The sequence below is a fragment of the Microbacterium sp. SORGH_AS_0888 genome, assembly GCF_030818905.1.
Classification (GTDB): Bacteria; Actinomycetota; Actinomycetes; order Actinomycetales; family Microbacteriaceae; genus Microbacterium.
Genome location: NZ_JAUTAZ010000001.1, coordinates 570,844 through 625,269, shown reverse-complemented (window position 1 = coordinate 625,269; position 54,426 = coordinate 570,844). Strand labels below are relative to the sequence as shown.

Genomic DNA, 54,426 nt, shown 5'->3' with positions numbered 1-54,426 from the left:
CGGGGGAGCGCATCTCGTACGCCAACCTGGCGATCCGTGGCAAGCTCGTCTGGCCGATCGTCGAGGAGCAGCTCGAGCCGGCCCTCGCGTTGAAGCCCACCCATCTGTCGTTCAACGGCGGGGGCAACGACATGCTGCGTCCGCGCACGACCATCTCGCACGTGGCGGCCGCGTTCGATCGGGTGCTGGCGCGCTGCGACGAGGAAGGCGTGCGGCTCGTCCTCCTCTCGGGCGCGAACCCGTCGGCGGGACTGCCGTTGAGCGGGCTGGTGCAGCGGCGCGGCGACGAGCTGTCGGACGCCGTCCTGGCTCGGCTCGCCGCGCGTCCGGACGTCGTGCAGGCGCTGAACTGGCCGGATCGGGAGCTGGCGGGATCGCGTTACTGGTCCGGTGACCGGCTGCACATGAACGCCCGCGGACACCATCGGGTCGCCGCCCGCGTGCTGACGGCCCTCGGGATGCAGCCGCCCGCCGAGTGGTGGTCGCTTCCGCAGGAGCAGGAGGCCTCCGTGCGCCTGAGCGGCCTCGCGTACTATCGCACGCACGTCGGCCCGTGGGTGAAGCGAAGGCTCACCGGACGCTCGTCCGGCGACGGCCGGACGGCGAAGTACGCGGACTGGATCGATGTCGAACCGAGGGAGAGCATGAGATGACCGACGAGTTCAGCCTCCACCACCGTGAGCTGATCGAGCGCGTGCCCGAGGCGCCCGTGCTCGCGCGCGACGTGGAGTACGACCACGACGGCACCGCGCTGCGCGGCTACGAGGCGGTTCCCGCGGGGGAGCAGAGGCGTCCGGCGGTCCTCGTGGTCCACGATTGGACCGGGCTCCGCGAGTACCCGAAGGCACGGGCGCAGATGCTCGCGAGGCTCGGCTATCACGCCTTCGCGCTCGATGTCTACGGTGCCGGTCGCGTGTTCGCCTCCGACGACATGGCGGGCGCGTCGGCGGAGGCGAAGCGCTACTACAGCGATCCCGCGCTGCTCGTGGGGCGCGTGCGCGCCGCCTACGACCTGGTCGCCGCCGACCCACGGGTCGACCCGGAGCGGATCGCGATCGTCGGGTACTGCTTCGGCGGCACGGCTGCCCTGGAGTTCTCCCGCACCGGAGCGCCGCTCGTGCTGACCGGCTCGTTCCACGGCAACCTCGTGGCGCATGAGCCCGCGGAGGTCGACGGCATCCGCGGATCGATGTTGATCGCCACGGGCGCGGAGGATCCGCTGGTGCCGGACGAGGCCATCGTCGCGTTCGAGAACGAGCTGCGATCGCGCGCCGACCTCGACTGGCAGGTGCTCGTCTACTCGGGTGCGCCCCACGCGTTCACGCTGCCGGGTACTCCCGCGTACCGCGCGGACGCGGATCGGCGAAGCTGGGCGGCGCTCATGGCGGAGCTGGCTCACGCCACCGCCTGAGGCGCGGCTCAGTCGCGCGAGACGGCGTAGCGGAGCTCCGCGAACGCGCCGACCCGCTCGGCCGACACGAGTGTCAGTCGCGAGGCCGGCAGGACGCGGGGGAGCAGCGGCCTCCCGGCGCCGAGGGTGGCGGGAGCGATGGAGACACGGATCTCGTCCAGCAGCCCCGCGTCCGCGAACTGGCCCGCGAGGTCGCCGCCGCCCATGACCCAGACGTCGCGTTCGCCCGCGCTCGCGGCGATGTCCGGCCAGGCGTCGGCGACCTCGCCACGTGCGAACCGGATGGTGGATGCGGCCGTCGGCAGCTCCCGCGACATGAAGACCCACGTGGGACGGTCGCCGTACGCCGATCGCCAGCCGTCGGGGCGGCGACCGAGGTCTTGCATCCGATACACCCAGTCGTAGGTCGACGAGCCGAGGACGAGCGCGCCGACTCTCTCGAGGAATGCCGGGAACGCGGCCTCCGCCTCGGCGGCGCCGGGCACGTCGAAGAGCCACTCGAGCGAGTGGTCGGTGGTCGCGATGAATCCGTCGAGGGTCGTGGCGGTGTGGTAGATGACGCGGGGCATGTCCGCGACACTAACCGGGGCCTCCGACATCCCCTCAGCTGCTGAGATGCTCGTGCTGCATGAGCCAACGGCCGTGTACGCGCGTCATGACGTTCGTGCCGCGGCCGGAACCGCTCGCGGGTCGGCCGTCGATCGTGCCGGCCCAGTCGAAGCGGTACCGGACCGTCGCGGCGTCCTCAGCCACGTGCACCCATTCGACGTCCGAGATCCGGTAGATCTCGTCGGGGATCGTGCGGAACGTCTCCGAGATGGCGGCCGCGATCGCGTCGACGCCTCGGTGGCTCCCATCGGTGAACCAGTACGTCGCGTCGTCGGCGATGAGCTCGCACAACGCCTCGATGCCGTGGGCGTTGGTGCGGCGCTCGTACTCGCGGAGGAAGTCTGCGGCGTCATCGGAAGTGCTCATGGGGCACACGCTAGAACGAACGGCGGACATCGCCGTTCCTCGATCGCCGTCAGGCGAGCCGCGCGCGGTCGCGCTCCTGCCGGAGGGCGGGCACGTAGAGCACGGAACCCAGCACGCTGAACGCGCCGGCGGTCACGAGGGCCGCCCCCGGCGATGCGGCAGCGGCGAGCGGGGTCAGGACGAGCAGGCCGATGCTGTAGGTGCCGCCCGCCACCATCGAGTTGAGGGAGAGCACGAGAGCGCGGTCGTCCGATGTCGCCTCGCGGTGCAGGAGCGCGCTGTGCATCGGGCCCGCCGCCCCGTGGGTCAGGTAGGCGAGGCCGTAGGCGACGAGCAGGCCGACGGGGCCCGCGATCATGCCCATGGCCACGACGAAGCCGCCGTTGAGCAGCCGCGCGAGGATGGCGGTGCGCGCCACGCCGATACGGCGGCTTGCGCGTCCCGCCGCGAGGGACCCCGCGGCGAAGAGCGCCCAGGCGGCGGCCGATGCGGGCGCGAAGAGCGCCGCTGCGGCGTCCTCTCCGCCGAGCTCGGCGGAGAGCTTCACGGGTGTGAGCGTCTCGAACCCGATCATCGCGACGCTCCAGAAGACCTCCACCAGAACGAGCGCGCGAAGGACGCGGGAACGCCGCAGCACCCGCGTGCTCCGACGCAGCAGGCGCGGAACGGCATGCGCGCCCGCCATGAGCGCGGTGCGCCCGCGCGCGGGCGCTCGCGGGCGGGGCGCTTCGCGCACGAGGGACCAGAGGAGCCCCGTGTGCACGAGCGTGAGGATCGCGGCCAAGACATACGGCAGCGTGAGTGCGGACGCGGCGCCGAGTGGATGCCACACGACGAGCGCGCCGCAGACGGCGGCACCCACAGCGATAGCGGTGCCGAGGGCGGTCGCCGCGCGGCTGAGCCCGCGTTCGACGGGATGCCTCGGATCGTCGGCGGTCGCGGCATCCACGTACCAAGCCTCGAGCGGACCCGAGTCGAGCGCGCGGAACACGCCCTGGATCACGAGTGCGAGCGCGAACATCCAGAACGAGGAAGCGATGACCATCAGCGAGGTCGATGCCACCGCGAGCACGCCGGAGGCGATGAGCAGAGGCCTGCGTCCGAGCGTGTCGGCGAGTCCGCCCGTGGGGATCTCGAGCGCGAGGACGATGAAGCCCTGGAGCGAGAGGAGGACGCCGACCTCGGGCAGCGTGAGGCCGCGTTCGAGGGGGAGGAGCACGGTCAGCCCGGACACCAGCCCGACCGGGAGCCAGCGGGTGAGCGTCAGGACGATGAGACGGTGTTCCGCCTGGATGCCCGTCACAGGCATCACGAGCCCGCGGCGTCGTCCGGTGCCGTGAGCTCCAGCGGGCTCGTGAAGATGTACACGTGCACACGTCGCGCGCGCGGGTCGCCTTCACCGATCGACCGGTACCGTGCCAGCAGCGCATCGAGCTCGGCCTGCATGGCGCGCGCCTGCTCGGCGGTCACGGTGACGAACACGTCGTTGAGTCCGAGCGTGTCGACCCACTCCGCGGGCCAGGTCTCCGCGGTGTCCAGCCATGCCTCCGCGCGAGCCGCGAACTGGCGCACGTAGTCGCGCTGGAGCCACCCCAGCGCGGTTCGCGCATCTTCGTCATCGGCGAAGTCGGAGTCGTTCCACGAGTGCGAGTCCGTGGCGGCACGCCAGCGGCGCTCGCGGCCGCGCCCCTCGCCGCTGTCGGCGACGAGGCCGACGGACTCGAGTGCGCGAAGGTGATAGCTCGTCGCTCCGGAGTTCGTGGCGAGGATGCCGGCGAGCTCGGTCGCGGTGAGCGGGCCGTCGACGCGCAGACGGCTGAGGATGCGTGAGCGCAGCGGGTGTGCGAGGACCTTCACCGCCTTCTCGTCCAGACGTGTGACGGAGGGGGTGTCGTCGGGGGAGTCGGCCATGGCGCCAGTCTTGCATGCAAAAGATCTATGCACAATAGTTGTGCATGAATTATGTGCACGTCCACGACGCGACGTTCGCATCGGCACGAGCCCAGGCGGACACGGAGACGTCGGCTGATGCCGCGAAGGCCGCCTCCGATCGCGAGATGTCGATCCGATGCTGAAAGGGGGGCTTCGGTGACGCTCGAATCCGTGAGGGCGGACGTCGGTCGGATCCCGGGTGCGTCCGAGGCGACGCGAGAGGCCGGAGCGAAGGAGCCGAGGGGGATGGCTGTGGCGAGATATGCGAGTGGTCAGACCGTAACTGACATAATGTGCATTATCGGCATATGGTCGGAAGTGGACGCCGATCAGGATGCGCCCGCCGCCCAACGACGAAAGACCGGGTCGAGCAGACGCCGGACGGCGGGAAGGTTGTGGCCGTACCGCGCGTACAGCGCGTCGCGCGAGTCGAACCAGCCGAGCTCTGCCCGCACGTACGTCGAAAGACTCGCATCGTCGCAGATGCACGCGACGGGCGGCTCCCAGTCCGCGGCGCCGCGAGCGATCGCGTCGAAGAGCGTCTCCGTGCCGTCGTTGCGGAACGGGTGCTCTGCGACGGCGGCGGCATCGCCCGAGAACAGGCGGCCCACGTCGAGCCAGTCGCCTGCCACGAAGAACTCCGGCCAGGCGAGAAGGATGCGATCCGGCACGAGGAGGCGCCCTGCGCCGAAGCGTGCGTGCCAGAAGCGGCCGTCGACGACCAGCCCGCGCACCCGCGTCCGGATGTCGCGGCGACGTGCCACCGCTTCCAGGACGGCGAGACGCTGGCTGCACGAGCCGCGCCCGCGCCGCAGGGTGACGGAGACGCGCTGCCCCTCGTTCAGCCCGTACACGGGGCGGACCGTCTGCTGCACGAGCGCGTGCGCTTCCTGCAGCAGTGCGCGCTCGGAGACGCCGCCGTGGATGCGCGCGTCGAGCTCTGCGATCTCCGCGGAGCGCCAGTCCAGGACGGCTGTGGGTGCGACAGAGCCGATGGTGCGCGCGCTGAGCTCGGACCGGGCTGGGTCGGTGCGTGCGGATCGTATGGCGGAGCCGACGAAGAGCTTCATATGCCCAGTCTGCCTGCGGCCGGGGCGCGGCCCTCGAAGGTGGCGGTGCAGGAGCGTTATATCGGTTCCGAGGCGCCCTGTGGTGCTCGCCGCGTCATACGGCGGAACACAGGGAAACGACTCGTCACGCGTTCGTCGGGGCGAGAACCGGCTCACTAGCATCTGAGCCGCACCACTGTGCGTGACGGTCCGTCACGCCGTTCCCTTCTGCGTTCACCGAAAAGGTACTGCCCCATGCGACGTCGTCTCACGATCCTCACCGCCGCGATCTCCGTGCTCACGGCGTCGGCGCTGGCCCTGACCGGCTGCACCCTCAAAGAGGGCTCGTCGACGGCCGAGCCGGCCGCCGCGGCCACCGCCGCGGTCGCGGCCGACGTCCCGAGCCTCGAAGGCAAGACCGTGGGGGTCGCGGCCAAGGACATCGTCCACGACTTCTCGCGCATCGTGTACCAGTCGGTCCAGGACCGCGTGACCGCCCTCGGCGGCAAGGTGGTCGCGACGCAGGCCGAGGCGAAGGACGACAAGCACGTCGCCGACATCGAGAACCTCATCGCTCAGAAGCCCGACGCGATCATCGTCATCCTCGGCGATGCGACGACGCTCGCCCCCGTCCTGCAGAAGGTCCACGACGCGGGCATCCCGCTGTTCACGATCGACAACGTGTCCGAGTACTCGGTCAACAACGTCACGAGCGACAACTGGCAGATCGGCTCGACGCTCGCCCGGACGATCGCCGAGGACATCGGCGGCAAGGGCCGGATCCTCGTCTTCAACGGCTTCCCGGGCGTCGCTCCCTGCCGCATCCGCTATGACGAGCTGAAGCTCGTGCTCAACGACTACCCCCAGATCCAGTTGATCCAGCCCGAGCTCCAGGACAAGTACGAGGGCACCGTCGAGGACGCGAAGCAGCAGATCACGGATGCGCTCACCCGGTATCCGAAGGGCGACATCTCGGCGATCTGGTCGTGCTGGGACCAGCCCGAGATCGGCGCCGCCCAGGCGGTGGATGCGGCCGGCCGCTCGGAGATCAAGATCTACGGCGTGGACGCGGACAAGGGTGCGCTCGACCTGATCTCCGACCCGACCTCGTCCTACACGGCGACGATCGCACAGCAGAACGCGGCGATCGGCGCCGGGTCGGCCGACAACGTGGCGCGTTACCTGGGCGGTCAGAGCGACAAGGTCACTCCCACGACCTACTTCGCTCCGGTCCTCATCACCAAGCAGAACGTGTCCGAGAAGATCGCGGAGCTGGGTCTCGGTGGCTGACTCGTCGGCAGGCCAGCCGACGCCACGCCGGCGGGCGCTCTCGATGCGAGGCATCGAGAAGGCGTTCGCCGGCGTGCCGGTGCTCCGCGGGGTGGACCTCGAGCTTGCGCACGGCGAGGTCGTGGCGCTCGTGGGCGAGAACGGTGCCGGCAAGTCGACGCTCATCAAGATCCTGAGCGGGCTGTACAGCGCGGATGCCGGGACGATCGAGCTCGACGGGCGCGCGGTCGCCGTGCACTCCCCCGGCGACGCGGAGGCGCTCGGCGTCCAGGTGGTGCACCAGGACCGTCATCTGGCGGGGCGACTGACCGTGGCGGAGCAGCTCTTCCTGGGCCGCGAGCGCGGGCTGCTGCTGTCGTCAGGGCGGCGTCGCCGTGCTGCCGAGAGCCTCCTGCGCGAGCTCGTCGGTCTCGACCTGCGCGGCGACACCCTCGTCGACGAGCTCACGGTCGCGGAGCAGCAGCTGCTCCAGATCGCGCGGGCGCTCCTTCGCGAGCCGCGCGTCCTCGTGCTCGACGAGCCGACCGCTCCTCTCGCCGCGGAGGAGGTCGAGCTGTTGTTCGCCGCGATCCGTCGGCTGCAGGAGAAGGATGTCGCGGTCATCTACATCTCGCACTACCTCCAGGAGGTGCGGCAGATCGCGTCGCGTGCCGTCGTGCTGCGCAACGGTGCGGTGTCCGGCGAGGTCGATCTGCGTGCCGGCACGCTCGACGACGTCGTGCACCTCATGGTGGGCCGAGAGGTCGAGGAGTTCGGGAGTCGCCGGACCCGCACGATCGCGCCCGATGTGGCTCCCGCGCTTCGGGTGAACGGCCTCGTCCTCCCGGGCGCCCTCGATGGCGTGACGCTCGAGGTGCGCCCCGGCGAGGTCGTCGGCGTCACGGGCCTCGTCGGCTCCGGCGTCGAGGTGCTCGCCGACGCGATCACCGCTGTCGTGCCCCGCGCCGGCATCGTCGAGACGGCGGGCAGACGTGTCCGGAGCCCGCGCGCCTTCGTGGCCGCCGGCGGCGCCTACGTGCCGAGCGACCGTCGCAGGGATGGCGTGCTCGTCCGCCACACGGTGCGCGAGAACCTCTCGCTGGCGGCGCTGGCCCGGATCAGCCTCGGTGGTGTCATCCCGCTGCGTGCGCGCGACCGCGCACTGGCGGAGGAGCAGATCGCGACCCTCGACATCCGTCCGCCCCGTCCGGAGGCGGTCGTCGGCACGCTGTCCGGCGGCAATCAGCAGAAGGTCGTGCTCGGCAAGTGGCTCGCGGCGCGGGCCCAGGTGTTCGTGCTGGACCAGCCGACGGCCGGCGTCGACATCGGCAGTCGTGCCGCCATCTACGCCCGGATCAACGAGCTCGTCGCGAACGGCGCAGCCGTCCTGCTCGTGACGCTCGATCTCGAGGAGCTCGTGGGACTCGCGGACCGTGCGATCGTGCTCCACCGGGGACGAGTGCGCGCGGAGCTCAGCGGCGCGGACCTCACGAGCGATCGCGTGCTCGAGCTCGCCGCGGACGCGCGGATCGATGAGGAGCCGCGTCCCGCACTCGACCCGATCGGAGTCGCGTCATGACGCTCACCGCTCCCCCGCAGGCCGACGCGCAGCGCATCACCGACGCCGTGGCCGCTCGAAAGCCGCGTCGACGCGGCATCGGCGCCCTGGCCTTCGTCGGCTATCTCGTCGTCGTCGCGGAGATCGTCGTGTTCAGCCTGGCGTCACCGATCTTCGCCACCCCCGACAATCTGTTCACGGTGCTGGTCCAGGCCGCGGTCCCGGCCATCGCCGGCTTCGGTCTGGCGGTCGTCATCATCACCGGCGGGGATGACGTCATCCGCGGCGGCATCGATCTGTCCAGCGGACCGCTCGTGGGCCTCGCCGGCGTCGTGGCGGCACTGGCGCTCGCGGCGGGGACGGGGGCGCCCGTCGCCATCCTCCTGGCGCTCCTGGTCACGCTCGGCTTCGGCGCCGTGAACGGGCTGACCGTGGTGCTGGGGGTGCGGCCGTTGCTCGCGACCCTCGCCAGCGGCGGCATCGTCGCCAGCGTCGTGTTCCTGACGACGAACAACGTCAAGATCCCCGTCGACGACCCGCTGTTCGTCGCACTCCGCGACGGCGCCGTGCTCGGCATCCCCGCGCCGGTCGTGGTTCTGGCGCTGGTCGCTGTCCTCGCAGGCCTGGCGGTGTCACGTTCCCCGTGGGGCGTGCGGAGCTACGCGGTGGGTCAGAACCCGACGGCCGCGAGGGTCGCGGGTGTCCCGGTCTGGCGCTACATCGCCGGCAGCTACGTCGTCTCGGGGCTGTTCGCCGGTGTCGCGGGGGTGCTCCTGGCCGCCCGGCTCGCGGCGGCGGTCCCCGGGATCGGATCCCAGATCCTCCTCGACATCATCATCACCGCGTACCTGTCGGTCGTGTTCTCCCGGCGCTTCGTGGTGACGATCGGCGGAACCCTCCTCGCCGCGGTGTTCGTCGCGGCGCTCGGCAACGGTTTCACGCTGCTCGGCGTCGGCAGCCAGTGGGTCGGTGCCATCAAGGGCATCCTCATCCTCTTGGTGCTCGCGCTCGCCGCCGTGCGGGAGAAGGGAGTCCGACGGTGACTCAGGCGGTCCAGACGGCGCGGGCCACGGTGCGTCTCGCGGGCGCGGACGGCACGGTGGTGCGTTTCCTTGCACCCGCCACGGTCGTGCTCATCGTGATCGTCTTCGCGACGCTCGCACCCGGGTACCTCGCGCCCGGCAATCTCCTCAGCGTGGCCAGCGCGTCGGCGATCCTGTTCATGGCGGCGACCGCGATGACGATCGTCGTGCGCGCGGGCGGGATCGATCTGTCGGTCGGCGTGGCGATCGATCTCGCGGCGCTCGCGTCCGCGTCGCTCATCTCGCAGGGCTACGTCGCGTGGTTCGCGCTGCTGGGGGGACTCGCCTTCGGTCTGCTGGTCGGGGTCGCGAACGCCTTCCTCATCGTGGCGCTGCGCATTCGCGCCTTCCTCGCGACGCTCAGCGTCTGGTTCATCGGCACGAGCGTCCAGCAACTGCTCACAGACGGCGGTGCGCCGATCGCGCTGCTGCGTCAGCGGACGCCGGACGCCTTCGCTGCGCTCGGGAACGCGAGCGTCGCCGGGATCACGGTGCCGGTGCTCGCGGCCGTGCTGATCGGGGTCGGCGCGTGGCTCCTGCTCGATCGCACACGGTGGGGCCGAGTGCTCACTGCGGGAGGCGAGCAGCCGACCGCCACCCGGATCGCCGGCCGCAGGACCTCGGCGAGCCTGGCGTCGGCGTACCTGCTCGCCGCCCTCATCGCGGCATTCGCCGGCGTCGTGCTCGCCTCGCGGAGCTATGGATACTCCCCCGCCGGTGGGCAGCTCTACGTGCTGGACGCGATCGGGGCGGTGTTCATCGGCGCGACCCTGAGCCGCACGGGTCGCCCCACGGTGCTCGGGACGGCCATCGGCGTCCTCATCTTCGGACTGCTCAACAACGGGATGGTGCTGGTCGGGCTCTCGTTCTACTGGCAGGGGCTGCTCCGAGGCGCGGTTCTGCTGTTGCTGCTTCTCGCCGCAGCCACGCTGCGGCGAGAGTCTCTCGTGCCATCGCTCCGCTTCGCCCTGCGGCGCGGCGTACGGGCCTGATCGTCGGTCAGCCCGCGTCGAGATCGACGCCGGACGGCGCCGCCGCCACAGCCGGGTCTACCACCCCGTGCGTCGGCGGGCAATCCCGCGGCGCGGAGCGGCGCGGCTTCCTACCGTGGATCGCATCACCTCAGAGAAGAAGGAGTCCGTTGTGGCCACCAAGACCCCGACCGCCAAGCCCGCCGCCACTCGCAACCGTCGCCGTCCTGCCCGCGGCGGCGAGGGTGCCCAGCTGACGAAGGATCAGAACGCCGAGCGCGGTTTCACCGCGTCGGCCGAGCTGAGCGAGAACCTGCAGCGGGTTCTCGTCGACCTCATCGAGCTGTCGCTCCAGGGCAAGCAGGCGCACTGGAACGTCGTGGGCACGAACTTCCGAGACACGCATCTGCAGCTCGACGAGATCATCGAGGCCGCGCGAGAGTTCTCCGACACGGTGGCCGAGCGGATGCGTTCGCTCCACGCCCTGCCCGACGGCAGGAGCGATGTGGTCGCCGAGACCACGACCCTGCCCGAGTTCCCCCAGGGGCGAGATCGCGACGACGGAGGTGATCGACCTCATCACGGAGCGCATCGACGACGTCGCGGGCACGTGCCGCGAGGTTCACGACGCCGTCGACGACGAGGACCCGACGAGCGCCGACATCCTGCATGCGATCCTCGAGCGGCTTGAGCAGCTCTCGTGGATGGTGAGCGCCGAGAACCGGGTGCCGCGCAAGAGCTGAGGGCTGTGCCCCGTCTCGCGTCGAGCAGGTGCGGGACGGGGCTCTTCGCGCGTTTCCTGGTGCCCTCTCCCCCGCGCGACGCTAGTCTGGAGATGCCTTCCCAGGTATTTCACAGAAAGGACAGCTCATGTCCGACACCACCTCCGGCGAGAAGCTCGCCGTCAACACCATCAGGACCGCATTCGGCATCGGTGGCGTCATCGCCCTGATCGTCGGAGTCCTCATCCTCGTCTGGCCCGGCAAGACCGCGGTGGTCGTCGCGGCGATCATCGCCGTGTACGCGATCGCCGCGGGTCTCGTCTACGCCGCGCTCGGGATCTTCTCCACCTCGATGGGCGGATGGTCTCGGGTCGGCCACATCATCCTGGGCGTCTTGTTCGTCATCGCCGGAGTCGTCGCCTTCGCGAACCTCGGCGCGACGGCGGTGTGGCTCGCCGTCTTCCTGGGCATCCTCGTCGGCATCATGTGGGTCGTCGAGGGGGTCGTCGCCCTGACGACCCTCAGCGGCACGTCGGCCAAGGGAGGGACGATCTTCTTCGCGGCGCTGAGCATCATCGCCGGTCTGTTCATCCTCTTCTCGCCGCTGTGGGGAGCACTGGTTCTGTGGTGGATCCTCGGGATCTCGCTCGTCGTGCTCGGCGTCTTCCAGATCGTTCGCGCGTTCACCTTCAAGGCGCTCTGACGATCGGCGTATGAAGGGAGGGGCCGCACCAACGGTGCGGCCCCTCCCTTCATACGCTCACGCGGAGAACGAGCTGATGTCGCCGACGAGTCGCGTGTTGTCCGCGGGCACCGGGTCGATCGCGGCCTGCGCGACCTCGGCGGCGAACTCCGAGACGTTGTAGAGCTTGCCGGCCGCGCCGCGCCGCTCCGAGATCGCGCCCGGGTTCGCCCGCTCGAGCAGCGTTGCGGTGATCGTGCCTTCGATCATGTCACCGGAGACGACCACGAAATCGATGCCCTGCGCGGTGAGCGACGGGATCCGCTCGCGCAGCGCATCCTCACCCGCGCGCTTCGACAGCGCGACCGGCTCGTACTCGGGCATCGTGGGCGCGGTGCGGATGAAATGAGCCTGGTGGCTCGTGACGAACACCACGCGGCTGCCATCGTGCAGAAGCGGCTGCGCGGTCTCGAGCACGCGGATCTGCGCATCGCGGTTCAGCTGCAGCGCGTAGTCCTCGGCCATGCCGCTCTCCATGCCGCCCGAGGCGTTGAGCACGAGGATGTCGAGCGCGCCGAACTCGCGGGCGACCTCCTCGAACATCGCCGAGACGGACGCGGGGTCCGTGAGGTCGGCGCCGACGACGAGCACGCGAACGCCGAGTGCGCGCAGCTCGGTGGCGAGCTTCTCGGCGCGGGGCGCCTTGTTGCGGTAGTTGATGACGACGTCCGCGCCCGCCTGGGCGAGGTATCGGGCGGTGTCGGCGCCGATGCCCCGTGACGAGCCGGTCACGAGAGCGGTCTTGCCGGCGAGACTGCCGGGGGCGAGCGGGGCGGGACTATCGGACACGGGCACTCCTGATCCTGCAAGGGGCCGCGTCGTTCACAGCCCACACGACACTACCAATCCACGTCACCCGCGCGTGTTAGGTTCACGCCGTGGCTCACCCCTATCTCGAACGCACGCCCCGTCCGCGGGTGCTCGCTCACCGCGGACTCGTCGGCGCGAGCGAGCGCGAGTCGGGCGTGGTCGAGAACTCCTTCGCGGCGCTCGCCGCGGCGCACGCGGCCGGCGTCCACTACATCGAGTCCGACTGTCATCTGACGCGGGACGGCGTCGTGGTGCTGTTCCACGACGAGGACCTGCGGCGCGTGACCGGGGATCCGCGTCGGCTGCGGGACGTCGACCTGCGCGAGCTCGAGCGGATCATGTCCGGTCGGGGCGGGCTGGTGACGCTGGCCCAGGCGCTGGAGGCGTTCCCCGAGACGCGGTTCAACGTCGACGTCAAGGCAGCCGACGCGGCACTCCCCGCGGGGCGACTGGTCGCCCCTGTCGCCGAGCGCGTCCTGCTGACGAGCTTCTCCGATGCCCGGCGTCGCGCCGCCCTGGCCGCGGCGGCGGTCGGACGCCCCGAGATGCGGCCCGCGACCTCCGCCGGGAGCCGCACGATCGTCCGCCTCCTGGCAGCCGTCGCCGTCGGCTCGGCGGCGGCCGTCCGACGTGCGCTGCGGGGCGTGGACGCCGTCCAGGTGCCGGAGAGGCAGGGCGCGGTCAGGATTCTCACTCCCCGCTTCGTGCGGCTCGTCCACGCCGCGGACGTCGAGGTCCACGTCTGGACGGTGAACGATCCGGACGACATGCGGCGGCTCGTCGACGCGGGGGTCGACGGCATCGTGACCGATCGCGCCGACCTGGCACTCGATGTTCTCGGCGCCGCCGGCTGAGCATCGTCTGTGAGTTCTCCACGGCTTCTGGGCGCTCGGATGATCCCCACAGGTCGTGACGTTATACCGGAGTACAGACGCGACGAGAGGACCACAAAATGGCAGACCGCAGTCTCCGCGGAATCCGACTCGGCGCCCAGAGCCTTCAGAGCGAAGAGGGCGTCGTTCTTCATGAGCGCACGCAGCGCACATACGTGTGCAGCACGTGTGCCAAGGAGACGACCCTGACTTTCGCAGCTGACGCCGAGGCGCCCGAGACCTGGGAGTGCCGCTCGTGCGGCGGCGAGGCGGTGCTTCGCATCGGCGACACCACCGTGACCGTCGACCACAGCGACGACAAGGCTGCACGCACCCACTGGGACATGCTGCTGGAGCGGCGTACGATCCCCGAGCTCGAAGAGCTTCTCGAGGAGCGACTCGCCTTCATCCGAGCCCGGCGCGGCGCGGGCGACGACGTCACCGCCAAGAAGTCGGCGTAGGGCTCACTCCCCCTCGGCGGCGCCGGGACCTTCGGGTTCCGGCGCCGCCTTCTTGCGTCGCAGACGGACGAGGGTGCCGATGAGAGCCAACGCGATCAGGCTCCCCCACCCCAGGACCGCTTGCAGCCACGGGCCGATCACGATCGCGGGCGTGAGTCCGGTTCGCAGGGGAACCGTCGTGACCATCGCCCCCGCCGTGTCCGCGGCGAGGCCGTCGACCTCGGAGCCGTCCGGCGCGATCACCTGACTCGTCCCCACGGTCGAGATGTTCACGACCGCCCGGCCCGTCTCGATCGCGCGCATCCGTGCGATCGCGAGCTGCTGCAGATTCTCGTCCGTGCCCCGGAAGTCCGCGTTGTTCGTCTGGAACATGAACACCTCGCTGCCGCCGTCGATCGCATCCCAGATGACGTCGTCGTAGATGACGTCGAAGCAGATCGCCAGGCCGACCCGCGTGCCCGCGACATCCATGACCGGCGGCGTCGTGCCGGGCGTGTAGTCCCGCTGCAGCAGGCCGATGAGATCCGGGGCCAGCGGCTCGTAGAGCCACCGGTCGGGAACGTACTCGCCGAACGGAACCGGGTGGCGCTTGTCGTACGTCTGGGTCACGGGCTGTCCCGGCTGCCAGAGGAACGAGGTGTTGAACAGCTGGCCGCCGCGGGCGAGCCCGGGCACGTTCGCCAGCAGCGGCGCCCCGACGGACTCGGAGACGCGGTCGAGCGCGGCGCTCACCGTCGGGCTGGACGGGTCGGCGTCCACGGAGCCTTCGGGCCACAGCAGCAGGTCGAGCCGTTCGCCCGCGAGCGCCTCGCTCGCGGCGAGCTGGGCGTCGAGGACATCGCCGGCCGCGCGCGTGTCGAAGTATCCCGCCGGTCCGTTCCCCTGCACGGCACCGACCCGGATGCTGCCCGCGTCGGTCGTGGGGAACAGCGGGGCGACGAGCAGCAGCGCGGCGAGCACGACCGCGGGGACGACGGCGAGCGGGCGTCGGAACGCTCGAGTGCGGATGAGCTCGATCACGACCGCGCACAGCAGCACGATGAGGAAGCTCAGCCCGGAGACGCCCACCCACGATGCGGCGGGGGCCAGGGGCCCCGACACCTGGGTGAGTCCGACGCGGCCCCACGGGAACCCGCCGTAGGGCCACGAGCCGAGGAACTGCTCCCGCATGGTCCACAGGGCGGCGACGAGGACGGGCAGCGCCGCGAGCCGCCACCGGAGAGCCGGAAGCAGCCGGGGAGCCCAGCGGTAGGCGAGGGTGATCGTGATCCCGGCGGCGCCCGTCAGAAGCGCCTCGAAGATCGAGAGTGCGAGCCACGGAACCGGCCCGAGGTAGCGCGCGGTGAACAGCACGTTCACGAGGAAGAACGCGGCGCCGAAGAGCGCGCCGACGAGGAAGGCGCTGCCGGCACGACGCCCGATCAGCGAGAGCAGCGCCAGCGGGATGCCGACGAACACCATGGGCCACCACGACAGCGCCGGGAAGGCGGTCGTGAGGGCGAGACCCCCGAGCACGGCGGAGAGGAGGGCTGCCCACAACGGCAGCGGTGGGCGCACGGGGAGGCGGCGTTCGGGCACGCATCGAGCCTAGGCGAGCAGGATCAGACGGAGCTGTAGGCGACGATCCCCCGGCGCACCGCATCCAGCGCCTTGCGTGCCGTGGTGCCCACGGAGCCGTCGGCGACGAGCGACAGCTGGTCGAGGAGGTCGATCGTCTGCTTGGCCCATCGCACGAAGTCACCGGCGGCCATGTCGGCTTCCGTGAGAACCCGATCGAGCACGGCGCCGCGGGCCCAGGCGTGCATCGCCGGGCTGAGGCCGGGGGCGGGCGGCTCCGAGCCGGGCAGATGGTGTTGCTGCTCCAGATCGTCGAGCCGCTGCCAGAGGTCCTCGGTCTCGCGAAGCGCCGTGCGGAACGCGCCGCGCGGCAGCCCCCGCTCCCCCACTCCGGCCTCGTCGCGGCGCGGCTCGTAGACGAGTGCGCAGACGAGCGCCGCGAGCGCGGGCGCGTCCAGACCCTCCCAGATGCCCGTGCGCAGCGACTCGGCCACCAGGAGATCACGCTCGCCGTAGATGCGGCGCATCCGGCGCCCCGCCGGTGTCAGCCGGGTGGCGCCGTCCTCGTCGGCGTCGACGTACCCGAGCTCGCCCAGCACGTCGACGACGCGGTCGAACACGCGCGCGACGGTGCCCGTCCTCGTGTCGATCTGCCGTCGCTTCCGTTCGATGTCGCGGCGCAGCCGCCAGTACCGCTCCGCCCAGCGCGCGTGCTGCTCCCGGTCGGGGCAGGAATGGCACGGATGTCGCTGCATGCGCTTGCGCAACGAGTGGATCTGCTGCTGCCGCGCGTCGCGCGTGCCGCGCGAGGCCGTCACGTCGCGCCGCGTGATCCTCTCGAGATCGCTGAGCTCGCGTCGGATGCCGGAGTACTCCGCGAAGTCGCCTCGATCACACGTCATCGCCTTCGCATAGCCCGCGAGCGACGCCTCCGCCTCCCGGACCTCACGCGCGAGGCCGACCACGGCGCGGTCCGCCTGGAACTGGGCGAACGACGACTCGAGGATCTCGCGAGCCCGCGCGCGCCCGAACTGGTCGATGAGGTTCACGGCCATGTTGTAGGTCGGGCGGAAGCTGGAGTTCAGCGGGTAGGTGCGCCGCGATGCGAGCGCCGCCACCGACTGCGGATCGAGGGCGTCCGACCACTGCACGACGGCGTGTCCCTCGACGTCGATCCCCCGACGGCCGGCACGGCCGGTGAGCTGCGTGTACTCGCCCGACGTGATCGCGACCCGCGCCTCGCCGTTGAACTTCTCGAGCTTCTCGAGGACGACCGTGCGGGCGGGCATGTTGATCCCCAGCGCGAGGGTCTCGGTCGCGAACACGACCTTCACGAGCTTGCGCTGGAACAGCTCCTCGACGATCTCCTTGAACGCCGGCAGCAGCCCGGCGTGGTGAGCCGCGACGCCCCGCTCGAGGTCTTCGCGCCACTCCCAGAACCCGAGCACGGCGAGGTCCTCCTCCGGCAGCGACCGCGTGCGCTCGGCCACGATGGCTCGGATCTCGCCGCGTTCCTCCGGTGTGGTCAGCCGCAGTCCCGCCCGTCGTGTCTGACCGACCGCGGAGTCGCACCCGACACGGCTGAAGATGAAGAAGATCGCGGGCAGCAGCCCGGAGCGCCGGAGGAGCTCCACGACCTCCGGACGGTCGACGCGGTCGCCGCGGCGACCGGGCGCCGGGGGGCGCCGTGGCCCGCCCCGCCGTCCTCCGCCGCGCCGATCGGAGCCGTACGCCGAAGCGCTGCCGCCGAGCCGCAACAGCTCGCGGTTGACCTGTGAGCCGTTCCCGCGGTCGTCGAACAGCGGGAGCAGGTCGCCGCGCACGAGCATGTGCTGCTCGAGGGGAACGGGCCGCACCTCCGACACGACGATGTCGGTGTCCCCGCGGACGGTGTCCAGCCAGTCGCCGAACTCCTCGGCATTGGAGACCGTCGCCGACAACGAGACGAGCCGGACGGCGGCGGGGAGGTGGATGATGACCTCCTCCCACACCGCGCCGCGGAAGCGATCTGCCAGGAAGTGCACCTCGTCCATCACGACGTAGCCGAGGTCGCGCAGCGCCGGTGAGTCGGCGTAGAGCATGTTGCGCAGCACCTCGGTGGTCATCACGAGCACGCGCGCCGAGCCGTTGATGTTGGTGTCGCCCGTCAGCAGCCCGACGTTCTCGGCGCCGTAGGCCTCGGTGAGCTCGCGGAACTTCTGGTTCGAGAGCGCTTTCATGGGGGTCGTGTAGAACGCCTTCGTGCGCGGCTCGCGCATGGCGAGGTGCACCGCGAACTCCCCCACGATGGTCTTGCCCGCGCCGGTGGGCGCGGCGACCAGGACGCTGTGCCCGTCCTCGAGCGCGCGACATCCCTCCCACTGGAAGGGATCGAGGTCGAATCGCTGCATCGCGGCGAACTCCGCCGTGATCGGGTGCCGTCGGCTCTGCTCGGCCTGCGCATACCGCTCGGCCGGGCTGGGCGTGCTCATGCGGGCGGGCCGGGGAGGAGGTCGACGGCGCGCTTGGCACGGCGACGGTCGACGATCAGTGCGAAGCCCGCCGCCGCGAAGTAGAGCACGACCAGGATGCCGGCGAGCATCAGCATCGACACGATGTCGGCCGCGGGCGTCGCGATCGCCGCGAAGATCGAGGCGACGAGGATGGCGACGCGCCATCCCTTGAGGATCGCCTTTCCGCTGATGATGCCGGACATGTTGAGCGCGACGAGGAAGACGGGCAGCACGAAGGCGATGCCGATCACGATCATCAGCTTGAAGATGAAGTCGTAGTAGTCCTTGGCGTCGTAGAAGTTGGTGCCGCCGGCGGGCGTGAACGACCACATCAGCTCGATCACGTGCGGCATGATCAGGATGCCGACGTAGCAGCCGGCGAAGAACAACGGGATCGCGGCGCCGACGAAGCCGATCGTGTACCGGATCTCCTTGCGGGTGAGGCCGGGCATGACGAACGCCCAGACCTGCCACATCCAGATCGGCGCCGAGAGGAAGATGCCGATCGTGAACGCGATCCGGACCCGCATGTCGAAAGCGCTCGTGACGGTGCCGAAGTTGAGCGCCGAGAAGTTGTCGCCGCGCTGCTCCGCGATGACTCTGATGGGGGCGGTGATGACGGTGATGACGGGGTCGGTGATGAAGAAGGCGACCACCATGCCCACGACGAGGGCGAGGGCGGCGATCATCAGCCGCTTCCGCAGCTCCACCAGGTGCTGGGAGAGCGACATCCGCCGGTCACGACGGGGCGCGTCCGGTTCGTCGACGCGCGCGGGATCGGTGGCGACCACCGCCGGTCAGGCGGACGAGTCGGAGGACCCGTCAGGACGACGCTGCGGCTCGCTGGGCACCGTCGTGCCGGCAGCGGGCTCGGAGGCCGCCTGCGAGGTCGCCGTCTCGTCGTCCTTCTTCATCTCCTTCATCTCGCCCTTGAAGACCCGGGCAGACTGGCCGAGGCTCTTGGCGAGAGCGGGGAGCTTGGCGGCGCCGAACAGCAGCAGGATGATGACCAGGATGGCGAGGAAATGCCACCCGGTGAGGCCTTGAAGCATGAGGGAATCCTTCCGCGGACGTCGACACAGTCTACCCCGCTGTCCTCGACGGGGCCGGGGACGCGCTCAGGCGTGGCCGTACTGCTCCAGCCCCGCCTCGGCCCACTCGATGACGGCGTCTCGCACCGCCGCGGGGCCCAGGACCTCGAGCTCGCCGCCGTGTCGCGCGGCGAGCCGGCGGAGCCCCCGCTCGTCGGCGAGTCTGACCGTGGCCGTGCACACGCCGGCCTCCTCGTCGATCTCCGTGCCGGCCAGGTAGTCGCCGAGCAGCGGCGCGAGCGGAGCCGGGAAGCGTATGCGGGCGAGGATGTCGGCCCGATCGGCGTCGAACAGCGCCGTCGCCGTCTCGCCGGCGTGCTGGCTCGGGATGTCGGTGAGCACGAGGTCGGACACCCGGTCGAGGTGGAAGGTGCGCATCGCCTCGCGCAGGTGGCACCAGCCCTGGAGGTACCACTGGCCGTCGGCGATGTGCACGGTGACCGGATCGACCGTCCGCGTCGTGGCGCGGCCCTCCGGCGTGCGATACGTGAAGGAGACGGCGACCGCACGCGCGAGCGCCTCGTGCACCCGCTCGCGCACCTCGTCGACGGGCGCGGGCGCGACGATGACCTCGGCGGGTCTTCCGGAGGAGCCGCGGGACAGCTTGGCGAGAAGGTCGGTGAGGACGGGCGAGCCGGCGATGCCGGGCAGCCCCGCCGCGAGCTGGAGGCCCGCCAGCAACGCGGCGGCCTCGCGGGCGGTGAGCCGCGGAGCCTGTTCGAGACCGACCGTCTGGGTCAGCGCGATCCGGTCCTGCCCGTCGAGCAGATCCCAGTCGATGTCGAAGAGGTCGTGCGGAAGCTGCCAGAACCCGCTGTCGCCGGGACGGCCGATGACCGTCAGCCGCTCGACCATCTGGCGCATCTGCGCCGGGGTGACGTCGAAGTCGGCCGCGGCCTGGGCGACCGAGACCTCGCCCTGCTCGACCAGGTAGGGCACGAGCTGCATGATGAGGGCTGCCCGATCGGTGGCGATCAGGGGGCGTCCGGGGCTCATGCGGCATCCTTCCCCCGGGGCTGACCCGGATCGGGCGGTGTCGAGGGTGTCCCGAGGCGGGCGCGGCGCAGCGCGGCGACGGTCATCGCGTGCTCCCGTGGCGGTCGCGGGCGGCGCGCAGTCGTGCGATGACGAGCTCGCGCAGGAGCGGCGGATGCACGACCCGCACCTCCGGGCCGTAGGAGGCGAGCTCGTCGGCGAGCACGTGCACGTCGACGTACGGCAGCCGGAGCCCCTGCTCCGCCTCCGTCGCGCGACGGCGCAGACGAAGCGCCGCCTCGGTGCCGGGGTGCACCTCGACGTGTGCCTCGTGCGTCGCGGCGACCGCGGCGAGGCCGGCGAGGGCGCGCTCTCCCGCACCGTCCTGCAGCGCGGGATCGAAGCTCTCGCGTGTGACCTGGACGGGGCTCACGATGCGGGACAGCAGGAACGTGCGTTCCGCGCCCGCCGCGAGGTCGTCGGCGAGCACGTGCCATCTGGCCTCGTAGTCGACGAGGGCGAGCGGGCGCACCCGACGCGGCCGGGGCGCCTCCTCCCCCGGCTTGAGGTAGTGGAAGGCGACGACGCGCGCGTGCTCGATCGCACGCTGAAGCGGCGCGAAGGCCGGGTCGCGTACGCTCAGTCGCGGCGCGTAGCCGATGATCTGCTCGTCGACCGTCCCGCCGAGGGAGCGGATCTTGCGCAGTCCGCTGCGGGCATCCGCCGACATGGAGCTCTCGCCCCACACGCCCCCCGCGAGGTTCAGCAGCGCGATCTCGGCGGGCGTGAACCGGATGTCGGCGGGCAGCGCGTACTCGGTCGTCGGGACACGGTAGCGGGCTTCGCGCAGATCGTCCGGGTCGGCGTGGTCGCCGATCGTCTCGATCGGGACGCCGAGCTGGCGCAGGCTCTCCTTGTCGCGCTCGAACATCTTCTCGAGCGCGTCCTTCGAGGCGCCCGACTCGACCTGTTCCCGGTATCCCGACACCGACGACAGGATCGTGTCCTTCGTCAGCCCGTGCTGGGTCGCCATGAGAGCGACGACGAGATTGACGAGTCGCTCCTCGGGCGCGGGCAGGGTCGGCACCCGGCAATCCTATGGCGCCGGTCAGCCCTCCTGGCCGTCGATGCCGAGGATGTCGAACACGATGACCTGCGCGCCGCTGGATGCCGACGAGGTGCCGGCGGGGACGACGACCATGACCTGCGACCCGACCGGCTCCGACGCCAGCGCCTTCGTGATCTGGTCCGTCCCCGAGAGCGGGACGGGAACGGGAGCGCTCCCCCACGACGTGTTCGTGACATCACGCTTGTCCCAGGAGACGGTCGTGTAGTTGACCCGGATGGTGTCGGTGCTGGTCGGCACGGCTCCGGAGCCCTTCTTCAGGACTTGGACGACCGGCTCGGTCGGCGCGGGCGCGTCGGGGATGATGATGCCGGGCTGCCCCGTCGCGGCGCGCACGACGGTCGGCAGACCGCGGGCGTCGTTGAACTGCAGCGCGCCGTCGGCGGCGGCGAGGTAGACCTTGCGCAGGTCGACCACGAAGACCGCCGAGCCGCCCTTGGTGATGCCCAGGGTGTCCGCGGCCTTGGTCGTCAGCCCGCTCTGATCGAGACCCACGATGACACGCGAGCCCGCCGACGCGCACATGAGCGCGCTTTCGAGGCCAGGGGCCGCTTCCAGCCAGGTGGAGACCGTCTGGACGTCGGTGAGGTCGTCGTACCCGAACTGCAGCAGGGTCTTGCCGGTCGCGCCGTCGACGACCGTCATGCCCAGCACGACCGCCTGTGAATCGGAGACGACCTCGGTGCCGTCGCCGGTCGTCTGGTCGTAGACCGACGTGCCGCTCGCGTGGAACGGTGTCGAGACGGAGACCTGCGGTGCGGCGCCGGTGTCTCCGGACACGCTCACGAGCGAGCTCAGCGTGCTGTCGCCCGCGGGACGGGCGCACGTCTGCGCCGCTCCGGCGGAGCAGCCGGCGAGCGAGACGACCGCGAGAGCGGTGACGGCCAGGACGGCGGGCAGTTTTCGCACCGGATAAGTCTAGGCGGTCGGCTCCGCGTCGCCCGACCGTGCGCGCAGGCTCCCCTCCGCGGCCCGCTGCGCCTCCCGAACGCGCTTGCGGAGGTTCTTGTCGGTGATCTCGCGATCCCCCACGGCGCCCGGCGTCCACGCCTCGAGGTCGACATCCGTGCCCGTCGCCTTCGAGGCCCGGCGCTTGCGTTCGGGGGGCACGGCGCCGGGCGCGAGGCGGCGGGCCGTGAGGAGGAAGCCGGTGTGCGCGACCATGCGGTGATCCGGTCGCACGGCCAGGCCCTCGACGTGCCAGCCCCGGACGAGGGTCTCGCTCGCCTCCGGCTCGGTGAACAGTCCCGTGCCGCGGATGAACTCCGCGACGCGGCTGAGCTGCGTGGCCGTCGCGACGTAGCAGATCACCACGCCGCCGGAGACGAGCGCGTCGGCGGCGACGTCGATGCACTCCCACGGCGCGAGCATGTCGAGCACGACGCGGTCGACCGAGCCCGCGGGCATCGTCTCGGGCAGGGCGGTCACGAGGTCGCCCAGCACGACCTCCCAGTTGCCGGGGGCCGCGCCCGTGAACGTCTCCACGTTCGCGGTCGCGACCTCGGCGAACTCCGGCCTCCGCTCGAACGAGACGAGGCGCCCGGTCGCGCCGACCGCGCGCAGCAGGCTCAGCGAGAGCGCTCCGGACCCGACGCCCGCCTCGACGACGACGGCACCGGGGAAGATGTCGGCCTGGGCCACGATCTGAGCCGCGTCCTTCGGGTACACGATCGCCGCGCCCCGGGGCATGGACATCACGAAGTCGCGGAGCAGCGGGCGCAGCGCGAGGTACTCGTGACCGGCGCTGTTGGCGACGACGGAGCCATCGGGCAGGTCGATCAGCGCATCGTGGCGCAGGACGCCGTGGTGGGTGTGCAGCTCCCCGCGCTCGCGGAGCGTGATCGTGTGGAGCTTCCCCTTGGGGTCGGTCAGCTGCACGCGGTCGCCGTAGCGGAAGGGTCCGCGCGGCGGAGTCGGAGGAGTCGTCATCAGGTGTCCTGTCTCGGCCGCCGCGCATGCGCGGCGTGCAGTCGGGCGATGTCTTGGGCGGTGCGGCCGTCGAGCGTCGGCCACAGCTCGTGGGCCCCCACGCCGGTGAGCGACACCATCAGCGGCACGCCGAGCGCGACGCCGCCTGCGGCGACGGCCGAACGCAGCCCGTTGGGCGAGTCCTCGATCGCGACGGTGTCGGCGATGTCGACGCCGAGCTCCGTGCACGCCTCCAGATACGGGTCGGGGAACGGCTTGGGCCCGGGTGGCGTCGTCGCCGGCGACGATGACGTCGAAGGCCGGGAAGTCGATCAGCTCGACCACGGTCTCGGCCATGCGTCGCAGCGACATGGTCACGAGTCCCGTCCGCACGCCGGCGGCGCGGAGGTCGGCGAGCAGCTCACGCGCGCCCGGCCGGAACGGCACGCCCTTCGTGCGGAACTGCTCCATGACCCGTGCGGTGAGCCGATCGACGATCTCGTGCACGGGCAGCTGCACGCCCGCGTCCTGGAGCAGACGCGCCGCGTCCTCCAGTCCGAGGCCCACGAGGGCCAGCGCCTGCTCATGCGTCCAGACCCCGCCGAAAGACTCGACGAGCGGGATCTCCGCGGCCATCCAGTAGGGCTCCGTGTCGACGAGTGTGCCGTCCATGTCCCAGAGGACGGCGGCGGGAAGCGCGAAGGGCATCCCGCCATCGTACCGAGCGCCGTCGCGGGCCCCGTCGCGGGACGACGGCCTATCCTTGAGGGAATCGGTCCGGTCGGACCAGGGAGAGGAACGCGTGGACGCACTCGGTCGTCGGATTCTGGTGGCCGCTTTCGACGGCTGGAACGACGCCGGGGAAGCCGCATCCGCCGCGGTGTCGTTGCTGACGTCGCAGGGCGAGTACGAGAAGGTCCATGCGGTGGACCCGGAGCTCTACTTCGACTACCAGTACACCCGCCCGCAGGCATCGCTGGATGTCGACGGCCGCCGTGTCCTGACCTGGCCGGAGGCGACCATCCTGAGGCCCGCCCACCCGACCCGCGGCCCCCAGCTGTGGCTGCTCACGGGCGTCGAGCCCGCCCGCGCCTGGCAGGCGTTCGCGGCGGAGCTCATCGACGTCGCGCTCCGCGAGGACATCACGGGCTTCGTCGGTCTCGGCTCGATGATGTCCGACGTCCCCCACACGCGGCCGATCTCGGTCTTCGCGGGAAGCGACAACGAAGGCCTTCGCGTCGCGCTCGAGCTGGAGCGCTCGACGTACGAGGGGCCCGTCGGCATCCTCTCTGTCCTCGCCCAGAAGGCGGAGGAGGTCGGGATCCCGAGCGCGACGCTCTGGGCGAGCGTGCCGCACTACGTCGCCGGGCACACCCCGTCGCCGAAGGCGACGCTCGCCCTGCTCGATCGGCTGGAGGACCTCACGGGCGCTCGGGTGCCGCGCGCCGATCTGGCGACGGAGTCGGCCGCCTGGGAGGCCTCGATCGACGCGGCGGCGGCCGACGACGAGGAGATGACCGAGTACATCCGCGGCCTCGAGCGCACGCGCGACACCTGGGACTCCCCCGAGGCCTCCGGGGATGCGATCGCCCGCGAGTTCGAGCAGTACCTTCGTCGCCGCGGCGACGGGCCGTCCAAGCCGGGCAGGGACGACCCGCGCCGCTGAGGCGCCGTCGTTCAGACGGCGGGGATGACGCCCGTGCTGAGCAGCACCAGGAGCACGGCGCCGAGCGCCACGCGGTAGATCACGAACGGCAGGAAGCTGTGCTTCGAGATCCAGCCCATGAAGAACTTGATCACCACGAGGGCCACGACGAACGCGATCACGGTGGCGAGGGCGGTCTCGCCGAGCGAGAACACCTCGGGCGTGCAGCCCGTGGCGCCGGCGACGCACGGCTTCGCGATCGACTTGTACAGCTGGTACAGACCGCTGCCGAGCACCGCGGGGATCGCGAGGAGGAACGCGTAGCGCGCCGCGGCGGCCCGCTCGTAGCCCATGAACAGCCCCGCCGTGATCGTGCCGCCCGAACGGGACACACCGGGGATGAGTGCGAAGGACTGGGCGATGCCGTAGATCAGCCCATGTCCGATCGTGAGGTCGTTGAGCTTGCGGCGCTGTGAGCCGACGGCATCCGCGATGCCCAGGAGCACGCCGAAGAAGATCAGCATCCCCGCGACGAGCCACAGCGAGCGGAACACGGTCTCGATCTGGTCCTGGAAGAGGAGCCCCAGCACGACGATCGGGATGGAGCCGACGATGATCAGCCAGCCCATGCGCGCATCCGGGTCGTCTCGCGGGACGCGGCCGACGAGGGAGCGGCACCAGTGTCCGATGATCCGGACGATGTCGCGCCAGAAGAAGATGATGACCGCGGCCTCCGTCCCGATCTGCGTGATGGCGGTGAATGCGGCACCGGGGTCCTCCGCCCCGGGGAGGAAGACCCCCACGATGCGCAGGTGCGCGCTGGAGGACACTGGGAGGAACTCGGTCAGACCCTGGACCAGGCCCAGGAAGATCGCCTCGAAGAAGTGCATTCGGACCTTTCGGGTCAGTAGGTGCGCAGCAGGTCGGTGAGGACCCGCTGCCCGAACAGGAGGGAGTCGATCGGCACGCGCTCGTCGACGCCGTGGAACATTCCGGTGAAGTCCAGACCCGCCGGCAGACGCAACGGTGCGAAGCCGTAGCCGGCGATGCCGAGCGGGGCGAGAGCCTTGTTGTCCGTGCCCGCTCCCAGCAGGTAGGGGATGACGGGGACCCCGGGGTCGTGGCGCCCCAGCGCCGCCACCATCGCGTCGACGAGGTCGCCCTCGAACGGGACCTCCATGCCGATGTCGCGCACCACGGTCTCGATCTCGATGTCGTCTCCGACGATCCGGCGGATGTCGGCCAGGGCCTCGTCCTCGGTGCCGGGGAGCACGCGCACGTCGATGAGGGCTTCCGCGCGGTCCGGGATGACGTTGTGCTTGTAGCCCGCCGTCAGCCCGGTCGGGTTGGCCGTCGTGCGCAGCGTGGCCTTGAGGAAGGCCTCGGCCGGCCCCACGCCGGCGGCGACGGCGTCCGCATCCGCGACATCGGCTCCGGAGAGCCGCGCGAGCTCGGTCAGGAAGAGCCTGGTGGTGTCGGTGAGCCGGATGGGCCACTCGGTCCGGCCGAGGGTTGCGACGGCCTCGGCGAGCCGTGTGACGGCGTTGTCGTGGTGGTACCGGCTGCCGTGGCCGGCCGCTCCGCGCGCCACGAGCCGCAGCCACAGCAGCGCCTTCTCGCCCACCTGGAGCAGATAGGCGCGTCGCGCGCCGACGTCGATCGAGAACCCCCCGACCTCGCTGATCGCCTCGGTCGCGCCTGCGAACCACTCCGGGCGGTCGCGGACGACGAGCGCCGAGCCCTCCACTCCCCCGTTCTCCTCGTCGGCGAAGAACGTCACGACGAGGTCGCGCTCGGGCTGGTCTCCCGCACGCAGGATGTCGGCGAGCGACGTGAGGATCATGGCGTCCATGTCCTTCATGTCGACCGCGCCCCGCCCCCACAGCATGCCGTCCCGGATCACTCCGGCGAAGGGGTCCTCGGTCCAGTCCTCCGCGATCGCGGGCACCACGTCGAGATGGCCGTGCACGACGAGCGCCGGCTTCGCGCGGTCGCGCCCCGGCACCCGCGCGCAGACGTTCGTGCGTCGATCCCGCGGCTCGTAGTAGGCGACATCCAACCCGAGGCCCTCCAGGTAGGCGCCGACGTACTCGGCCGCCTCACGTTCGCCATGAGCGCGGCCGCCGCCGAAGTTGCTCGTGTCGAACCGGATGAGGTCGCGGGCGATGCGAACGACCTCGGGCAGGTCGGTATCGCCCGAGGAGGCGGGTCCGGTCATGCGGATCAGGCTACCGGGTGCACGTGACGCCGACGTTTCCGTCGGCGTTCGGAGGGGGCTCTCGGACGTGCTAGGCTCGATCCTCGGTTGCAGAACCGAGAAAGACACGCGCGGGTGGCGGAATAGGTAGACGCGCTAGCTTGAGGTGCTAGTGCCCGTATAGGGCGTGGGGGTTCAAGTCCCCCCTCGCGCACGTGTGACAGAAGGCCCCGGTCAGATCGATGACCGGGGCCTTCGTCATGCCGCGAGCCGATTCAGTCGAAGTCTTCGGGCGTGTCGCGCGGGTAGCGGCCGCCGGCGAGCTTCACGAGCTGCGCATGGGCGTACTCGCACACGAGCGCGTGCCGATAGACCATGCGCGGGACGTCCACGTTCGAGTCCATCCACAGGCTCATCCCCGCCAGCTTCCAGTGCCGGAACGTGTCGTCGCCGGTCAGCAGCGACAGGATCTCGAGGAACGAGTCGTCGAAGCGCATGGAGTGCACCGCGCGACGGTACTCCTCCACGGTCAGCGCCATCGAGAACGGGATGTTCATGAGGCAGAGCGCGGTCTGGATGTCGAGCCGCACGCGGCGGCGACGCCAGCGCTCGGCGTCGAGCGGGGGGATGTCGAGCTGCGCGACGTCGAGCGTGTCCGGTCGCACGAGCGGCACCCCGTCGAGGGCGATGAGCACGTCGTACACGTTGACGTCGTGCTCCACGACGGCGGAGTCGCCGAGCCCTGCGAGTGTCTCGGGCCGAAGCGTCACCGGCGGGATGTCGGCGTCGGTGTTGCGGATGATGAAGTTGACGAGGTTCGTCTCGACGACGAAGTGACGGATCAGCAGCTCGACCGCGTCCGGCGACACGTAGCGCCGGAGGAACCAGACGCACAGCGCGTCCATCGTGCGCAGGGGCATCCACCGGAACGGAAGAACGCGTTTGACCACGGAGACGGCGCCGACCAGCACACGCGACACGATGCGTGCGATCGGATACAGCCATCGGCGCGACGGCCGCCGTTGATCGTCGATGATGCGGCGCACCAGCGCGCGGTCCAGCGGCACGGACGGATCGGCGTAGACCGCCTCCCACATGCTCGGATCGGAGCGGACGAACTCGGCCATCAGCGGTCGATCTCCTCGAGCTGGAGGGCGTAGAGCCGGGCGACGACCTCGGCGCAGCGCACGATCTCGTCCGCGTCGTCGTCGCCGACGATGCCCGAGGTGAGGATCGCCTCGAGACCGCCCGTGTGCTGGGCGTCCGCATCCTGGTGGTAGCGAAGGAAGTGCACCTGGTTGTCGGCGAGCCCCAGGACCTCCTGGAACCGTGCCGCCCACCCGGCGGCGCGCCGCGCACCGAGCCCCTCGATGATGAACATCGCGCCCAGCAGCCCCACGGGGTTCGGCCGGCCGGCGTAGTGGAACATGTAGCCCGAGAGCGCCTCGGACCCGACGTTCTTGCGCCCTGCGCGCAGCTCCTCGAGCGTCCCGCCGATCGCGACGTAGTCGCGCTCGATCATGAGGTAGTCGCGGTGCTCCTCCTCGGCGTGCCGGATGGCCGCGGAACGCAGCTCGAAGTGCGCGACGTCGAAGTTCGACGCGGCACGCGAGATCCACGGCGACCCGTCGACGACCTGCTGACGCAGGTTGAACAGGAGCAGCCGGTAGTCCTCGAGGGTGACCGTGCCGTCCTCGAGGCGCGCGAGCACGGGCACCTCGGCGAGTCTTTCCTCGAGCCCGACCCAGACGTCGGCGAGGCGTTCGAACAGGTCCGTGGATGTGGCGACGGTGTCGGTCATGGGAGCTCTCCTCGGGACGGGGGTGGGGCGACGACGGTCAGATGGGCGAACGCGAACGAGAACCGACCCGACTCCGGGACAGCGAGGAGGATCGTCTCGCCGGGGGCGAAGCGACCGGTGCGCCACGCCTCTTCGAGCGCGATGAAGATGCTCGCCGACCCGGTGTTGCCGCGGGTCTCCAGGTTGGAGTACCAGCGGTCGGTGTCGAGCGTCGGGATACGGCGCTTCAGGGCATCGAACGCGACGTCGCGGAAGGCATGGGTGCTGTAGTGGCAGAGGACGTGGTCCACGTGACGGACCTCGACCAGTCCGATGTCGACGAGCTCCTCGAACTGCGCGATGCCGGCGTGCGCGAGGTCGTCGAGCATGCCGACATCCTGTCGCAGCAGGAACATGCCGGCCTCCCGGGCGTCCGCGACGGGCAGGTCCTGCCACGTGCCGCCGACGACCGGCTCCGCCCCGGTCATCCCGGCGCGCATGCAGACGTCGTGCTCGTGCGCGAGCGAGACGTGGCGCACCCAGTCGACCCGCAGCGAGGGGCGGGAGGGATGCGGCTGGAACTCGACGACGACGGCCCCCGCGCCGTCCGAGAGCATCCAGCAGGAAATGGGCGTCCATGCCCGCTCGGATGCCTTCGTAACGTCGCTCCCGCAGGCTTCGGCTGGCGAGCTCGGAGCCGACGACGGCGGCGCGGGGGTGATCGCCGAGCTTGACCTTGCTCACGGCGGCGTCGAGCGCCGCGAGACCCGCTGCGCACACGCCCGAGGACGAGAGCAGCTGCAGCGGGCCGCCGCCGAGGCGCCCGTGCACCATGGACGCGAACCCCGGCACGAGGACGTCGCCCATCGTCGTGGCGCAGGCGAGCATCCGCAGGTCTTGCGCCGCGATCCCGCGGTCCTCGAGCGCTGCCCGCAGCGCCTTGACGGCCAGCTCCTCGTTCAGCTCGGTCGGCTCGCCGTGCTCGTCGAGCGCGTAGTGACGGCGGCGGATGCGGTTCGCGTCGAGGATGCGACGACGGATCCTGTCCGTGACGGGGTCCGCTCCCCCGAGCCGCGCGGCGATGCCGTCGTTCTCGACGGGCTCCCCCGGCAGGTAGCTGCCGAAACCGGTCAGGTACGCCTCAGCCGTCGAGCCCATGAGTCGACACTACGGGAAAGGGGTTCTGCCGCCGGAGAGCTATCCCCAGCACTACGGCCTGCTCGTGCGTTCAGCAGCCGGCCGCGGTCGGGTTCACGTCACAGGTGTCGCGGACGAGCGCGGTGCGCGCCTCGAGGACCCGGAGGGAGGCGGCGGGACTTGTGAGCTCGAGGGTTCCGGGCACGTCGCGCCAGGCCGTGCCGAAGCTCACCTGCGCCGTGTAGGTCGTCGTGACGGTCGCGGTGTACGCGCCCGGAGCGGGGTAGGCGTGGCTGGTGTCGGTCGCGGTGAACTGCGGTGCGCCGAGGGCGCTCCAGGAAGCGCCCGGCGTGGCTGTGCTCCGGCTCGTGCCGTCGCCGTAGTCGAACCGGAACGCGATGGGGCTGAAGCGGACGGTGACGGCGTAGCCGAAGAGGGAGCCCGCCGCGGTGTGGGGTGCGGCGCCCGAGGCGACCAGATTGGTGGGCATGCGGGCGACGCCGAAGCCGTCGGGCTCGCTGACGAGCGTCGGGGCTGCGGGGCGGAAGGACGCGAGGTCCGACATGGTGACGTCCGGCAGGAACGAGGTGGTGTAGTTGCCGCGGCAGAGCTCGGTCGCACTCGGCACGCATGCCGGGGCCGTGAGGCCCGGGGACGGCGTGGGGCGCGTGCTGCCCCCGCCCGACTCCGACGCCGCGCCGGTTGCGGGTTCGCTCGTGGTCGCCCCGACATCGACCTGCGACCCGGTGTTCTCTAGGGTGCAGGTGGCTGTCCACGTCCCAACGTCATTGCAGTTCGACATGGGCGCCGCAACTCCCGTAGGTACGGATGCGGACAGCGCCATGGTCGCGAGAAGCGCGGCTAGCAATTGCGGCCGTCTTCTCTGCCAGTAACAGCCGAGATCTTCATGAGCCCCGGGTCAACCTGCACCAACTCGGTTCTGAGCTTCTGCACGCCTACGCGGTCCGGTGAAACCTGGGACAGCCCACTTGGGTCGGTGAGCTCGATCTGACTTACATCGAGGGCACACATCGAGACTCACAGCATTGAAGTCGGCCGATGCTTGATGCCGATCGAGTGTAAGGATCTCGCTCGCTCCGTTCAGATTGAGCCCCCTGGCGTGATACGCCGACAGCCCTTTGCGGTCGCTCGCATTGAGCTCCCCCGTGGTCCAGCGATAGACGTCCTCGAAGGTCGCGGGGTCGCTCAGGTCGACGCGGTTGAGGGCGTCGACATAGGCGCGGTAGGTCGCCTCGGCGGCGGCGAAGGCCGCATCCTCGTCGGCGAAGCCGGTCGGTGTCGGTGAGGGCGCAGGCTCCGGCATGCAGCCCGAGAGCACCAGCACGGCGGCGAGCACCGTCGCCGCCCCGACCACCGCACGTCTCATGCCGTTACGGTAGCCAGCCTGCGGAGGGACGCGCGCTCGCTGTCCACAGATCTCAGCCGGCGGACACCCCGAACACGAGGCCGAGCACATAGGTGACGGCGGCCGCGCCGAACCCGATCGCGAGCTGACGGACGGCGCGGCGCAGCGGAGGCCCGCCCGAGAGGAGCCCGACCATGGCGCCGGTGCTCATCAGGGCGATGCCGACGAGGGCCAGGGCGACGACGACGGCGACCCAGCCGGAGAGGCCGAAGATCCACGGCAGCACGGGGATGATCGCGCCGGACGCGAAGAACAGGAAGCTCGAGGATGCCGCGGCGAACGCCCCGCCGACGACCTCGTGCTCGGAGGGCGCCTCCTCGTCGGGGCGTCGGTAGGGCAGCGAGCGGTCCGCGGCACGCGCCGTCTCGACGACGGTGCGCGCCCGCGCGAGGGCGTCCTCCGGCGACATCCCGCGGGTGCGATAGACGAGCGCGAGCTCGTTCGCGTCGATGTCCAGGTCCGGCAGCACCTCGTCCGCGTAGTTGCTCGGCTCGGTCGCCTCCAGCAGCTCGCGCTGCGACCGCACCGACACGAACTCGCCCGCTCCCATCGAGAGCGCCCCGGCGAGCAGCCCCGCCACGCCGCTGAAGAGCACGAACTGCGCGCCGACGCCGGTCGCGCCGATGCCCATCACGAGCGCCAGGTTGGAGACGAGGCCGTCGTTCGCGCCGAAGACCGCCGCACGGAAGGTGCCCGACAGCCGCCGTCGTCCGCGGGCCGCGAGGCCGCGCACGACCTCGCGATGGATCTTCTCGTCGGCCCGCATCGCGGGTGTCGCGAACGGATCGTCGTCGTAGGGCGAGCGCCCCTCGGCGTTCTGCGCGAGCGCCAGGACGAAGATCGAGCCGAAGCGCCTCGCCATCCAGCCCAGGAGCCGTGTCGAGGTCGACGCGCGCGGCAGCGTCGCCGGCTCGGTGCCGAGCAGATCCAGCCAGTGCTGCTCGTGGCGCCGTTCCGCCTCCGCGAGCGCCAGCAGGATCTCCCGCTCCTCGCCCTCGCGTCGCGCCGCGAGGTGCCGGTAGACCGCGGCCTCGGCGCGCTCGTCGACGAGGTAGCGCGCCCAGCGTCGTCGGTCCCGCGCCGATGGCTCGCGTGCCGTCGTCTCGCTCACAACGTCCTCCCGGGGTCGCGTCCGGGCGAGACTATCGGACACGGGAGGATCGCGCGGTTCGGTTCGCCGAAGTCCCGGCCCGGACCGAGGGATGCCGTCAGTCGGCGCTCCGCAGCCGCCGCCGGAACGCCTTCTCGCCGCGGCGCATGACGGCCCGGTGACCCGCTGCGAACACGGGCCTCAGCGCCCAGGCGCTCGCCGTCATCCATCGTCGCGTCGTCACGACGTTCCAGTCGAACGTCAGCGCGGTCCCCTCGGCGGTGCCCGCGAGGCTCAGCTCGCCGCTGCCCCGCAGGTCGCCCACGGCGGAGACGGCGAGGCATCGCGCGGGGTCGAGCCGATCGATCCGCATCCGCATCCGAAGCCGGTAGCCGAGGGGCGCACGGACGGCCAGGACGAAGCTCTCCCCCGTCCTGAGCACGGCCGGCGCCTCGTCGATCCGGACCCCGGGCCACCAGCGCGCACGGCCTTGCTGAAACGCGGTGACGACCTCCTGCCAGCATGCCTCGGGCGCCGCCGTGACCTGCCACACCGAGCAGAAGTCGTAGCGGCGATCGACCACGTCAGCTCCGTACGCGACGGCGCAGCAGGTCGATGCGCGCCTGCAGCTGCGCCACTGTCGCATGCGACACGGCCGGGCCGCCGCACACCCGCCGAAGCTCGGCATGGACCGCGCCGTGCGGCTCGCCGGACTGCCGGGCGTAGAGACCCACCAGGCTGTTGAGCAGCTGCCGCTGCTCCTTCAGTGTGCGGTGCAGCGGCGCCGGCGGCTCCGCCTCGGCGGCGGGCTGCGCGGACTCGGTCGCCTCCCGCGCCTTGCGGTGCCGGCTCTGCCGCGCCTGCCGCTGCATCAGCAGCTCGTGCACGTGCTCCGGCTCCAGCAGGCCCGGGATCCCGAGGAACTCCTCCTCCTCGATGCTTCCCGGCACCGCGAGCTGACCGAACTCGCGCCCGTCGAACAGCACGCGGTCGAAGTGGGCGTGCGAGCCGAGCGCCTGGTACGAGAACTCCTCCGTCAGCGCGTCGGATGCCGACTCCTCGCGCTCCGCCGCGTTCATGGCGTCTTCCTCGGCGTCCCACATGTCCTCCGCGTCGCTCTCGCGGTCCAGCGCGTGGTCGCGCTGCGCCTCGAGCTCGTTCGCGAGCGCGAGCAGCTGCGGCACGTTCGGGAGGAAGATGCTCGCGGTCTCGCCGCGGCGGCGGGCGCGCACGAAGCGCCCGATGGCCTGGGCGAAGAAGAGCGGCGTCGAGGCGCTCGTCGCATACACCCCGACCGCGAGACGGGGCACGTCGACGCCCTCGGACACCATGCGCACGGCGACCATCCATCGTGCGTCGGAGGCGGAGAACGTCTCGATCCTCGACGAGGCCTCGGCTTCGTCGGAGAGCACGACCGTGGGCGCCTCCCCCGTGATCTCGTGCAGGATCGCGGCGTAGGCGCGGGCCGCGGTCTGATCCGTCGCGATCACCAGGCCACCGGCATCCGGGATCTGCTCGCGCACCTCGGTCAGCCGGCGATCCGCCGAGCGCAGGACGGCCGGGATCCACTCGCCCTCGGGGTTGAGCGCCGTGCGCCAGGCCTGGGCCGTGACGTCCTTCGTGTTGTCCTGGCCGAGCTGCGCCTCCATCTCATCGCCGGTCTTGGTGCGCCAGCGCATGTGCCCCGCGTACACGAGGAACAGGACGGGGCGCACGACCCCGTCCTCGAGCGCGCGGCGGTAGCCGTAGGCGTAGTCGGTGCGGGAGACGCGGATGCCGTGGGCGTCGGGGTGGTACTCGACGAAAGGGATCGGCGCCGTGTCGCTGCGGAACGGCGTCCCGCTCAGCAGCAGCCGGCGCGTCGCCCGCGCATAGGCCTCGCGCAGCGCGTCGCCCCAGCTCAGCGCGTCGCCGCCGTGGTGCACCTCGTCGAGGATGACGAGCGTGCGCGCGTCGAGCACGAGCGCCTGGTGCACGGAGGCCTTCACCGCGACCTGCGCGTAGGTCACGGCGACCCCGTGGTACTGGCGCGAGGGCATGCTGTGCCGGTTGCTGAAGTGGGGGTCGAGCCGGATGCCGACGCGCGCCGCCGCATCGGCCCACTGCGTCTTCAGATGCTCGGTGGGGGCGACGACGACGATGCGGTCCACGACCCTCCGGCGCAGCTGCTCGCTCGCGAGGCGCAGCGCGAAGGTCGTCTTGCCCGCGCCCGGCGTCGCGGCGGCGAGGAAGTCGCGGGGGCCTTTGCCGACACCGTCGGGGCCGTCGAGCGAGAAGTACAGGTCGAGTGCCTCGGCCTGCCAGGCACGCAGGCGCTGGGCCGTGCCCCACGGGGCCCGCTGCGGGAACGACGGCGACAGATGCTCGGCGGCGAAGCTGCCGATGTGTTCGATCGAGGTGTCGAGCTGTTCGTCTTCCACGCTCCCACCTCCCGATCCGTGCGAGAGACAACCCTAAGCCAACCCGCCGACACGCGGCGTACGCTGGCGGCATGACGGATACGACGGACGATCAGAACCGCTCCCCCTTCGTCGAGAACGTCCAACCGCACCCGTGGCGCCGCTACGTCGCGCTCGGCGACTCGTTCACCGAGGGGATCGGGGACCCCTCGCCGGAGTCGCCGGGCGGGAACCGCGGATGGGCCGATCGTGTCGCGGAGCAGCTGGCCGCCTCGGTCGACGACTTCGCCTACGCGAATCTCGCCGTCCGCGGCAAGCTCATCGCCCAGATCGTGTCGGATCAGGTCGAGCCGGCACTCGAGCTCTCGCCCGATCTCATCACCTTCTGCGCGGGCGGCAACGACGTCATCCGGCCGGGAACCGACCCCGACGAGATCGCCACGCAGTTCGAGGACGCGATCATCCGGCTGAGCTCGGGCGGCGCGACGATCGTCATCTTCACCGGCATCGACGTGGCGTTCACGCCGGTGTTCCGTCCGTTCCGGGGGAAGATCGCGATCTACAACGAGAACCTGCGCGCGATCGCGGAGAAGTACGACTGCATCGTCGCCGACCAGTGGGCGCTCAAGGAGATCCAGGACCCGCGCTTCTTCGCGGACGACCGGCTGCACATGAACCCGCTGGGCCACCACGAGGTCGCGCGCATGGTGCTCCGTGCGCTCAACGTGCCCAACACGCTCACCCCGATGCAGCCGGAGCCGCTCCCGCGTCTCAGCTGGCGCGAGGCGCGAGCCAACGATCTGGTCTGGGCTCGCACGCACCTCGTGCCGTGGGTGCTGCGTCGGCTGCGCCACCAGTCGTCGGGCGACAACGTGTCGGCCAAGCGCCCCGAGCCGCAGCCCGTCATCGGGACGCCGAGTCCCGACCAGATCTGAGATCCTGCGCATGTCCCACTTCGGACCGCTCGCCCGCGTGCGGAGCGGTCCGAAGTGGGACATGCGGGTGGGGCGGATGCCGCAGCGCCCAGAGCGCCACGGATGCGGCGGCGGCGACGTTCAGCGAGTCGACCCCGCCGGCCATCGGGATCGTGACGACGGTGTCGGCGGCCGCGAGTGCCGCACGGCTCAGCCCGTCGCCCTCGGCGCCCAGCGCGAGGGCCACGCGCTCGGGCCTGTCGGCGGCGAACTCGTCGAGCGACACGGCGTCGTCCGCGAGGGCGAGTGCCGCGAGCCGGAACCCCGCCGCGTGCAGCTGGCCGGTCGCCTCGCGCCAGGCCGGCAGACGGGCCCACGGGACCTGGAACACCGTGCCCATGCTCACGCGCACGCTGCGGCGGTAGAGCGGGTCCGCGCAGCGCTCCCCGACCAGCACGGCATCCGCTCCGAGCCCCGCGGCCGCCCGGAAGACCGCGCCCACGTTCGTGTGGTCCACGAGGTCTTCGAGGATCACGACCGTGCGCGCCGAGGCGAGCAGCTCGGGCACCGCCGGCAACGTCGGGCGGTGCATCGCGGCAAGCGCCCCGCGATGCACCGCGTAGCCGGTGAGCGACTCGGCGACCTCGGGCGCCACGAGATAGACCGGGGCGTCGCCGGCGAGGGCCTCCGCATCCGCCAGCCACTTCTCCTGCACGAGCAGCGAACGGGGCCGGTGTCCCGCGTCGACCGCGCGGCGGATCACCTTCGCGGACTCCGCGATGTACAGCCCGCCGGCGGGTTCGAGCACGCGGCGCAGCGCGACATCCGTGAGATCGCGGTAGTCCGCCAGCCGCTCGTCGCCGGGGTCCACGATCCGTTCCACTCGCATCCGTCCACTCAAGCACCGTTCGCGCTCCCCGACGACGCGAAACATGCCGGTAAAACGATCGGCGTAGGCTCGTTCCGAGGTGATCCCGTGCCTGTTGTGACTCCGTTCGACCCGCAGACCACTGCGCTGGTAGGACGAGCCGTCGACGCGCTGGCCGGTCGCCGGGTGGCCGTCCTGACCGGTGCCGGTGTGTCGACCGACTCCGGCATCCCGGACTATCGCGGCCAGGGAGCACCCGTGCGCCGACCGATGACGGTGGATCAGTTCCTCGCAAGCCGCTCGGCGCGCCAGCGTTACTGGGTCGGCAGCCACCTCGGCTGGCGGCGGTTCGCCGCCGCGGCCCCGAACGCGGGGCACGAGGCGCTCGCCTCTCTCGAACGGGACGGCGTGACGGCCGGCGTCGTCACACAGAACGTCGACGGCCTGCACCTGCGCGCCGGCAGTCGGCGTGTCGTCGAGCTCCACGGCACGATGCGCCGTGTCGTGTGCCTGCAGTGCGGCCAGGTGTTCGATCGCCGCGACCTGGCGGCACGGGTCGAGGCCGACAATCCGTGGTTGCCGCTCGACGACGATCTTCCGCTCGGCCCCGACGGGGATGTCGCCGCCGACGCCGTCGCGGACTTCGTGGTGCCGGCCTGCACGGTGTGCGGGGGCATGCTCAAGCCCGACGTGGTCTTCTTCGGTGAGTTCATCCCGGCGGAGAAGTTCCGTGAGGCGGAGCAGATCCTGCAGTCGTGCGACGCGCTGCTGATCGCGGGCTCGTCGCTCGTCGTGAACTCCGGCATCAGATTTGTGGAGCGCGCGCGTCGACGTAAGCTGCCGGTGGTGATCGTGAACCGCGGCGAGACGCGGGCCGACGCCCGCGCCACGGTCAAGATCGACGCAGGGACCAGCGAGGTCCTGCGTGCGCTTGCCGACATGCTCCCCTCGGCGCGCTGATCCGCTCCGACCGAAGGCCTCCGCGTGACCCGTCTGCTCCTCATCCGACACGGCGAGACCGACTGGAACCGCGCGCGCCTGATCCAGGGATCCACCGACATCCCCTTGAACGACACCGGACGCGAGCAGGCGAGGGGCGCCGCCCTCCTGCTGCGGGATGCGTTGGCGGGCGAACCGGCCGTCGTCGCGGCCAGCGACCTGCAGCGTGCGCAGGAGACGGGATCGATCGTCGCCGCAGAGCTGGGCCTGCCGGCTCCGTGGACGACTCCCCTGCTGCGTGAGCGTTCGTACGGCGAGGCCGAGGGGATGTCCGTCGACGAGTACCACCGGCGGTTCGACGGCGCGGAGGCCGTTCCCGGCGCCGAGACCGACGCCGAGCTGAACGATCGCGCGCTGCGCGGCATCCGCGAGGCGATCGGGCGCGCGCGCCGGGAGACCGGCGCCTCGGGCGGTGCGCTCGTGGTGGCGACGCACGGCGGCCTCATCCGTGCCGTGATCTCCCGCGCGAGCGGGGGCGCCTTTCCCGCTCCGGGCGAACGGATCGCGAACGGCTCGGTGCACGAGGTCCTCGTCGAGCGCGATCGGATCCGGCTGCTCTCGTACTCGGCTGTGTGAACGATCGGTCATTCCACGCTGGGTAGAGTGAGCATTATGCCCAGACTCGACCACCTGGACTTGGAGCTCCTCAGCGCTCTGTCCGCCGATCATCGCGCGACCGTGGTCGCCCTCGCCGACAAGCTCGGGCTCTCGCGCAACACGGTCCAGGCGCGGATGTCGCGGCTCGAGGCCCGGGGTGCGTTTCTCAGCTACGAGCGCGCGATCTCGTCGCAGATCCTGGGGTTCCCCATCAGGGCCTGTCTCACGACGGTGGTGCGGCAGCGGGATCTCCCCCGCATCCGTGAAGAGCTGGCCGAGGTTCCCGAGGTGCTGCAGGCGCTGGGGCTCAGCGGAACGGCCGACCTGCTCGTGCTCGTCGCCGCCCGCGACACACAGCATCTCTTCGACGTGGACGCGCGGATCCTCGCGATCGACGGCGTCGAGCGCACGGAGACGGCGCTCGTGATGGACGAGGTGATCCCCTACCGGGTCAGTCCGCTGATGGACCTGGTCCGCGAGAAGGCGTAGGCGCGGCCGGCATCGTCTCCGCGAGGAAATCCGTGATCGCCTCCGCTGCCTGACGAGGCGTCTCGTAGTGGATGAGGTGCCCCACGCCGGCGATCTCGACGAGCCGTGCATCGGGGAAGAGCGCGCGGAGCGCGCGTTCCGCCTCGATGGGGGTGATGTCGTCCCGGTCTGCGGCGATCAGGAGCGTCGGCACGTCGATCGCGGCGGCGAACTCGCGGACGTCGTGGGAGACGGAGGTCACGAACGCGTCGAGCAGCACGTCTCGGTCGGCGAATCCGGAGAAGTAGGCGTCGTGCTGCGCATGGACGAACCGGCGAAGCGCGGGATCCCTCGTCTTGGCCATCGAGATGCTCATCGCCCGCACGATCACCCGGTTGCGCAGCAGCGCCTCCCCCGCCGCGCGCGGAAGCCACGCGCCCAGCCGGTAGTAGAGCACCGCCAGTCGGGTCAGGATTCCGCGCGGGCCCTCCAGCGCCGGCGCGCCGATCGGGTTGACGAGCACGAGACGCGGGGTGTCGAGGCCGCTCGCCACGGCGGCGGCGGAGACGATCGAGCCGAACGAGTGTCCGACCACGATCGCGCCGGGCGCGACGGATGCCGCGAACTCGCGCAGCCACGATGCATAGGCGTCGATGTCGTGGGTGCGGCCCGGGAGCGGTGGGGTCAGACCGAATCCCGGGAGATCGGGTGAGACGACACGGACGCCGCGCAGATGAGCGACCACGGGTTCGAGACCGTGGTGATCGCCGCGGAAACCGTGGACCAGCAGGAGCGTGACAGGTGCATCATCAGAGCCGTACACCCAGTACGAGGTGCGGCCGCCGGCGATCTCGGCCTCGTGATGCGCGACGGGAAGTGCTTCCAGACGCTCGGAGTAGGCGGGGATCGACACGCAACGAGTCTACGGCGGCGCGGCTTCCGGCCCGTGTCGGCGGGCCCGGATACCGTGAGGGCATGGAAGCGATGCGTGACCCGTCGGCGGTGACCCTTCCGCTTTTCGACCGCGCCCCCTGGGCCCAGCGCGTGGGCGTGTTCGACCTCGAGACGACCGGTGTCGACGTGACGCAGGACCGCATCGTCACGGCCCACGTGGGCGTGCTCGACGAGTTCGGCGACGTCGTCCAGCGTGCCGACTGGCTCGCCGACCCGGGCGTGGAGATCCCCGAGGGCGCAGCGGCCATCCACGGCATCTCGACCGAGCATGCTCGGGCCCACGGCCGAGCGGCCGACGAGGTCGTCGCGGAGGTCGTCGCAGCGCTGCGCGCGCTCTTCGACGCAGGCCTGCCCGTCGTCGCCTACAACGCGTCCTACGACTTCTCGCTGCTCGCGCACGAGGCGGCGCGTCATGGCGTCGATCCGCTGCGCGAGCCCGGACCGGTCATCGACCCGCTCGTCCTCGACAAGGCGGTCGATCGATACCGGCGGGGCAAGCGCACGCTCGACGTCGTCTCGGCGCACTACGGCGTCGTGCTCGACGGCGCACACGAGGCGTCGGCCGATGCGATCGCCGCCGGGCGGGTCGCCCAGGCCATCGCCGAGCGTTTCGGCCACCGCCTCCCGACGGAGGCCGCCGAGCTCCACGATGCGCAGATCGGCTGGGCGCGGTCGCAGGCCGAGAGCCTCACGGAGTACTTCATCCGGATCGGCCGGCTCGACCCCGACGCCACGGTCGACGGCACGTGGCCCGTGCGCTGAGACGATGCCTCGGCGGCGTCAGCCGCCCGGGGCGTGCCGCGACCGCGCCACCTCCCCATCGCCACAGCACAGAGCCCTCCGGTCCGAGGACCGGAGGGCTCTGTCGGAGCGCTCGACTCAGCGAGCGCCGAAGTTCTTGAAGCGCTGGTTGAACTTCTCCACGCGGCCGGCGGAGTCCATGATGCGCTGCTTGCCCGTGTAGAACGGGTGCGAGGCCGAGGAGATCTCGACGTCGATGACGGGGTACTCGACGCCGTCGAGCTCGATCGTCTTGTCGCTCGAGACCGTCGACCGGGTCAGGAACGTCTCGCCGGAGCCGAGGTCGCGGAAGACCACGGCGCGGTAGTCGGGGTGGATGTCAGTCTTCATAGTGGGATCCTTAAAGGGATGGCGTCCCTGCCAAGAACCAGGGACCAAGTCCGCGGTGCGAGTGCACCAAGGAGCGATTCTATCAGGCCGACGCCCGCGCGGCGTACCGTCCGCCGTTCTCCGTGAGCTCGATCGGCACCCCGAAGGTCTCCGTCAGCGCCTCGGCCGTCAGCGTCTCGGCGAGGGGGCCGGAGGCGACCACGCCGCCCTCGCGCAGCAGCAGCACGTGGGTGAACCCGACGGGGATCTCCTCGACGTGGTGAGTCACCATGACCATCGCGGGCGTCGTGGGGGCCTTCGCATAGTTGCCGAGCAGCGTCAGCAGCTCCTCGCGGGCGCCCAGGTCGAGGCTCGCCGTCGGCTCGTCGAGCAGCAGCAGCTCCGGGTCGGTCATCACGGCCCGGGCGATCTGCACTCGCTTCTGCTCGCCGTCCGAGAGCGTGCCGAACGTGCGATCGGCGAGGTGCTCGAGCTTCCACTCCGCGAGGACCCGCAGCGCACGCCGCTCGTCGACGCGGTCGTACTCCTCGTGCCAGCGGCCGAGGACCGAGAATGCGGCGGTGAGCACGACATCCAGGACCGTCTCCTCGGGCGGCACGCGGCGGGCCATGGAGGACGAGGCGAGACCCACACGCGGGCGGAGCTCGAAGACATCCGTGCGCCCGAGCGGCTCCCCCAGGATCGTCACGGTTCCCGAGGTGGGGTGGTCCAGCGTCGCGGCGAGCTGCAGCAGCGTGGTCTTGCCGGCGCCGTTGGCGCCGAGCACGACCCATCGCTGATCGTCCTCCACGCGCCAGTCGACGTGGGAGACGATGTCCCGGGCGTTGCGGCGGACGACGACGTCGGACAGATCGAGGACCTCGGGCATGGCCTCTAGCCTAGCCGCCGGTCCCGGAGTTCACGGTGTGAGGACGGACCGGTAGAGCGCCTCGGTCTCGGCCGCGATCGCGGCCCAGCTGAAGGTGCTCGCCGCGCGCTCACGCCCGGCCCTGCCGTATGCCGCGGCCCGCTCCGGGTCGCTCACGACCTCGGTGAGCACGCGCGCGAGATCCGCGACGTAGCGCTCGGCGTCGAGCGGCGTGCCGGTGCCGTCCTGGGCCTGCTCGATCGGCACGAGCCAGCCGGTCTCGCCGTCGACCACGACCTCGGGGATGCCGCCGGTCGCGGTGCCGACGACCGCTGCGCCGCACGCCATGGCCTCGAGGTTGACGATCCCGAGCGGCTCGTAGATCGACGGGCACACGAACGTCGTCGCGGCCGTGAGGATCGCGCTCAGCTCCGCCCGCGGCAGCATCCGCTCGATCCACACCACGCCGTCGCGCGACTCCTGCAGCTCGCGCACGAGCCCTTCGACCTCCGCGAGGATCTCGGGCGTGTCGGGGGCGCCGGCGCACAGCACGAGCTGCACGTCGGCGGGCAGCAGGCGCGCGGCCCGGAGCAGATACGGCAGCCCCTTCTGGCGGGTGATGCGCCCGACGAACACGACGGAGGGGCGAGCGGGGTCGATCCCGTGCTCGGCGAGCACCGTGTGATCCGTGACCGGATGCCAGGCCTCGACATCGATGCCGTTGTAGATCACGTGGACCTTCGCGGGGTCGAGCGCGGGATAGCTGCGCAGGATGTCGGCGCGCATCCCCCCGCTGACGGCGATGACGGCCGCCGCCGACTCGTATGCCGTGCGCTCGATGTAGCTGGAGACGGCGTAGCCGCCGCCGAGCTGCTCGGCCTTCCACGGGCGCAACGGCTCGAGGCTGTGCGCCGTCACGACATGCGGGATCCCGTGCAGGAGCGAGGCGAGATGGCCGGCGAAGTTCGCGTACCAGGTGTGGCTGTGCACGACATCGGCGCCGGCGACATCCGAGACGATCTCCAGATCCGTGCCGAGCGTCTGGATCGCGCCGTTCGCCCCGGCCAGCTCCGCCGGCACGACGTAGGAGGTCGTGCCCTCCTCGGTGCGCTCAGCGCCGAAGGCGCGCACGCGCACCTCGATGCGCTGCCGCAGCGCCTTGACGAGCTCGGCGGCGTGCACGCCGGCCCCGCCGTAGATCTCCGGCGGATACTCCCTGGTGACGATGTCGACGCGCATGTCATGGACGCTAGTACAGGCGGTGGGTGCGGCATAGTCTGGTCCCATGCCGGCAACACCCAAGGTCTTCGGGATCATCCTCGCCGGGGGCGAGGGCAAACGACTCATGCCTCTGACCGCCGATCGAGCGAAGCCGGCGGTCCCCTTCGGTGGGCAGTACCGGCTGATCGACTTCGCGATCTCGAACCTCATCAACTCGGGCCTCAGGCAGATCGTCGTCCTGACGCAGTACAAGTCGCACAGCCTGGACCGGCACATCTCGCAGACCTGGCGGATGTCGGCGCTGCTGGACTCCTATGTCGCCTCGGTCCCCGCGCAGCAGCGCCTGGGCAAGCGCTGGTTCTCCGGCTCGGCGGACGCGATCTTGCAGAGCCTCAACCTCATCAACGACGAGAAGCCCGACATCGTCGTCGTGATCGGTGCCGACCACGTCTACCGGATGGACTTCCGTCAGATGCTCGAGGCCCACATCGACTCGGATGCGAGCGCCACCGTGGCCGGCATCCGTCAGCCGCTCGCGCTCGCGAACCAGTTCGGCGTCATCGATGTCGGCGCCGACGACCCCACGCGCATCCGCGAGTTCCTGGAGAAGCCGCAGCAGGCGGAGGGTCTCGCCGACTCGCCCGACGAGGTGCTGGCGTCCATGGGCAACTACATCTTCAACACCGACGCGCTCATCGAGGCGGTCGAGACGGACGGCGAGCTGCCCACCTCGAACCACGACATGGGCGGCGACATCGTGCCCTACTTCGTGGCGCGGGGCGAAGCGGGCGTGTACGACATGAAACGCAACGACGTGCCCGGTTCGAACGACCGCGACCGTTCGTACTGGCGCGATGTGGGAACGATCGACTCGTTCTTCGACGCGCACATGGATCTGATCTCGACCCTGCCCATCTTCAACCTCTACAACATGCAGTGGCCGATCCACTCGCAGCTGGTGAACTCGCCGCCGGCGAAGTTCGTGCGTGACGCGGTGGGACGCATCGGCAACACGATCGACTCGATCGTCTCGCTCGGCTCGGTGCTCTCCGGGACCCACCTCGAGCGCAGCGTCGTGGGTCCGTGGACGCTCGCCGGCGGCGGATCGACCGTGACGGACTCCGTGCTGTTCGATCGCATCCGCATCGGGGCCGGCGCCCGCATCCATCGCGCCATCATCGACAAGAACGTCGTCCTCGCCGACGGTGCGACGGTCGGCGTCGACCGGGAACGCGACCTCGCCCGCGGGTTCACCGTGACCGACTCCGGCATCACAGTCGTGGGGAAGGGTGTTCGCGTCGAGCCCTGATGCGGCTCAGACGCCGGTGCGCACGAACGGGTCGAGGCTGATCCCCTGATCGAGGATGCGGCGGGACCACTCGCGCGCCGAATGCAGGCTGTGGTCGCGGTAGTTGCCGCAGCTGAAGGCGTCGACGCCGGGGACGTCCTCCCAGGTGACCTCCTCGGCGATCGCGCGCAGGCTGTCGGCGACGGCCGGGACCACGTCATCGATCATCGGCTCGCCCCACATGATCAGGTGGAAGCCGGTGCGGCAGCCGAACGGCGAGATGTCGATGACGCCGTCGATCCGGTCGCGCAGGAGGCTTGCGAGCAGGTGCTCGATCGTGTGCAGCCCCGCCGTCGGGATCTCGCCCTCGTTCGGCTGGACGAATCGGACGTCGAAGTTGGAGATGGCGTCGCCCTTCGGACCGCGTTCGACGCCGATGAGGCGCACGTACGGGGCGAGGACAGCGGTGTGGTCGAGCGTGAAGCTCTCGACGTCGGCCATGGGGTTCCCTTCTCGGCGGTGGCGATTGCCGCATCCATCATCGCGCGTGCGGAGCTGGTCGGGGGCCGTGTGACGTCCCGGTAGCCTCGGAGGGTGGCTGCCCGCTTGCTCGTCGTGCTCGATGCCGACTCCACCCTGATCCGCAACGAGGTCATCGAACTGCTCGCCGACGAGGCCGGCCGCGGCGCGGAGGTGGCTGCGGCGACGGAGGCCGCGATGCGCGGCGAGGTCGATTTCGCCGCGAGCCTGCGGAGCCGGGTGGCCGCGCTCGCGGGCGTTCCCGTGACCGCCTTCGCCCGGGTCCTGGAGCGTATCGAGCCGACGCCGGGCGTGACCGAGCTGGTGGACGCCGTTCACACGCGCGGCGGGGTCGTCGCCGTCGTGTCGGGCGGGTTCCACGAGATCCTCGACACGGTGGCGCCGCGGCTGGGCGTCGACGTCTGGAGGGCGAATCGGCTGCGGGTGTCCGACGGCGTCCTGACCGGCGAGGTGGACGGCGACATCGTGGATGCCGAGGCGAAGGCCTCCGCTCTCCGTTCCTGGGCCGCCGAGCTCGGTGTGCCGGAGGGCGCCACGCTGGCGATCGGGGACGGCGCGAACGATCTGAGGATGATGGCGGCCGCGTCGCTCGGGCTCGCGTTCAACGCGAAGCCGGCCGTGCGGCGTCAGGCGGACCTCGTCGTCGGCTCCGTCGATCTGTCGCAGGTGATCCCGCTCCTGCCCTGAGCCGCGGGAACGCCCCTCGTCCGCTCCTGCGCGCGCGATTCGCGGGACGGGGCATCGGACGGGGGTCACCGGCGGGGGTCGCCCAGCGGAGGCCGGCTCGACGATCATCGATGCGGGCGACGCCGCGTCGCGCGACGGTCAGTGGCCCATGCCGAGGCCGCCGTCGACGGGGATGACGGCTCCCGAGATGTACGCAGCGTCGTCGGAGGCGAGCCAGGTCACGACGCCCGCGACCTCGTCCGGGGTGGCGAAACGTCCGGCCGGGATGCTCCGCTTGTACTCCGCCTGCGTCTCAGCCGGAAGCTCCGCCGTCATGTCCGTCTCGATGAACCCGGGTGCGACGACGTTGGTGGTGATCCCCCGAGCCCCCAGCTCGCGGGTCAGCGAACGGGCGAACCCGACGAGCGCGCTCTTCGAGCTCGCATAGTTCACCTGGCCCGCGGAGCCATAGAGGCCGACGACGCTCGAGATCAGGATGACGCGACCCCAGCGCGCCTTCAGCAGCCCCTTGGCGGCCCGCTTGACCACGCGGAACGTCCCGCCGAGATTGGTTGAGACGACGTCGTCGAAGTCCGACTCTGTCATGCGCAGGAGCAGCGTGTCCTTCGTGATCCCGGCGTTCGCGACCAGGATCTGGACCGGACCCAGCTCCGCCTCGACCCGGGCGAACGCGGCGTCCACCTCGGCGGCGTCCGTGACATCCGCTCGCACGGTCAGCGTTCCCGCGGGGCCCTCACCCGACCGGGCCGTCACCGCGACGCGGTAGCCGGCCGTGACGAAGCGCTCGGCGATGGCGCGGCCGATGCCGCGATTGCCGCCGGTGACGAGGACGACGCGATCGGTGGACATGACAGCTCCTTGCGTGGCGGGCGTGACGGACGGACTCCAACCGCACAGCTTACGTCAGGGGGTCCACCGGCCTCGGAATGACACCGCCGGATTGACAGTGTGCCCGCCTGGCTGAAAACCTGGGAGCTGGCCGAGAAGAGAGGCGTTCCCATGAGCGACCAGCCCCCCCAGAACCCCGAACCGCAGTACTCCGCGCCGCAGCCGCCGGCCCCCGGCGCCTATCCGCCGCCCGCCGCCCCCGCCTACGGCGCTCCGGTCTACGGCGCGGCCCCCGTGTCGCAGAAGACCAACGTGATGGCGATCCTCTCGCTCGTGTTCGCGTTCGTGTTCGCGATCCTCGGCGTCGTGTTCGGGCACATCGCGCTCGGACAGATCAAGCGCACCGGCGAGCAGGGTCGTGGCCTCGCCATCGCCGGCCTGGTGATCGGCTACATCGCGATCGCGTTCTGGGTCATCTACATCATCGCCCTCATCGTGATCGCCATCACGGTCGGGTCGTCGTCCTACTACTCGTACTGATGAGCAACGACGCCACTCCAGAGAGCGGACCGGCCGTCCCGCCGCCCTACGAGCCGCCCGCGGCTCCGCCCGGCTACGGCGCGGCCGCCGCTCCGGCAGCGGCTCCCGCGTACGGCGCGCCGGCTGTGCCCGCGCCCGCCCAGCCCCCCGCGTATGCGCCCGCGCCGGCCTATCCGCAGGCACCGGCATACGGACAGCCGCCCGCCTATCCCGCGGTGCCCAGCTACGGCTATCCCGCTCCCCCGCCCGGACCGAAGACGAACATCATGGCGATCCTGTCGCTCGTGTTCGCGTTCGTCTTCTCGATCCTCGGGATCGTCTTCGGGCACATCGCGCTCAGCCAGATCAAGCGCACGGGCGAGGACGGCCGTGGTCTCGCGGTCGCCGGCCTCGTCATCGGCTACGTCGTCTGCGGCCTCAGCCTGCTGTTCGTCGTGTTCTACGTGGTCTTCATCGTCCTCATCATCGGTGCGGCCGCGTCGAGCGGGTACTACTACTCGTCGTGACGCGCTTCGCGGTGTCCCCAGGCGTAGGCTGGGGGCACCGTGAAGACCACTCCCCGGACTCCGTCCGCGACATCCCTGCCCCGCGCTCCGCGCGACGAGGCTCGCAGTCGTGTCACGAAGTACATGGTGATGATGGCCATCCGTGTCGTCTGCTTCGGGCTGATGGTCCTGGTGACCCCCTACGGCTGGTACACCTGGGTGTTCGCGGCCGGCGCTGTCTTCCTCCCGTACATCGCCGTGGTCATCGCGAACGTCGGCGAGGATGTCGTGGACACGGCGGCCGAGAGCCCCGAGCGCACGCTCGCGGCCCCCAAGCCGACCGAGGCGGAGGCGCCGCCGCCGGCGGCGACGCCCACCGTGATCCGCATCGCAGAGTCGCCCCGGCCGGAGCAGTCGGACTCGGAGCGATGAGCGACCCGCAGTGCTCCCGCGCCGGATGTCGCGCGGCGGCGACCGCGCGCATCGACTGGCGTAACCCCCGTATCCACACGGGCGAGCGTCGCAAGACCTGGCTCGCCTGCGACGAGCACCTTCCGTTCCTCCGCGACTATCTCACGAGCCGCGGCTTCCCCGTGACGACCGACAGCTTCCTCGGCGAGGCGGCCTCGTGAGCCGGGGGTCGTCGCCGCTCCTGCGATGGGCGGCCTACATCGCGATCGCGATCGCCTTCGCGGTCGCCTGTGCCTTCCTCTCGCACTGGCAGTTCAGCCGCAACGCAGACCGTTCCGCTCAGCTGTCGCTCGTCAAGGCGAACTACGACGCCCCGCCGGTGCCGCTGTCCACCGCGCTCCCGGGCCTCACCGACTTCGACGGCGGCTACGAGTGGCACCCGGTCGTCCTCCACGGCACCTATCTCACCGACGAGCAGCTCGTGGCCCGCAACCGTCCCCACGGCGGTACATCCGCCTTCGAGGTGCTCACTCCGCTCAAGCTCGACGACGGCCGGATCTTCATCGTCGATCGCGGCTGGGTGCCCGCGGCGGACCGCGGGGACGGCCCGTCGGCGATTCCGGCGCCGCCCGCCGGCGACGTCGAGGTGGTGGTGCGCCTGCGTCCCGGCGAGGCGCTGCCGTCGTCGGGGCGGAGCGCCCCGCCGGGCCAGGTGCCCACGATCAACCTGCCCTTCGTCGCGGAGAGCACCGGAGCGCAGACCGTCACCGGCGCATATGGCGTGCTCGTGAGCGAGACGCCCGCGGTGTCGGACATGCCGAATGCGCTGGACGCTCCCTCCAACGACCCGGGCCCGTTCCTGTCCTACGCGGTGCAGTGGATCCTGTTCGCGATCATGGGCTTCGTCTTCATCTGGTACGTGATCCGCTCCGAGCGGCGCCACCGTCGTGAGGCGGACGACGAGGACGCGAGCGAGACCCCGTCACCGCGCCGTCCGCTCTTCGCCCGACGCGAGGACCGCGACATGACCGACGAGGATGCGCTGCTGGACCGCTCGGTGCGCTGACGCCGACGAGATCGGGCCGACGGCGGCGCCGCGCGGCGTCACGCGAGCGTGATCAGATCGATGTAGTCGCGTCCCCAGATGTCCTCGACGCCGTCGGGGAGGATGAGGACGCGCTCCGGGTTGAGCGCCTCCACCGCCCCTTCGTCGTGCGAGACGAGGACGACGGAGCCCTCGTAGTGTGCGAGGGCTCCGAGGATCTCGTCGCGCGAGGCCGGATCGAGGTTGTTGGTCGGCTCGTCGAGGAGCAGCACGTTCGCGCTCGAGACCACGAGCGTCGCCAGCGACAGGCGTGTCTTCTCGCCGCCGGACAGCACACCCGCGGGCTTGAGCACGTCGTCGCCCGTGAAGAGGAACGACCCCAGCACCTTGCGCGCTTCCGTCGCGTTCAGATCGGGCGCGGCCGACATCATGTTGTCCAGGACGGAGCGGGACGTGTCGAGGTTCTCGTGCTCCTGGGCGTAGTAGCCGATCTTCAGCCCGTGCCCGGGCTCGATCTGGCCGGTGTCGGGCTTGTCGACGCCCGCCAGCATCCGCAGCAGCGTCGTCTTGCCCGCGCCGTTGAGGCCCAGCACGACCACCTTCGACCCGCGATCGATCGCGAGGTCGACATCCGTGAAGATCTCGAGCGAGCCGTACGACTTGCTGAGCCCGGTCGCCCGCAGCGGCGTCTTGCCGCACGGAGCCGGCTTGGGGAACCGCAGCTTCGCGACCCTGTCGTCCTGGCGGACCTCGTCGAGTCCGGCCAGCAGCTTCTCGGCACGGGCGACCATCTGGTGCGCGGCCGCGGCCTTGGTGGCCTTCGCGCCGAAGCGGGCGGCCTGCTGCTGGAGTGCCGTCGCCTTCTTCTCGGCGTTGGCGCGCTCCTTCTTGCGGCGCTCCTCGTCGGCGACGCGCTGGCGCTGGTAGTGCTTCCAGCCCATGTTGTAGACGTCGATGACCTGACGGTTCGCGTCGAGGTAGAAGACGCGGTTGACGGTCTCGCCCACGAGCTCCACATCGTGGCTGATGACGATCAGGCCGCCCTTGTAGCCCTTGAGGAACTCGCGCAGCCACACGACCGAGTCGGCGTCGAGATGGTTGGTCGGCTCGTCGAGGATCATGGTCTGCGCATCCGAGAACAGGATGCGGGCGAGCTCGATCCGGCGGCGCTGCCCACCCGAGAGCGTCTTGAGCGGCTGATCCAGGATCCGATCCGGCAGGGACAGGTTGTGGGCGATCGAGGCCGCCTCGGCCTCGGCGGCGTAGCCGCCCAGCGCTTCGAACCGCTCCGTGAGGTTGCCGTACCGACGCATGGCGGCCGCCGCGGTGTCGGGGTCATCGTCGGCCATCGCCAGTGAGGCCTCGTGCATGCCGAGAGCGAGCGTGCCGAGGCCGCGCGCGTCGAGGATGCGCGTGCGCGCGAGCATCTCCGGGTCGCCGGAACGAGGGTCCTGCGGAAGGTAGCCGAGCTCGCCGGTGCGCTCGACGGAGCCGTTGCTGGCGAGAAGATCACCCGCGAGGACCTTCGTCAACGTCGTCTTGCCGGCACCGTTTCGGCCCACGAGTCCGACCTTGTCGCCATTCCCGACCCGGAACGACACGTCCTGCATGAGCACGCGGGCGCCCACGCGGATCTCGAGATCGTGCACGGCGAGCACAGCAGACGTCCGTTCTTCGTGGGGTGAGGCGGCCGAGCGGCCGACTTCCCAGTCTACCGGGGGTCAAGGTATGCACGATCTCCACAGCGGATCGCCGAATCCTCGGTCGATGTCGTCCAATCACCGCGACCCGGCTGCCCCTAGGCTGAGTCGCAGATGCCGCGCCGACCGGTGCGGTCCCGTCACGCTCAAGGAGTCCGATGTCGTCCTTTGCCTCCGCACTTCCCCGGCGCCGCGTGCTCGCCGATCTCATCGCCCGACCGTCGTCCCGCGCGCTCGCCCTGGCGGTCGACGCCGGCGTGGTCGTCGCGGGCACGATCTTCGTCGCTCTGCTCGCGCAGGTGACGATCCCGCTTCCGATCGTCCCCATCACCGGGCAGACGCTCGCCGTGCTCGTCGTGGGCGCCTCGCTCGGCGCGGTGCGCGCCGCATCCGCCCTCCTGCTCTACGCGTTCGTCGGCGTCGTCGGCCTCCCGGTGTTCTCCGAGGGGGCGTCCGGTCCGGGCGTCCTCTTCGGCTCCACCGGCGGCTTCATCGTCGGCTTCATCGTCTCCGCGGCGCTCGTCGGCTGGATGTCGGAGCGTCAGTGGGACCGGCGGTTCGTCAAGGCGCTCGTGACCTTCGTGGTCGGCACGGTCGTGACGTTCGCCGTCGGCCTGCCGTGGCTGTTCGTGTGGTTCTCCGCGATCGGCGCCGAGACCTACACGGCGTGGGGCTATGCGACCGCGCTGCAGGGCACGATCGAGTCGGGACTGCTTCCGTTCATCCTGCCGGGCGTCGTGAAGGCCGTGATCGCTGCGGCGCTCATCCCGGGCGCGTGGGCGCTCGTTCGCGCGCTGGACACCCGCAAGGGACGCTGACCGCATCACGCGCAGCAAGACGGAAGCCCGGTGGAGCGATCCACCGGGCTTCCGTCTTGCTGCGGCGAAGGGGTCAGGCCTTGGCCTTCGCGGTCGCCTGCGCGAGCTGGTCGACGAGCGTGGGCAGGATGTAGGGCAGTGTCAGGGCGGTGGGCGAGACGGCGTCGCTGTCGACGTTGCCGACGATCGAGGCGACCGCCCCCTTCTTGACCGCGGGGATCGCCGTGGTCCGTGCCGAGGTCAGGAAGGTGTTCAGCGCTGCGTCATCGGCGGCGTAGACGAAGATCACGTCCGCGTCGATCCGGTCGAGGTTCTCGGCGCTGACCGTCGTGTAGAACGTGGCGGACCCGTTGTCGAGCGCCGTCACCGAGGGGGCGCTCGTGAAGCCGAGATCCTCGAGGAGCTCGACGCGGGCGTCGGCCGGGAGGTAGAGGTAGAACGTGTCGATCGTGTCGGATGCGAACGCGATGGTCGTGCCCGCGAACTCGGGGTGTGCCGCCGCTGCGGCGGCGACCTGGCCGTTGAGGTCGTCGATGAGCGTCGTCGCCTGGGAGTCGAGGCCGAGCGCCTTTCCGGTGTCGGTGATGACCTCGCGCCACGGAGTAGACCAGGTGGCCTTCGCCGGTGCCACGACCGGCACCCCCGCCGCGGTGACCTTGTCGTACTCGTCCTGCGTCAGCCCCGAGTACGGCGCGATGAGCACGTCCGGGTCGGTCGCCAGCAACTGCTCGATGGGAAGCTCGTCGCTCGTGCTCTTGAGGATCGTCGGCGGCGTGCCGCCGACCTTGTCGATCGCCGCCTGCATCCACGGCGTCACGCCGGTGTCCGGAGCGCCGTAGGTGTCGGCGGGGATCGCGACGGGCATCACGCCCAGCGCGAGCACCGCGTCGGCGGACCCCCATCCCCAGGTCGCGACGCGCTCGGGGCGGTGGTCGATCGTGGTCTGGCCGTACATGTGGGTGAAGGTCACCGCGCCGCCGCTGTTCGTGTCGGAGGCGCCGGTTGCGGGCGTGCCCGCGGCGCAACCCGAGAGCGCGAGCGCCCCCGCGAGTGCGAGCGCCGCGGCGCGCCACCGGAAGGAGATTCGGGACATGCTGTGTGCCTTTCTTCTGTGGAGGTTCTCACCCACGGTCCCTGGGGGCGTGCGCGCCGCCAGGGACCGGGATGACGAGGGGGGTCTGGGTGAGCGGATCCGGGGTGACGAGGGCGTCGAGCGCGAACGCCTCGGCGACGACGTCGCGGGTCAGCACGTCCGTCGGAGTGCCCTGTGCGAGCGCGCGTCCGCCCTTCATCACGATGAGCTCGTCCGCGTATCGCGCAGCGAGGTTGAGCTCGTGCAGCACCGCGATGATGGTGGTGCCGCTGGTGTGGTTGAGCTCGCGCAGGAGATCGAGCACCTCGATCTGATGGCTCAGGTCGAGGAACGTCGTCGGCTCGTCCAAGAGCAGGATGCGGGGCTCCTGAGCGAGCGCCATCGCGATCCACACCCGCTGTCGCTGGCCGCCGGACAGGTCGCCGACCGGGCGGTCGGCGAGAGCTGCGACGCCGGTCGTCGTCATCGCCGCGTCGACGCTCGCACTGTCCGCCGTGCTCCAGCGCTGGAACACGCCGCGGTGCGGATGGCGTCCGCGGGACACGAGCTCCGCGACCGTGAGCCCGTCCGGCGCCGTCGGCTGTTGCGGGAGCAGGCCGACCTGTCGGGCGAAGCGACGTCGAGGGAGGGAGGCGACATCATCGCCATCCAGCGAGACATGTCCGGCCGTCGGCGTGAGAACGCGGGCGAGGGTGCTCAGCAGGGTCGACTTGCCGCACGCGTTCGCGCCGATGATCGCGGTCATGCGCCCCGGCGCGAACGAGAGATCGAGCCCGTCGATCACGGTTCGCCCCGCATACCCTGCGGAGATGCCGTGCACGGCCAGCCGTGGCGATGAGGTGTCGGTCACAGCGTGCGTCCTTTCGAGGCGGAGAGCAGCCAGAGGAGGAAGACCGCGCCGATGGCGCCCGTCACCACGCCGACCGGCACGGAGCGGCCCGGGATGGCGAACTGGGCGACGAGGTCGGCGGAGGCCAGCAGCACCGCGCCGATGCCCGCGCTCGTGCCGACGGCGATCCCGCCATGGCCGATCAACGGGCGCGCGATGGCCGGTGCGCACAGCGCGATGAAGGAGATCGGTCCGGTGAACGCGCAGGTCACCGCGACCAGCAGAACCGCCGCGCCCACCGTCAGGAGGCGCACCCTGCCGGTGCGCACGCCGAGCGATATGGCCGTCGCCGTGCCCAGCTGGGTGATCGGCAGCCATCGCGCGCAGAGCACCACGATCGGCAGTGCGGCGACGGCGACGAGCGCGACCGTCACGATGCTCGCCCAGGTCGTGGCCGAGAGGCTTCCGGTGAGCCACACGAGCGCGTCCTGGGCGAGCTGGAGCTGCGCCCGGACGAGGAGGAAGCTCGTGACCGACACCGAGAGGAAGGACACGCCGATGCCGGCGAGGATCAGGCGATAGCCGCCGTCCACGCGGCGGTGGCCGGCCAGGAGGAGGAACGCCGCCACCCCCACCCCTCCGGCGAACGCCGCGAACGCGAGTCCGGGCCCGGTGAGCCGCCACACGACCATCGCGAGCACGGCCGCGGCGCCGGCGCCCCCGCTGACGCCGAGCAGGTCGGGACTCGCGAGCGGGTTGCGCAGGAGGGTCTGCAGGAGCGCTCCCGCGACCGCGAGACAGGCGCCGACGAGCAGAGCCATCAGCAGGCGCGGGAGTCGCACCTGGAACACGACGTAGGACTGGATGCGCTCGCCTCCGCCCCACAGGGTGCGCCAGAGATCGGCCGGCGGCAGCGGGTAGTCGCCCAGCGACAACGACGCGGCGGCCACGACGGCGCCGAGCAGCAGCACGCCGGAGACGACGAGGAGACGTCGGCGGCGCGCGCGGCCGCGCACCGCGTCGAGCGAGCCGGATGCCGACGACGTCCATGCCGCCGCGCCCGCCGTCGAGACGGACGGAGCGTCGGCGTTCACAGCAGCACCCTTCCGCGCCGCAGGACGAGCCAGATGAGCAACGGTGCGCCCACGAACGCGACCACGACTCCCGCCTGTACCTCGCCGGGCGGGGCGATGATCCGGCCGACGACGTCGGCGCACACGAGGAGCGCGGCGCCGGCCGGGATCGCCGTCAGCATGAGCCACCTGTGGTCCGTGCCGACGAGAGGTCGCAACACGTGCGGCACCACGAGGCCGACGAACACGATGGGACCGGCGATGGCGGTCGCCCCTCCGCACAGCAGCACGGTGGCGAGGATGCCGAGGGCCCGCGTGCGTCGTACGTGGTGGCCGAGGGCGATCGCGCTCTCTTCCCCGAGCGCGAGGAGGTCGAGTCCTCGGGCGCAGAGGAACGCGATCACCGCGCCCGC

Annotated in this window: 60 protein-coding genes, 1 tRNA gene and 2 pseudogenes (2 of these 63 cut by a window edge); 25 read left to right on the top strand and 38 right to left on the bottom strand. The window is 70.9% G+C overall.

Annotation, left to right across the window (positions count from 1 at the left end; genetic code table 11):
• Both QE381_RS03070 and QE381_RS03065 read left to right on the top strand, forming a co-directional pair.
• A protein-coding gene (locus tag QE381_RS03070; RefSeq protein WP_307215406.1) for an SGNH/GDSL hydrolase family protein crosses the window boundary here: on the top strand, positions 1-653 show its 3' portion. Its footprint begins 121 nt before the window's first position; only the last 653 of its 774 coding nucleotides appear in the window; its start codon lies beyond the left edge, outside the window; its stop codon occupies positions 651-653.
• Positions 650-1,411 (top strand): dienelactone hydrolase family protein, encoded by a 762-nt coding sequence (locus QE381_RS03065; protein WP_307215404.1) that lies wholly within the window; start codon positions 650-652, stop codon positions 1,409-1,411. The genes QE381_RS03070 and QE381_RS03065 overlap by 4 nt, the downstream gene beginning before the upstream one ends.
• Before the next feature lie 8 nt (positions 1,412-1,419).
• Here the strand turns inward: QE381_RS03065 and QE381_RS03060 are convergent, their stop codons facing one another.
• The 5 genes from QE381_RS03060 to QE381_RS03040 all read right to left on the bottom strand — a co-directional run bounded on the left by QE381_RS03060 (position 1,420) and on the right by QE381_RS03040 (position 5,388).
• The gene (locus QE381_RS03060) at positions 1,420-1,980 is read right to left on the bottom strand and encodes a dihydrofolate reductase family protein (RefSeq protein ID WP_307215402.1); all 561 of its coding nucleotides are present in this window, start codon (positions 1,978-1,980) and stop codon (positions 1,420-1,422) included.
• Positions 1,981-2,014: 34 nt separating this feature from the next.
• Positions 2,015-2,386 (bottom strand): nuclear transport factor 2 family protein, encoded by a 372-nt coding sequence (locus QE381_RS03055; RefSeq protein ID WP_307215400.1) that lies wholly within the window; start codon positions 2,384-2,386, stop codon positions 2,015-2,017.
• Positions 2,387-2,435: 49 nt separating this feature from the next.
• The gene (locus tag QE381_RS03050; RefSeq protein WP_307220390.1) at positions 2,436-3,695 is read right to left on the bottom strand and encodes an MFS transporter; all 1,260 of its coding nucleotides are present in this window, start codon (positions 3,693-3,695) and stop codon (positions 2,436-2,438) included.
• Positions 3,695-4,297 (bottom strand): helix-turn-helix domain-containing protein, encoded by a 603-nt coding sequence (locus QE381_RS03045; RefSeq protein ID WP_307215398.1) that lies wholly within the window; start codon positions 4,295-4,297, stop codon positions 3,695-3,697. Before QE381_RS03045 ends, QE381_RS03050 begins: the two co-directional genes overlap by 1 nt.
• Positions 4,298-4,647: 350 nt before the next feature.
• Positions 4,648-5,388, bottom strand: a complete 741-nt coding sequence (locus QE381_RS03040) for a hypothetical protein (RefSeq protein ID WP_307215395.1) — start codon at positions 5,386-5,388, stop codon at positions 4,648-4,650.
• A gap of 234 nt (positions 5,389-5,622) precedes the next feature.
• Here QE381_RS03040 and QE381_RS03035 point away from each other — a divergent pair, with 234 nt between their 5' ends.
• The 6 genes and pseudogenes from QE381_RS03035 (at position 5,623) to QE381_RS03010 (ending at position 11,672) form a co-directional block, all read left to right on the top strand.
• Entirely contained in the window at positions 5,623-6,657 is a 1,035-nt protein-coding gene (locus QE381_RS03035) for a sugar ABC transporter substrate-binding protein (RefSeq protein WP_307215393.1), read from the top strand.
• Positions 6,650-8,215, top strand: a complete 1,566-nt coding sequence (locus QE381_RS03030) for a sugar ABC transporter ATP-binding protein (RefSeq protein WP_307215390.1) — start codon at positions 6,650-6,652, stop codon at positions 8,213-8,215. The genes QE381_RS03035 and QE381_RS03030 overlap by 8 nt, the downstream gene beginning before the upstream one ends.
• Positions 8,212-9,237 (top strand): ABC transporter permease, encoded by a 1,026-nt coding sequence (locus QE381_RS03025; protein ID WP_307215388.1) that lies wholly within the window; start codon positions 8,212-8,214, stop codon positions 9,235-9,237. The genes QE381_RS03030 and QE381_RS03025 overlap by 4 nt, the downstream gene beginning before the upstream one ends.
• Entirely contained in the window at positions 9,234-10,268 is a 1,035-nt protein-coding gene (locus QE381_RS03020; protein ID WP_307215386.1) for an ABC transporter permease, read from the top strand. The genes QE381_RS03025 and QE381_RS03020 overlap by 4 nt, the downstream gene beginning before the upstream one ends.
• A gap of 232 nt (positions 10,269-10,500) precedes the next feature.
• Positions 10,501-10,990 (top strand): annotated as a pseudogene (locus QE381_RS03015) (Dps family protein).
• Between the two features lie 127 nt (positions 10,991-11,117).
• Positions 11,118-11,672: an HdeD family acid-resistance protein gene (locus tag QE381_RS03010; RefSeq protein ID WP_307215384.1), complete on the top strand. Its 555-nt coding sequence runs from the start codon at positions 11,118-11,120 to the stop codon at positions 11,670-11,672.
• A gap of 57 nt (positions 11,673-11,729) precedes the next feature.
• Here QE381_RS03010 and QE381_RS03005 read toward each other — a convergent pair whose 3' ends face one another.
• Complete coding sequence (locus QE381_RS03005) at positions 11,730-12,500, bottom strand: SDR family oxidoreductase (protein WP_307215382.1); 771 nt, start codon at positions 12,498-12,500, stop codon at positions 11,730-11,732.
• Between the two features lie 89 nt (positions 12,501-12,589).
• On the opposite strand from QE381_RS03005, the gene QE381_RS03000 reads away from it, so the two are divergent.
• Positions 12,590-13,375: a glycerophosphodiester phosphodiesterase family protein gene (locus QE381_RS03000; RefSeq protein WP_307215380.1), complete on the top strand. Its 786-nt coding sequence runs from the start codon at positions 12,590-12,592 to the stop codon at positions 13,373-13,375.
• Positions 13,376-13,473: 98 nt separating this feature from the next.
• Positions 13,474-13,854: an RNA polymerase-binding protein RbpA gene (locus QE381_RS02995; RefSeq protein ID WP_307215379.1), complete on the top strand. Its 381-nt coding sequence runs from the start codon at positions 13,474-13,476 to the stop codon at positions 13,852-13,854.
• Between the two features lie 3 nt (positions 13,855-13,857).
• Here QE381_RS02995 and lnt read toward each other — a convergent pair whose 3' ends face one another.
• From lnt to QE381_RS17795, 10 genes and pseudogenes are all read right to left on the bottom strand, one after another.
• Positions 13,858-15,432, bottom strand: coding sequence for an apolipoprotein N-acyltransferase (lnt, locus tag QE381_RS02990; protein ID WP_307215377.1), 1,575 nt, complete (start codon positions 15,430-15,432; stop codon positions 13,858-13,860).
• Between the two features lie 23 nt (positions 15,433-15,455).
• Complete coding sequence (locus tag QE381_RS02985; RefSeq protein ID WP_307215375.1) at positions 15,456-17,882, bottom strand: RNA helicase; 2,427 nt, start codon at positions 17,880-17,882, stop codon at positions 15,456-15,458.
• Positions 17,879-18,634, bottom strand: coding sequence for a twin-arginine translocase subunit TatC (gene tatC, locus QE381_RS02980; protein WP_307220389.1), 756 nt, complete (start codon positions 18,632-18,634; stop codon positions 17,879-17,881). The genes QE381_RS02985 and tatC overlap by 4 nt, the downstream gene beginning before the upstream one ends.
• Positions 18,635-18,700: 66 nt before the next feature.
• A complete protein-coding gene (tatA, locus tag QE381_RS02975; RefSeq protein WP_307215373.1) occupies positions 18,701-18,955 on the bottom strand; it encodes a Sec-independent protein translocase subunit TatA in 255 nt (84 codons plus the stop codon).
• Positions 18,956-19,021: 66 nt separating this feature from the next.
• A complete protein-coding gene (locus QE381_RS02970) occupies positions 19,022-19,990 on the bottom strand; it encodes a YafY family protein (RefSeq protein WP_307215371.1) in 969 nt (322 codons plus the stop codon).
• A gap of 82 nt (positions 19,991-20,072) precedes the next feature.
• The gene (locus tag QE381_RS02965; protein ID WP_373426975.1) at positions 20,073-21,002 is read right to left on the bottom strand and encodes a helix-turn-helix transcriptional regulator; all 930 of its coding nucleotides are present in this window, start codon (positions 21,000-21,002) and stop codon (positions 20,073-20,075) included.
• Positions 21,003-21,077: 75 nt separating this feature from the next.
• On the bottom strand, positions 21,078-22,004 hold the full coding sequence (locus QE381_RS02960; protein WP_307215367.1) for an FKBP-type peptidyl-prolyl cis-trans isomerase: 927 nt from the start codon (positions 22,002-22,004) through the stop codon (positions 21,078-21,080).
• Positions 22,005-22,013: 9 nt separating this feature from the next.
• The gene (locus QE381_RS02955) at positions 22,014-23,024 is read right to left on the bottom strand and encodes a tRNA (adenine-N1)-methyltransferase (protein ID WP_307215364.1); all 1,011 of its coding nucleotides are present in this window, start codon (positions 23,022-23,024) and stop codon (positions 22,014-22,016) included.
• Positions 23,024-23,260, bottom strand: a complete 237-nt coding sequence (locus tag QE381_RS17800) for a hypothetical protein (RefSeq protein WP_373426974.1) — start codon at positions 23,258-23,260, stop codon at positions 23,024-23,026. The genes QE381_RS02955 and QE381_RS17800 overlap by 1 nt, the downstream gene beginning before the upstream one ends.
• Positions 23,259-23,639 (bottom strand): annotated as a pseudogene (locus QE381_RS17795) (HAD family hydrolase); the annotation flags it as partial. The pseudogene QE381_RS17795 and the gene QE381_RS17800, both read right to left, overlap by 2 nt.
• A 166-nt stretch (positions 23,640-23,805) precedes the next feature.
• Here QE381_RS17795 and QE381_RS02945 point away from each other — a divergent pair.
• Positions 23,806-24,669 carry a PAC2 family protein gene (locus QE381_RS02945; RefSeq protein WP_307215362.1) on the top strand — a complete coding sequence of 288 codons (864 nt, stop codon included), beginning with the start codon at positions 23,806-23,808 and terminating at the stop codon, positions 24,667-24,669.
• Positions 24,670-24,680: 11 nt separating this feature from the next.
• Here QE381_RS02945 and QE381_RS02940 read toward each other — a convergent pair whose 3' ends face one another.
• On the bottom strand, positions 24,681-25,538 hold the full coding sequence (locus QE381_RS02940) for an undecaprenyl-diphosphate phosphatase (protein ID WP_307215360.1): 858 nt from the start codon (positions 25,536-25,538) through the stop codon (positions 24,681-24,683).
• Positions 25,539-25,552: 14 nt separating this feature from the next.
• Positions 25,553-26,866 carry a M20/M25/M40 family metallo-hydrolase gene (locus tag QE381_RS02935; protein ID WP_307215358.1) on the bottom strand — a complete coding sequence of 438 codons (1,314 nt, stop codon included), beginning with the start codon at positions 26,864-26,866 and terminating at the stop codon, positions 25,553-25,555.
• A 108-nt stretch (positions 26,867-26,974) separates the two neighbouring features.
• Here QE381_RS02935 and QE381_RS02930 point away from each other — a divergent pair.
• A tRNA-Leu gene (locus QE381_RS02930) sits at positions 26,975-27,059 on the top strand.
• A 61-nt stretch (positions 27,060-27,120) separates the two neighbouring features.
• Here QE381_RS02930 and QE381_RS02925 read toward each other — a convergent pair.
• The 8 genes from QE381_RS02925 to QE381_RS02890 all read right to left on the bottom strand — a co-directional run bounded on the left by QE381_RS02925 (position 27,121) and on the right by QE381_RS02890 (position 34,698).
• Positions 27,121-27,972, bottom strand: coding sequence for a hypothetical protein (locus QE381_RS02925; RefSeq protein WP_307215356.1), 852 nt, complete (start codon positions 27,970-27,972; stop codon positions 27,121-27,123).
• Positions 27,972-28,646 carry an iron-containing redox enzyme family protein gene (locus QE381_RS02920; RefSeq protein ID WP_307215354.1) on the bottom strand — a complete coding sequence of 225 codons (675 nt, stop codon included), beginning with the start codon at positions 28,644-28,646 and terminating at the stop codon, positions 27,972-27,974. Before QE381_RS02920 ends, QE381_RS02925 begins: the two co-directional genes overlap by 1 nt.
• Complete coding sequence (locus tag QE381_RS02915; RefSeq protein ID WP_307215352.1) at positions 28,643-29,242, bottom strand: 3-oxoacyl-[acyl-carrier-protein] synthase III C-terminal domain-containing protein; 600 nt, start codon at positions 29,240-29,242, stop codon at positions 28,643-28,645. The genes QE381_RS02920 and QE381_RS02915 overlap by 4 nt, the downstream gene beginning before the upstream one ends.
• Before the next feature lie 611 nt (positions 29,243-29,853).
• Positions 29,854-30,390, bottom strand: coding sequence for a hypothetical protein (locus tag QE381_RS02910; RefSeq protein WP_307215351.1), 537 nt, complete (start codon positions 30,388-30,390; stop codon positions 29,854-29,856).
• A 291-nt stretch (positions 30,391-30,681) separates the two neighbouring features.
• Positions 30,682-31,149, bottom strand: coding sequence for a hypothetical protein (locus QE381_RS02905; RefSeq protein WP_307215350.1), 468 nt, complete (start codon positions 31,147-31,149; stop codon positions 30,682-30,684).
• 52 nt (positions 31,150-31,201) lie between these two features.
• Positions 31,202-32,299 (bottom strand): VIT1/CCC1 family protein, encoded by a 1,098-nt coding sequence (locus QE381_RS02900; protein WP_307215349.1) that lies wholly within the window; start codon positions 32,297-32,299, stop codon positions 31,202-31,204.
• Positions 32,300-32,396: 97 nt separating this feature from the next.
• Entirely contained in the window at positions 32,397-32,861 is a 465-nt protein-coding gene (locus QE381_RS02895) for a hypothetical protein (RefSeq protein ID WP_307215348.1), read from the bottom strand.
• Between the two features lies 1 nt (position 32,862).
• Positions 32,863-34,698, bottom strand: coding sequence for a DEAD/DEAH box helicase (locus QE381_RS02890; RefSeq protein ID WP_307215346.1), 1,836 nt, complete (start codon positions 34,696-34,698; stop codon positions 32,863-32,865).
• A 71-nt stretch (positions 34,699-34,769) separates the two neighbouring features.
• On the opposite strand from QE381_RS02890, the gene QE381_RS02885 reads away from it, so the two are divergent.
• Positions 34,770-35,612 carry an SGNH/GDSL hydrolase family protein gene (locus QE381_RS02885; protein ID WP_307215344.1) on the top strand — a complete coding sequence of 281 codons (843 nt, stop codon included), beginning with the start codon at positions 34,770-34,772 and terminating at the stop codon, positions 35,610-35,612.
• Here QE381_RS02885 and QE381_RS02880 read toward each other — a convergent pair.
• Positions 35,581-36,480, bottom strand: coding sequence for an RNA methyltransferase (locus tag QE381_RS02880; protein ID WP_307215342.1), 900 nt, complete (start codon positions 36,478-36,480; stop codon positions 35,581-35,583). The genes QE381_RS02885 and QE381_RS02880 overlap by 32 nt on opposite strands.
• An 87-nt stretch (positions 36,481-36,567) precedes the next feature.
• Between QE381_RS02880 and QE381_RS02875 the strand changes: the two genes are divergently transcribed.
• The 3 genes from QE381_RS02875 to QE381_RS02865 are packed head-to-tail and all read left to right on the top strand — an operon-like array spanning position 36,568 to position 38,544.
• The gene (locus QE381_RS02875; protein ID WP_307215340.1) at positions 36,568-37,419 is read left to right on the top strand and encodes a Sir2 family NAD-dependent protein deacetylase; all 852 of its coding nucleotides are present in this window, start codon (positions 36,568-36,570) and stop codon (positions 37,417-37,419) included.
• A 24-nt stretch (positions 37,420-37,443) separates the two neighbouring features.
• Positions 37,444-38,034, top strand: a complete 591-nt coding sequence (locus QE381_RS02870) for a histidine phosphatase family protein (protein WP_307215338.1) — start codon at positions 37,444-37,446, stop codon at positions 38,032-38,034.
• Positions 38,035-38,070: 36 nt separating this feature from the next.
• Positions 38,071-38,544 (top strand): Lrp/AsnC family transcriptional regulator, encoded by a 474-nt coding sequence (locus tag QE381_RS02865; protein ID WP_307215336.1) that lies wholly within the window; start codon positions 38,071-38,073, stop codon positions 38,542-38,544.
• Here the strand turns inward: QE381_RS02865 and QE381_RS02860 are convergent.
• On the bottom strand, positions 38,507-39,436 hold the full coding sequence (locus tag QE381_RS02860; RefSeq protein WP_307215334.1) for an alpha/beta fold hydrolase: 930 nt from the start codon (positions 39,434-39,436) through the stop codon (positions 38,507-38,509). The two genes, QE381_RS02865 and QE381_RS02860, sit on opposite strands and share 38 nt — an antisense overlap.
• A gap of 71 nt (positions 39,437-39,507) precedes the next feature.
• Here QE381_RS02860 and QE381_RS02855 point away from each other — a divergent pair, with 71 nt between their 5' ends.
• Complete coding sequence (locus QE381_RS02855) at positions 39,508-40,239, top strand: 3'-5' exonuclease (RefSeq protein WP_307220387.1); 732 nt, start codon at positions 39,508-39,510, stop codon at positions 40,237-40,239.
• A 117-nt stretch (positions 40,240-40,356) separates the two neighbouring features.
• Here QE381_RS02855 and QE381_RS02850 read toward each other — a convergent pair whose 3' ends face one another.
• The 3 genes from QE381_RS02850 to glgA all read right to left on the bottom strand — a co-directional run bounded on the left by QE381_RS02850 (position 40,357) and on the right by glgA (position 42,694).
• Positions 40,357-40,608 (bottom strand): type B 50S ribosomal protein L31, encoded by a 252-nt coding sequence (locus QE381_RS02850; protein ID WP_307215332.1) that lies wholly within the window; start codon positions 40,606-40,608, stop codon positions 40,357-40,359.
• Between the two features lie 82 nt (positions 40,609-40,690).
• Entirely contained in the window at positions 40,691-41,476 is a 786-nt protein-coding gene (locus tag QE381_RS02845; RefSeq protein ID WP_307215330.1) for an ABC transporter ATP-binding protein, read from the bottom strand.
• 30 nt (positions 41,477-41,506) lie between these two features.
• Complete coding sequence (gene glgA, locus QE381_RS02840) at positions 41,507-42,694, bottom strand: glycogen synthase (protein ID WP_307215328.1); 1,188 nt, start codon at positions 42,692-42,694, stop codon at positions 41,507-41,509.
• 46 nt (positions 42,695-42,740) lie between these two features.
• Here glgA and glgC point away from each other — a divergent pair, with 46 nt between their 5' ends.
• Positions 42,741-43,985, top strand: a complete 1,245-nt coding sequence (glgC, locus tag QE381_RS02835; RefSeq protein ID WP_307215326.1) for a glucose-1-phosphate adenylyltransferase — start codon at positions 42,741-42,743, stop codon at positions 43,983-43,985.
• A 6-nt stretch (positions 43,986-43,991) separates the two neighbouring features.
• Here the strand turns inward: glgC and QE381_RS02830 are convergent, their stop codons facing one another.
• The gene (locus QE381_RS02830; protein WP_307215324.1) at positions 43,992-44,465 is read right to left on the bottom strand and encodes an S-ribosylhomocysteine lyase; all 474 of its coding nucleotides are present in this window, start codon (positions 44,463-44,465) and stop codon (positions 43,992-43,994) included.
• A gap of 93 nt (positions 44,466-44,558) precedes the next feature.
• Here QE381_RS02830 and serB point away from each other — a divergent pair, with 93 nt between their 5' ends.
• Complete coding sequence (gene serB, locus QE381_RS02825; RefSeq protein WP_307215321.1) at positions 44,559-45,191, top strand: phosphoserine phosphatase SerB; 633 nt, start codon at positions 44,559-44,561, stop codon at positions 45,189-45,191.
• Positions 45,192-45,329: 138 nt separating this feature from the next.
• Here the strand turns inward: serB and fabG are convergent, their stop codons facing one another.
• Entirely contained in the window at positions 45,330-46,040 is a 711-nt protein-coding gene (gene fabG, locus QE381_RS02820) for a 3-oxoacyl-ACP reductase FabG (protein ID WP_307215320.1), read from the bottom strand.
• A 150-nt stretch (positions 46,041-46,190) separates the two neighbouring features.
• Here fabG and QE381_RS02815 point away from each other — a divergent pair, with 150 nt between their 5' ends.
• Genes QE381_RS02815 through QE381_RS02795 form a run of 5 tightly spaced genes read left to right on the top strand, consistent with a single transcriptional unit; the run spans position 46,191 to position 48,521 of the window.
• Entirely contained in the window at positions 46,191-46,559 is a 369-nt protein-coding gene (locus QE381_RS02815; protein ID WP_307215319.1) for a DUF4190 domain-containing protein, read from the top strand.
• The gene (locus QE381_RS02810; protein ID WP_307215318.1) at positions 46,559-47,065 is read left to right on the top strand and encodes a DUF4190 domain-containing protein; all 507 of its coding nucleotides are present in this window, start codon (positions 46,559-46,561) and stop codon (positions 47,063-47,065) included. Before QE381_RS02815 ends, QE381_RS02810 begins: the two co-directional genes overlap by 1 nt.
• A gap of 39 nt (positions 47,066-47,104) precedes the next feature.
• A complete protein-coding gene (locus QE381_RS02805) occupies positions 47,105-47,476 on the top strand; it encodes a DUF3099 domain-containing protein (protein ID WP_307215316.1) in 372 nt (123 codons plus the stop codon).
• Positions 47,473-47,676 carry a hypothetical protein gene (locus QE381_RS02800; RefSeq protein ID WP_307215315.1) on the top strand — a complete coding sequence of 68 codons (204 nt, stop codon included), beginning with the start codon at positions 47,473-47,475 and terminating at the stop codon, positions 47,674-47,676. The genes QE381_RS02805 and QE381_RS02800 overlap by 4 nt, the downstream gene beginning before the upstream one ends.
• Positions 47,673-48,521 (top strand): SURF1 family protein, encoded by an 849-nt coding sequence (locus QE381_RS02795; RefSeq protein ID WP_307215313.1) that lies wholly within the window; start codon positions 47,673-47,675, stop codon positions 48,519-48,521. Before QE381_RS02800 ends, QE381_RS02795 begins: the two co-directional genes overlap by 4 nt.
• Positions 48,522-48,559: 38 nt before the next feature.
• On the opposite strand, the gene abc-f is transcribed toward QE381_RS02795, so the two are convergent.
• A complete protein-coding gene (abc-f, locus tag QE381_RS02790) occupies positions 48,560-50,158 on the bottom strand; it encodes a ribosomal protection-like ABC-F family protein (protein ID WP_307215311.1) in 1,599 nt (532 codons plus the stop codon).
• A 200-nt stretch (positions 50,159-50,358) separates the two neighbouring features.
• Here abc-f and QE381_RS02785 point away from each other — a divergent pair, with 200 nt between their 5' ends.
• On the top strand, positions 50,359-51,018 hold the full coding sequence (locus tag QE381_RS02785) for a biotin transporter BioY (protein ID WP_307215309.1): 660 nt from the start codon (positions 50,359-50,361) through the stop codon (positions 51,016-51,018).
• A gap of 73 nt (positions 51,019-51,091) precedes the next feature.
• On the opposite strand, the gene QE381_RS02780 is transcribed toward QE381_RS02785, so the two are convergent.
• The 4 genes in view from QE381_RS02780 to QE381_RS02765 are tightly spaced (at most 28 nt apart) and all read right to left on the bottom strand, a layout consistent with a single transcriptional unit that may run on beyond the window.
• Positions 51,092-52,111 carry an ABC transporter substrate-binding protein gene (locus QE381_RS02780; RefSeq protein ID WP_307215307.1) on the bottom strand — a complete coding sequence of 340 codons (1,020 nt, stop codon included), beginning with the start codon at positions 52,109-52,111 and terminating at the stop codon, positions 51,092-51,094.
• 28 nt (positions 52,112-52,139) lie between these two features.
• The gene (locus QE381_RS02775) at positions 52,140-52,961 is read right to left on the bottom strand and encodes an ABC transporter ATP-binding protein (RefSeq protein ID WP_307215305.1); all 822 of its coding nucleotides are present in this window, start codon (positions 52,959-52,961) and stop codon (positions 52,140-52,142) included.
• Entirely contained in the window at positions 52,958-54,034 is a 1,077-nt protein-coding gene (locus tag QE381_RS02770) for an iron chelate uptake ABC transporter family permease subunit (protein WP_307215303.1), read from the bottom strand. The genes QE381_RS02775 and QE381_RS02770 overlap by 4 nt, the downstream gene beginning before the upstream one ends.
• Positions 54,031-54,426, bottom strand: the end of a protein-coding gene (locus tag QE381_RS02765; protein WP_307215301.1) for an iron ABC transporter permease. Its footprint extends 618 nt past the window's final position; the window shows 396 of its 1,014 coding nt (coding positions 619-1,014); its start codon lies beyond the right edge, outside the window; its stop codon occupies positions 54,031-54,033. The genes QE381_RS02770 and QE381_RS02765 overlap by 4 nt, the downstream gene beginning before the upstream one ends.

What these genes read in the sequence shown, in the direction of transcription:
- QE381_RS02785 (WP_307215309.1), top strand. Translation starts at nt 50,359, where the DNA reads ATGTCGTCCTTTGCCTCCGCACTTCCCCGGCGCCGCGTGCTCGCCGAT.
- QE381_RS02780 (WP_307215307.1), bottom strand. Translation starts at nt 52,111, where the DNA reads ATGTCCCGAATCTCCTTCCGGTGGCGCGCCGCGGCGCTCGCACTCGCG.
- QE381_RS02925 (WP_307215356.1), bottom strand. Translation starts at nt 27,972, where the DNA reads ATGGCCGAGTTCGTCCGCTCCGATCCGAGCATGTGGGAGGCGGTCTAC.
- QE381_RS02800 (WP_307215315.1), top strand. Translation starts at nt 47,473, where the DNA reads ATGAGCGACCCGCAGTGCTCCCGCGCCGGATGTCGCGCGGCGGCGACC.
- glgA (WP_307215328.1), bottom strand. Translation starts at nt 42,694, where the DNA reads ATGCGCGTCGACATCGTCACCAGGGAGTATCCGCCGGAGATCTACGGC.
- QE381_RS02965 (WP_373426975.1), bottom strand. Translation starts at nt 21,002, where the DNA reads ATGGCGACCCAGCACGGGCTGACGAAGGACACGATCCTGTCGTCGGTG.
- QE381_RS03025 (WP_307215388.1), top strand. Translation starts at nt 8,212, where the DNA reads ATGACGCTCACCGCTCCCCCGCAGGCCGACGCGCAGCGCATCACCGAC.
- QE381_RS02865 (WP_307215336.1), top strand. Translation starts at nt 38,071, where the DNA reads ATGCCCAGACTCGACCACCTGGACTTGGAGCTCCTCAGCGCTCTGTCC.
- QE381_RS03045 (WP_307215398.1), bottom strand. Translation starts at nt 4,297, where the DNA reads ATGGCCGACTCCCCCGACGACACCCCCTCCGTCACACGTCTGGACGAG.
- QE381_RS03065 (WP_307215404.1), top strand. Translation starts at nt 650, where the DNA reads ATGACCGACGAGTTCAGCCTCCACCACCGTGAGCTGATCGAGCGCGTG.
- QE381_RS03055 (WP_307215400.1), bottom strand. Translation starts at nt 2,386, where the DNA reads ATGAGCACTTCCGATGACGCCGCAGACTTCCTCCGCGAGTACGAGCGC.
- QE381_RS02845 (WP_307215330.1), bottom strand. Translation starts at nt 41,476, where the DNA reads ATGCCCGAGGTCCTCGATCTGTCCGACGTCGTCGTCCGCCGCAACGCC.
- QE381_RS02915 (WP_307215352.1), bottom strand. Translation starts at nt 29,242, where the DNA reads ATGCTCTCGGACGGCGCGGGGGCCGTCGTCGTCGAGTTCCAGCCGCAT.
- QE381_RS02970 (WP_307215371.1), bottom strand. Translation starts at nt 19,990, where the DNA reads ATGAGCCCCGGACGCCCCCTGATCGCCACCGATCGGGCAGCCCTCATC.
- QE381_RS02830 (WP_307215324.1), bottom strand. Translation starts at nt 44,465, where the DNA reads ATGGCCGACGTCGAGAGCTTCACGCTCGACCACACCGCTGTCCTCGCC.
- QE381_RS02905 (WP_307215350.1), bottom strand. Translation starts at nt 31,149, where the DNA reads ATGAGACGTGCGGTGGTCGGGGCGGCGACGGTGCTCGCCGCCGTGCTG.
- QE381_RS03040 (WP_307215395.1), bottom strand. Translation starts at nt 5,388, where the DNA reads ATGAAGCTCTTCGTCGGCTCCGCCATACGATCCGCACGCACCGACCCA.
- glgC (WP_307215326.1), top strand. Translation starts at nt 42,741, where the DNA reads ATGCCGGCAACACCCAAGGTCTTCGGGATCATCCTCGCCGGGGGCGAG.
- QE381_RS02810 (WP_307215318.1), top strand. Translation starts at nt 46,559, where the DNA reads ATGAGCAACGACGCCACTCCAGAGAGCGGACCGGCCGTCCCGCCGCCC.
- QE381_RS02985 (WP_307215375.1), bottom strand. Translation starts at nt 17,882, where the DNA reads ATGAGCACGCCCAGCCCGGCCGAGCGGTATGCGCAGGCCGAGCAGAGC.
- QE381_RS02880 (WP_307215342.1), bottom strand. Translation starts at nt 36,480, where the DNA reads ATGCGAGTGGAACGGATCGTGGACCCCGGCGACGAGCGGCTGGCGGAC.
- QE381_RS03035 (WP_307215393.1), top strand. Translation starts at nt 5,623, where the DNA reads ATGCGACGTCGTCTCACGATCCTCACCGCCGCGATCTCCGTGCTCACG.
- QE381_RS03010 (WP_307215384.1), top strand. Translation starts at nt 11,118, where the DNA reads ATGTCCGACACCACCTCCGGCGAGAAGCTCGCCGTCAACACCATCAGG.
- QE381_RS03060 (WP_307215402.1), bottom strand. Translation starts at nt 1,980, where the DNA reads ATGCCCCGCGTCATCTACCACACCGCCACGACCCTCGACGGATTCATC.
- QE381_RS02955 (WP_307215364.1), bottom strand. Translation starts at nt 23,024, where the DNA reads ATGACGACTCCTCCGACTCCGCCGCGCGGACCCTTCCGCTACGGCGAC.
- QE381_RS02935 (WP_307215358.1), bottom strand. Translation starts at nt 26,866, where the DNA reads ATGACCGGACCCGCCTCCTCGGGCGATACCGACCTGCCCGAGGTCGTT.
- QE381_RS02855 (WP_307220387.1), top strand. Translation starts at nt 39,508, where the DNA reads ATGCGTGACCCGTCGGCGGTGACCCTTCCGCTTTTCGACCGCGCCCCC.
- QE381_RS02815 (WP_307215319.1), top strand. Translation starts at nt 46,191, where the DNA reads ATGAGCGACCAGCCCCCCCAGAACCCCGAACCGCAGTACTCCGCGCCG.
- fabG (WP_307215320.1), bottom strand. Translation starts at nt 46,040, where the DNA reads ATGTCCACCGATCGCGTCGTCCTCGTCACCGGCGGCAATCGCGGCATC.
- QE381_RS03050 (WP_307220390.1), bottom strand. Translation starts at nt 3,695, where the DNA reads ATGCCTGTGACGGGCATCCAGGCGGAACACCGTCTCATCGTCCTGACG.
- QE381_RS02940 (WP_307215360.1), bottom strand. Translation starts at nt 25,538, where the DNA reads ATGCACTTCTTCGAGGCGATCTTCCTGGGCCTGGTCCAGGGTCTGACC.
- QE381_RS02885 (WP_307215344.1), top strand. Translation starts at nt 34,770, where the DNA reads ATGACGGATACGACGGACGATCAGAACCGCTCCCCCTTCGTCGAGAAC.
- tatA (WP_307215373.1), bottom strand. Translation starts at nt 18,955, where the DNA reads ATGCTTCAAGGCCTCACCGGGTGGCATTTCCTCGCCATCCTGGTCATC.
- QE381_RS02995 (WP_307215379.1), top strand. Translation starts at nt 13,474, where the DNA reads ATGGCAGACCGCAGTCTCCGCGGAATCCGACTCGGCGCCCAGAGCCTT.
- tatC (WP_307220389.1), bottom strand. Translation starts at nt 18,634, where the DNA reads ATGTCGCTCTCCCAGCACCTGGTGGAGCTGCGGAAGCGGCTGATGATC.
- QE381_RS02920 (WP_307215354.1), bottom strand. Translation starts at nt 28,646, where the DNA reads ATGACCGACACCGTCGCCACATCCACGGACCTGTTCGAACGCCTCGCC.
- QE381_RS02850 (WP_307215332.1), bottom strand. Translation starts at nt 40,608, where the DNA reads ATGAAGACTGACATCCACCCCGACTACCGCGCCGTGGTCTTCCGCGAC.